This is a genomic window from Streptomyces gossypii (genome assembly GCF_025165795.1).
GTDB classification, from domain to species: Bacteria; Actinomycetota; Actinomycetes; order Streptomycetales; family Streptomycetaceae; genus Streptomyces; species Streptomyces gossypii.
The window spans coordinates 111,966-157,106 of sequence record NZ_JAJAGO010000017.1; the positions used below are offsets into that span (position 1 = coordinate 111,966).

The 45,141-nt window shown below is 71.0% G+C and carries 42 protein-coding genes, 1 rRNA gene and 1 riboswitch (1 of these 44 cut by a window edge); of the genes, 14 read left to right on the plus strand and 29 right to left on the minus strand.

What is annotated here, in order from left to right; translation table 11 throughout:
- A protein-coding gene (locus LHJ74_RS29635) for a winged helix-turn-helix transcriptional regulator (protein WP_260221310.1) crosses the window boundary here: on the minus strand, nucleotides 1–298 show its 5' portion. Its footprint begins 137 nt before the window's first position; 298 of the gene's 435 nt are visible here — the first part of the coding sequence; its start codon is at nucleotides 296–298; its stop codon lies beyond the left edge, outside the window.
- Between the two features lie 130 nt (nucleotides 299–428).
- On the opposite strand from LHJ74_RS29635, the gene LHJ74_RS29640 reads away from it, so the two are divergent.
- Entirely contained in the window at nucleotides 429–1,301 is an 873-nt protein-coding gene (locus tag LHJ74_RS29640) for an aldo/keto reductase family oxidoreductase (protein WP_260221311.1), read from the plus strand.
- 99 nt (nucleotides 1,302–1,400) lie between these two features.
- Here the strand turns inward: LHJ74_RS29640 and LHJ74_RS29645 are convergent, their stop codons facing one another.
- Nucleotides 1,401–1,979: a dienelactone hydrolase family protein gene (locus tag LHJ74_RS29645; protein ID WP_260221312.1), complete on the minus strand. Its 579-nt coding sequence runs from the start codon at nucleotides 1,977–1,979 to the stop codon at nucleotides 1,401–1,403.
- 637 nt (nucleotides 1,980–2,616) lie between these two features.
- On the opposite strand from LHJ74_RS29645, the gene LHJ74_RS29650 reads away from it, so the two are divergent.
- Nucleotides 2,617–3,321: a 2-phosphosulfolactate phosphatase gene (locus LHJ74_RS29650; RefSeq protein ID WP_311203369.1), complete on the plus strand. Its 705-nt coding sequence runs from the start codon at nucleotides 2,617–2,619 to the stop codon at nucleotides 3,319–3,321.
- Nucleotides 3,322–3,361: 40 nt separating this feature from the next.
- Here the strand turns inward: LHJ74_RS29650 and LHJ74_RS29655 are convergent, their stop codons facing one another.
- The 4 genes from LHJ74_RS29655 to LHJ74_RS29670 all read right to left on the minus strand — a co-directional run bounded on the left by LHJ74_RS29655 (nucleotide 3,362) and on the right by LHJ74_RS29670 (nucleotide 7,740).
- The gene (locus tag LHJ74_RS29655; RefSeq protein WP_260221314.1) at nucleotides 3,362–4,576 is read right to left on the minus strand and encodes an MFS transporter; all 1,215 of its coding nucleotides are present in this window, start codon (nucleotides 4,574–4,576) and stop codon (nucleotides 3,362–3,364) included.
- 41 nt (nucleotides 4,577–4,617) lie between these two features.
- A complete protein-coding gene (locus tag LHJ74_RS29660) occupies nucleotides 4,618–5,376 on the minus strand; it encodes a gamma-glutamyl-gamma-aminobutyrate hydrolase family protein (protein ID WP_260221315.1) in 759 nt (252 codons plus the stop codon).
- Between the two features lie 154 nt (nucleotides 5,377–5,530).
- A complete protein-coding gene (locus tag LHJ74_RS29665) occupies nucleotides 5,531–6,262 on the minus strand; it encodes a class I SAM-dependent methyltransferase (RefSeq protein WP_260221316.1) in 732 nt (243 codons plus the stop codon).
- On the minus strand, nucleotides 6,259–7,740 hold the full coding sequence (locus LHJ74_RS29670; protein WP_260221317.1) for a phosphotransferase: 1,482 nt from the start codon (nucleotides 7,738–7,740) through the stop codon (nucleotides 6,259–6,261). The genes LHJ74_RS29665 and LHJ74_RS29670 overlap by 4 nt, the downstream gene beginning before the upstream one ends.
- A gap of 543 nt (nucleotides 7,741–8,283) precedes the next feature.
- Here LHJ74_RS29670 and LHJ74_RS29675 point away from each other — a divergent pair.
- Nucleotides 8,284–9,312 carry a GNAT family N-acetyltransferase gene (locus LHJ74_RS29675; protein ID WP_260221318.1) on the plus strand — a complete coding sequence of 343 codons (1,029 nt, stop codon included), beginning with the start codon at nucleotides 8,284–8,286 and terminating at the stop codon, nucleotides 9,310–9,312.
- Nucleotides 9,313–9,336: 24 nt separating this feature from the next.
- On the opposite strand, the gene LHJ74_RS29680 is transcribed toward LHJ74_RS29675, so the two are convergent.
- From LHJ74_RS29680 to LHJ74_RS29690, 3 genes are all read right to left on the minus strand, one after another.
- A complete protein-coding gene (locus tag LHJ74_RS29680; RefSeq protein WP_260221319.1) occupies nucleotides 9,337–9,468 on the minus strand; it encodes a hypothetical protein in 132 nt (43 codons plus the stop codon).
- Nucleotides 9,469–9,583: 115 nt separating this feature from the next.
- Entirely contained in the window at nucleotides 9,584–10,234 is a 651-nt protein-coding gene (locus LHJ74_RS29685; protein ID WP_260221320.1) for a phosphoribosyltransferase, read from the minus strand.
- 85 nt (nucleotides 10,235–10,319) lie between these two features.
- Nucleotides 10,320–13,127 (minus strand): ATP-binding protein, encoded by a 2,808-nt coding sequence (locus LHJ74_RS29690; protein WP_260221321.1) that lies wholly within the window; start codon nucleotides 13,125–13,127, stop codon nucleotides 10,320–10,322.
- A gap of 106 nt (nucleotides 13,128–13,233) precedes the next feature.
- On the opposite strand from LHJ74_RS29690, the gene LHJ74_RS29695 reads away from it, so the two are divergent.
- The 4 genes from LHJ74_RS29695 (at nucleotide 13,234) to LHJ74_RS29710 (ending at nucleotide 16,904) form a co-directional block, all read left to right on the plus strand.
- Complete coding sequence (locus LHJ74_RS29695) at nucleotides 13,234–13,590, plus strand: VOC family protein (RefSeq protein WP_260221322.1); 357 nt, start codon at nucleotides 13,234–13,236, stop codon at nucleotides 13,588–13,590.
- Nucleotides 13,587–14,039 carry a pyridoxamine 5'-phosphate oxidase family protein gene (locus LHJ74_RS29700; RefSeq protein WP_260221323.1) on the plus strand — a complete coding sequence of 151 codons (453 nt, stop codon included), beginning with the start codon at nucleotides 13,587–13,589 and terminating at the stop codon, nucleotides 14,037–14,039. The genes LHJ74_RS29695 and LHJ74_RS29700 overlap by 4 nt, the downstream gene beginning before the upstream one ends.
- 178 nt (nucleotides 14,040–14,217) lie before the next feature.
- A complete protein-coding gene (locus tag LHJ74_RS29705) occupies nucleotides 14,218–16,335 on the plus strand; it encodes a S9 family peptidase (protein ID WP_260221324.1) in 2,118 nt (705 codons plus the stop codon).
- 80 nt (nucleotides 16,336–16,415) lie between these two features.
- Nucleotides 16,416–16,904: a Rieske (2Fe-2S) protein gene (locus tag LHJ74_RS29710; protein ID WP_260221325.1), complete on the plus strand. Its 489-nt coding sequence runs from the start codon at nucleotides 16,416–16,418 to the stop codon at nucleotides 16,902–16,904.
- 25 nt (nucleotides 16,905–16,929) lie between these two features.
- Here the strand turns inward: LHJ74_RS29710 and LHJ74_RS29715 are convergent, their stop codons facing one another.
- Nucleotides 16,930–17,838, minus strand: a complete 909-nt coding sequence (locus tag LHJ74_RS29715; RefSeq protein WP_260221326.1) for a LysR family transcriptional regulator — start codon at nucleotides 17,836–17,838, stop codon at nucleotides 16,930–16,932.
- A gap of 74 nt (nucleotides 17,839–17,912) precedes the next feature.
- Between LHJ74_RS29715 and LHJ74_RS29720 the strand changes: the two genes are divergently transcribed.
- Entirely contained in the window at nucleotides 17,913–18,887 is a 975-nt protein-coding gene (locus tag LHJ74_RS29720; protein ID WP_260221327.1) for a DMT family transporter, read from the plus strand.
- A 5-nt stretch (nucleotides 18,888–18,892) separates the two neighbouring features.
- On the opposite strand, the gene LHJ74_RS29725 is transcribed toward LHJ74_RS29720, so the two are convergent.
- Complete coding sequence (locus tag LHJ74_RS29725) at nucleotides 18,893–20,221, minus strand: aminotransferase class I/II-fold pyridoxal phosphate-dependent enzyme (protein ID WP_260221328.1); 1,329 nt, start codon at nucleotides 20,219–20,221, stop codon at nucleotides 18,893–18,895.
- Between the two features lie 45 nt (nucleotides 20,222–20,266).
- On the opposite strand from LHJ74_RS29725, the gene LHJ74_RS29730 reads away from it, so the two are divergent.
- Complete coding sequence (locus LHJ74_RS29730) at nucleotides 20,267–20,968, plus strand: pyridoxamine 5'-phosphate oxidase family protein (RefSeq protein ID WP_260221329.1); 702 nt, start codon at nucleotides 20,267–20,269, stop codon at nucleotides 20,966–20,968.
- A 116-nt stretch (nucleotides 20,969–21,084) separates the two neighbouring features.
- On the opposite strand, the gene LHJ74_RS29735 is transcribed toward LHJ74_RS29730, so the two are convergent.
- The 5 genes from LHJ74_RS29735 to LHJ74_RS29755 form a co-directional block, all read right to left on the minus strand.
- Nucleotides 21,085–22,140 (minus strand): DMT family transporter, encoded by a 1,056-nt coding sequence (locus LHJ74_RS29735; protein ID WP_260221330.1) that lies wholly within the window; start codon nucleotides 22,138–22,140, stop codon nucleotides 21,085–21,087.
- Between the two features lie 158 nt (nucleotides 22,141–22,298).
- On the minus strand, nucleotides 22,299–23,342 hold the full coding sequence (locus tag LHJ74_RS29740) for an EamA family transporter (protein ID WP_260221331.1): 1,044 nt from the start codon (nucleotides 23,340–23,342) through the stop codon (nucleotides 22,299–22,301).
- 12 nt (nucleotides 23,343–23,354) lie between these two features.
- Entirely contained in the window at nucleotides 23,355–23,894 is a 540-nt protein-coding gene (locus LHJ74_RS29745; protein ID WP_375546863.1) for a Clp protease N-terminal domain-containing protein, read from the minus strand.
- A gap of 132 nt (nucleotides 23,895–24,026) precedes the next feature.
- A complete protein-coding gene (locus LHJ74_RS29750; RefSeq protein WP_260221332.1) occupies nucleotides 24,027–24,635 on the minus strand; it encodes a PadR family transcriptional regulator in 609 nt (202 codons plus the stop codon).
- On the minus strand, nucleotides 24,632–25,972 hold the full coding sequence (locus LHJ74_RS29755; RefSeq protein WP_260221333.1) for an MFS transporter: 1,341 nt from the start codon (nucleotides 25,970–25,972) through the stop codon (nucleotides 24,632–24,634). The genes LHJ74_RS29750 and LHJ74_RS29755 overlap by 4 nt, the downstream gene beginning before the upstream one ends.
- A 38-nt stretch (nucleotides 25,973–26,010) precedes the next feature.
- On the opposite strand from LHJ74_RS29755, the gene LHJ74_RS29760 reads away from it, so the two are divergent.
- Together LHJ74_RS29760 and LHJ74_RS29765 are read left to right on the plus strand one after the other, a co-directional pair.
- The gene (locus tag LHJ74_RS29760; protein ID WP_260221334.1) at nucleotides 26,011–26,598 is read left to right on the plus strand and encodes a CGNR zinc finger domain-containing protein; all 588 of its coding nucleotides are present in this window, start codon (nucleotides 26,011–26,013) and stop codon (nucleotides 26,596–26,598) included.
- 144 nt (nucleotides 26,599–26,742) lie between these two features.
- Complete coding sequence (locus LHJ74_RS29765) at nucleotides 26,743–27,585, plus strand: PhzF family protein (protein WP_260221335.1); 843 nt, start codon at nucleotides 26,743–26,745, stop codon at nucleotides 27,583–27,585.
- Here the strand turns inward: LHJ74_RS29765 and LHJ74_RS29770 are convergent, their stop codons facing one another.
- Together LHJ74_RS29770 and LHJ74_RS29775 are read right to left on the minus strand one after the other, a co-directional pair.
- On the minus strand, nucleotides 27,586–28,389 hold the full coding sequence (locus LHJ74_RS29770; protein WP_375546864.1) for a CPBP family intramembrane glutamic endopeptidase: 804 nt from the start codon (nucleotides 28,387–28,389) through the stop codon (nucleotides 27,586–27,588).
- A 139-nt stretch (nucleotides 28,390–28,528) separates the two neighbouring features.
- On the minus strand, nucleotides 28,529–30,025 hold the full coding sequence (locus LHJ74_RS29775; RefSeq protein ID WP_260221336.1) for a glutamate-cysteine ligase family protein: 1,497 nt from the start codon (nucleotides 30,023–30,025) through the stop codon (nucleotides 28,529–28,531).
- 555 nt (nucleotides 30,026–30,580) lie between these two features.
- Here LHJ74_RS29775 and LHJ74_RS29780 point away from each other — a divergent pair.
- A complete protein-coding gene (locus tag LHJ74_RS29780) occupies nucleotides 30,581–31,144 on the plus strand; it encodes a hypothetical protein (protein ID WP_260221337.1) in 564 nt (187 codons plus the stop codon).
- A 284-nt stretch (nucleotides 31,145–31,428) separates the two neighbouring features.
- Entirely contained in the window at nucleotides 31,429–31,635 is a 207-nt protein-coding gene (locus LHJ74_RS29785) for a DUF5999 family protein (protein WP_311203366.1), read from the plus strand.
- 117 nt (nucleotides 31,636–31,752) lie between these two features.
- On the opposite strand, the gene gcvP is transcribed toward LHJ74_RS29785, so the two are convergent.
- Complete coding sequence (gene gcvP, locus LHJ74_RS29790; protein WP_260221339.1) at nucleotides 31,753–34,656, minus strand: aminomethyl-transferring glycine dehydrogenase; 2,904 nt, start codon at nucleotides 34,654–34,656, stop codon at nucleotides 31,753–31,755.
- 185 nt (nucleotides 34,657–34,841) lie between these two features.
- Nucleotides 34,842–34,939, minus strand: a riboswitch (glycine riboswitch).
- A 149-nt stretch (nucleotides 34,940–35,088) separates the two neighbouring features.
- Here gcvP and LHJ74_RS29795 point away from each other — a divergent pair.
- Nucleotides 35,089–35,466: a PRC-barrel domain-containing protein gene (locus tag LHJ74_RS29795; protein WP_260221340.1), complete on the plus strand. Its 378-nt coding sequence runs from the start codon at nucleotides 35,089–35,091 to the stop codon at nucleotides 35,464–35,466.
- On the opposite strand, the gene LHJ74_RS29800 is transcribed toward LHJ74_RS29795, so the two are convergent.
- The 10 genes from LHJ74_RS29800 to rrf all read right to left on the minus strand — a co-directional run bounded on the left by LHJ74_RS29800 (nucleotide 35,382) and on the right by rrf (nucleotide 45,136).
- Nucleotides 35,382–36,965 (minus strand): DNA polymerase IV, encoded by a 1,584-nt coding sequence (locus tag LHJ74_RS29800; protein WP_260221341.1) that lies wholly within the window; start codon nucleotides 36,963–36,965, stop codon nucleotides 35,382–35,384. The genes LHJ74_RS29795 and LHJ74_RS29800 overlap by 85 nt on opposite strands.
- Before the next feature lie 41 nt (nucleotides 36,966–37,006).
- Nucleotides 37,007–37,672 carry a MerR family transcriptional regulator gene (locus tag LHJ74_RS29805; protein WP_375546865.1) on the minus strand — a complete coding sequence of 222 codons (666 nt, stop codon included), beginning with the start codon at nucleotides 37,670–37,672 and terminating at the stop codon, nucleotides 37,007–37,009.
- Nucleotides 37,673–37,852: 180 nt separating this feature from the next.
- Complete coding sequence (locus LHJ74_RS29810; protein ID WP_027750355.1) at nucleotides 37,853–38,326, minus strand: bifunctional nuclease family protein; 474 nt, start codon at nucleotides 38,324–38,326, stop codon at nucleotides 37,853–37,855.
- A 228-nt stretch (nucleotides 38,327–38,554) separates the two neighbouring features.
- Nucleotides 38,555–39,349, minus strand: coding sequence for a zinc-ribbon and FHA domain-containing protein (locus LHJ74_RS34285; protein WP_311203368.1), 795 nt, complete (start codon nucleotides 39,347–39,349; stop codon nucleotides 38,555–38,557).
- A gap of 164 nt (nucleotides 39,350–39,513) precedes the next feature.
- Nucleotides 39,514–40,275, minus strand: coding sequence for a DUF881 domain-containing protein (locus LHJ74_RS29825; RefSeq protein WP_260221342.1), 762 nt, complete (start codon nucleotides 40,273–40,275; stop codon nucleotides 39,514–39,516).
- A gap of 5 nt (nucleotides 40,276–40,280) precedes the next feature.
- The gene (locus LHJ74_RS29830) at nucleotides 40,281–40,613 is read right to left on the minus strand and encodes a small basic family protein (RefSeq protein ID WP_027750352.1); all 333 of its coding nucleotides are present in this window, start codon (nucleotides 40,611–40,613) and stop codon (nucleotides 40,281–40,283) included.
- Nucleotides 40,610–41,518 (minus strand): DUF881 domain-containing protein, encoded by a 909-nt coding sequence (locus LHJ74_RS29835; RefSeq protein ID WP_260221344.1) that lies wholly within the window; start codon nucleotides 41,516–41,518, stop codon nucleotides 40,610–40,612. Before LHJ74_RS29835 ends, LHJ74_RS29830 begins: the two co-directional genes overlap by 4 nt.
- 99 nt (nucleotides 41,519–41,617) lie before the next feature.
- Entirely contained in the window at nucleotides 41,618–44,113 is a 2,496-nt protein-coding gene (locus LHJ74_RS29840) for a mannose-1-phosphate guanyltransferase (protein ID WP_260221346.1), read from the minus strand.
- Nucleotides 44,114–44,222: 109 nt separating this feature from the next.
- Nucleotides 44,223–44,831, minus strand: a complete 609-nt coding sequence (clsA, locus tag LHJ74_RS29845; protein WP_260221358.1) for a cardiolipin synthase ClsA — start codon at nucleotides 44,829–44,831, stop codon at nucleotides 44,223–44,225.
- Between the two features lie 188 nt (nucleotides 44,832–45,019).
- A 5S ribosomal RNA gene (rrf, locus tag LHJ74_RS29850) occupies nucleotides 45,020–45,136 on the minus strand.
- Between the last annotated feature and the right edge of the window lie 5 nt (nucleotides 45,137–45,141).

Consider the following 45,141-nt stretch of genomic DNA (forward strand, 5'->3'; position numbering starts at 1 on the left):
GAACCGTGGGTGTCACGGTGCGGATAAGCAAGCCGTCGCGTTCGAGGGCTCGCAGGGTCTGGGTCAGCATCTTCTGGCTGACGCCGACCAGCAGCCGGGCGAGCTCGGAGTAGCGCATCATCTTCGGAACCTGTGATGCGCCGGGCTGTTCGGACGCGTCACCGCCCAGTGCGCACAGGATCAGGACGACCCACTTGTCCGACATCCGGTCGAGGAGCTGACGGCTGGGGCACACCGCCAGGAACGCGTTGTACTCCGCCTTGTTCTGCGCCTTCTTGTCGGCCTTCGTCGTCGTCACCGGTCTCGCCTCTCACTCTCTGGTTAGTTACGCACTTCAGAGTGCCTACTTCCTAATAGAAAGTTAGTTTCCAATACTGGTGCAAGGGGGCCGGAGACACCACCCCTGGCAAGAAGTGAAAGGCACCACGATGAACACGCCCTCCACACCTCTTCACGGCGGATCCTGGACGCTGGGTGACTCGACCGTCACCCGGTTCGGCTACGGCGCCATGCAGCTTGCCGGCCCGTGGGTCATGGGGCCGCCCGCCGACCGCGACGGCGCCTTGGCCGTCCTGCGCGAGGTAGTCAGCCTCGGGATCACCCACATCGACACCAGCGACGCCTACGGACCGCGCATCACGAATGAGCTGATCCGCGAAGCGCTGCACCCCTACCCGGAGCCGCTGTTCATCGCCACCAAGGTGGGCGCGACCCGCGACGCGCAAGGCGGCTGGCCCACCGCCCGGCGCCCCGAAGACCTGCGCAAGCAGGTCCATGAGAACCTCGACTCCCTCGGCGTCGAGGCCCTTGACCTGGTCAACATGCGCATGGGCGACGCTCAGGGCCCCCAACCGGGCTCGATCGCTGAAGCATTCGAGACGCTCGTCGACCTCCAGCGAGAGGGCCTGATCCGCCACCTCGGCGTCAGCAACGTCACCGCGGAGCAGGTCGCCGAGGCACGCGGCATCGCCCCGATCGTGTGCGTGCAGAACATGTACAACCTCGCCCACCGCCACGACGACGGCCTCGTGGACCACCTCGCCGCCGACGGCATCGCCTACGTGCCGTTCTTCCCCCTGGGGGGCTTCACGCCGCTGCAGTCCGCGGCCCTCTCGCAGGTCGCGAGCCGGTTGGAGGCGACGCCGATGTCGGTCGCGCTGGCCTGGCTGATGCAACACTCGCCGAACATCCTGCTCATCCCCGGTACCTCGTCCACCGCCCACCTGCGCGAGAACATCGCAGGCGCCGGGCTCTCCCTCTCCGACGAGGATGTGGCCGAACTGCACAGCATCGGCCGCTGAACAACACACACACGCCCGGGTGGCCTCCTGGGACGGCCCGGCCACCGGGACGGTGGACGGGCCGCGAGGTAGCCGGACAGGAGCAGGTTGTCGGCGCCCCTACTTGACGCGGTCGAGGAAGCCGAGCACCCGATCGTTGACCTGCTGTGCGGCCTGTTCGTCGTAGGACGGCAGACTGCTGTCGGCGAACAGGTGCCTGTCGCCGGGGTAGAGGAACAGCTCGGCATCCGCCGCCGTCCCGACGAGCGCGCGGGCGGCGTCCACATCGCCCTCCCCGGCGAAGAAGGGGTCTGTGTCCATGCCGTGGATCTGGACCGGGACGTCCTGGGGCCAGGCGCCGCCGAACTCCGAGATCGGGACGCATGCCTCGAGCAACAGTGCGCCCTTTGCGCCGGGGCGGGTCTGGGCCAGCTTCTGTGCCGGCAGGACGCCGAGCGAGAAGCCAACATAGACGAGCTCCGCGGGCAGCCCCTCGGCGGCAGCGGTTCCGCGCGCGGTGATCGTGTCGAACCCGGCGTTCTCGGCGTAGCCGGTGCCCTCCTCGAGGTTGTCGAACACCTGCCCCTCGTACAGGTCTGGGGCGTGGACGGTGTGTCCGGCCCGTCGCAGCTGCTCGGCGAACTCGCGAACACCGGCGGTCAGCCCGTGTCCATGGTGGAAGACCAGCACCTCAGTCATGTTGCTCTCCTCGTGCTGCGGTTCCCGGGTGGCGCCGCGGCACGAGTATGGCCCTCGGCACTGACATCCACGGGCCTGGGCCGGACAGGATCAGGCCGGTGGTCCCGGTTCGGTGAGGCGGACTTCGAGATCGGCGACTCGCCACTCTTGGAAGCGCAGGTTCGAGCGGGCGGCCTTCAGCCGCTCGTAGGGGTGGCGGTTGTCGGTGGTGAGTTGCCGGACGCCATCGCCCGCGCCCTGAGGGCTGTCCCGTGATCCCTGGTGGATCAGCGCGCGGCGTCAGATGCGGTGCTTCGCAAGGCGGAGGGGCGTCCTCATACTGGGCGTGTCCGGGCGTTCCGGCAACGCAGCGAGGTGCCGTAGCTGTCGTCGTGCGCCCGCCAGGGATTATGGGACAGCCCTGAGGCAACCGGCCGCTGGTCGTCCTCGCCGACGAGCCCACCGGAAACCCCGACCCGGTCAGGTGCTGCTCGCCGTCACGCTCGCGCTGGTGGCGATGTCGCCCGCACCCTCGGCGCCACACCCGGCCAGGTCGTGAGTGCACCGCGCCACGGTGACCACCGGCTCACCGGACCGCCGCTGTGACGTGGACCACTGTCCGGGTGCTTCGGGTCAGGCATGCGCGATCATGATCGGAATGGACGCTTGTTTCCTTGGCATCGCTGAGCTGGTCGAAGCCCCGTCCGTGGCGGTGGTCGTCGATGTGATGCGTGCTTTCACGGTGGCTGCCTGGGCCTTTGCCCAGGGGGCGGAAAAGATCGTTCTTGCTGAGTCGCTGGAGGAGGCCCTGGCGCTCACGGCTCGCCACCCGGACTGGGTGGCGCTCAAAGACGGTCCGCCCGCGCCCGGGTTCGCCATGGTCAACTCGCCCGGCCTGCTGCGTTCTGTCGACCTTGGCGGACGGACCGTTGTGCAGAAGACGACGGCCGGGACGGTCGGCGCCCTCGCGGTCAAAGAGGCGTCGTTGGTGCTCTGCGCCGGCTTCGTGGTGGCGGAGGCAACGGCTCGGCTCCTGCGGACGCGCAAGAGTGACAGTGTCACGTTCGTGGTCACTGGCGACGAGGGGCGGGCCGAGGAAGATCTGGCGTGTGCTCAGTACATCGCTCGGAGGGCCACCACCGAGGCTGGGACGGACGCTGCTGAGTTCGTCCGCCGCGCTGCAGAGTCGCGCGCCGCCGCCGAGTTGGCGGAGGGTGTGCGTCAAGGAGTGCATTCTGACGACGTCGCACTCTGTCTTGAGGTCGACCGGTTCCCCTTTGCCATGGTGGCGACCTCGGAAGGGCCACTCATGGTCCTCCGTCCGCGCACCGTGCTTCCGCCGACCGACGAAGCTCCGGTCTGACCGCTGAGTGGCTCCGAGGTGCTCGCCCGGTCGGCGTTCTTCACCCGGTCCTGACATCCGTGGGCCGGCTCGCCTCGCCGGCCGGGCGCCTGGTACGCCGGGCGGCGGTGAGCACGATGGCCAGGGCGCACGCCTCCAGGACGGCCCCGGCCCAGGGCAGCGCGGTGGCGGAGAAGCTGCTGAGCACGATTCCGCCGGCTGCCCCTCCCAGCGCCACTCCAAGGTAGGAGGAGGAGCTGCTCACCGACAGGGCGATCGCGGGGGCTTCGGGGGCCCGTTCCATCACCCGCTGGAGCTGCGACGGAGGGATCATCCAGTACAGGCCGCTCCAGACCATGGCGATCAGCAGGAAGGCCACCGTGGTCGGCGCCGCTCCGAACGGGAGGGTGACGGCGACGAGACCCAGTACGGCGAAGGATCCGGTCACCCCGATCACTCCGGCACGGAAGGCGTAGTCGCCGCCGCGGCGGTCGGCGGCCTTACCGCCCCACACGTTGCCCACCCCGCCGGCCACACCCCAGGCGAACAGCACCGCTCCCACGGCGGCGCCGCTCAACGGGGTGACCTCCGAGGTCAGTACCGCGAGATAGGTGAACACGACAAAGCACCCGGCAACAGCGAACAGATTCGCCACGACGGCGACCAGCACCGACGGTTCGGCGGCGACCCGCAGCCGGCTCGCCATAGTGATCGCCGGAGGTGTGGGGATGTCGGTCAGGAACGCGACAAGCCCCACGATGACCAGGACGCTCAACGCGGCCACCAGGCCGAAGGTCAGCCGCCAGCTGCCCAGCCCGCCCACCATGGTGCCGATCGGCACTCCCAGTGCGGTGGCCACCGTCAGACCGCTGATGACCAGCGCCACCGCGCGGCCGCGGAACTCCTCGCCCACCAGCGCGGACGCCGTGGCGACCGCGGTGTTCATATAGACGGCGGCGCCCACTCCGGCCAGCACCCGGGCCGCCATCAGCACGGCGTAGTCCGAGGCGACCGCGCAGGCCACGTTGGCCAGGAGGAACAGCGTGAGCGACAGATACAGCATGACGCGCCGTGACACGTTGGCCGTCACCGTCATCAGCACCGGGGCGCTGATCGCGTAGGTGAGCGCGAAGGCGGTGACCAACTGGCCCGCGACCGAGTCGGAGACGCCGATGTCCGAGGCGATGAGCGGGAGGATGCCGCTGAGCACATAGCCGTCCGTGCCCACCGCGAAGGCGCCGCAGGCCAGCAGCAGCAGTGTCGGTCTGTTCGGCATCCTCGTCATTCTGGTCGGCGGTGTAGGGGCTTGAGGCTTGCTCACAGTACTGCGCAGCCGTCCGGCCTCCTGCGGGGTCGGGCCGCGCGGTGGCGTGCGGCCTCGGCGAACTCCCGGAACAGGTTCCTGTCCGGACCGACTTCGGGATGTCCTTGCATGCCCAGCACGAACCGCCGGTCCGGCAGGCTGAGCGACTCGATCACACCGTCCTTGCTCCAGCCGGTGTCCCGCACCCCCTTGCCGAGCCTCTCCACCCCCTGATGGTGGTAGCAGGGCAGGACCGCCTGCTCTCCGAGGACCGAGCCCGGCAGCTGGCAGGGGTCGAGAAACACCAGGTTCTTCCGGAACTCCGGCTCTGCGCTCTGGTGGTTGTCGTGCTGCACCACATCGGGCAGATGCTGCTGGAGCGTCCCGCCGAGCAGGACATTGATGATCTGCATACCCCGGCAGACGCCGAACACCGCGAGATCCTCCTCCAAGGCGACCTCCAGCAGGGCGAATTCCCAGGTGTCGCGCTCGGGCGTGACGCCAGACGTGTGCGGTGAGGGGTCCGTGCCGTAGCGGGCCGGGTCGATGTCGGCGCCGCCGACCAGCAGCAGGCCGTCGAGCCCCGCCGTGACCGCTGCGGCCTCGGCCGCCGCCCCGAACGGGGGCAGCAGGACCGGCGTGCCGCCGGCGTCCGCGACGGCGTTGAGGAAGTCGGTCGGCACCAGCGACGCGTGCCGGTGCCAGCCGCGCCAGGACGCCTGTTCCTGGTACGTGGTGATTCCGATGATGGGTTTGATGACGCACTCCCTCACTCCAGGGGTACCGGAACCCAGGACGACTCGTGTCGGGCAGAGCCGATGTGCGGGCAGCACTCCGCGGCCGCCGGAGCGGCCGGCAGGACGGGTTGCGCTCTCTGGGCCGCTTCCCGGACGAGGGCTGCCATCCCGGGAGGGGCGTAAGCGGAGATCACGCGGGCTTCCGGCTCCACAGCGCGCAGATCCGCATGTTGGCCTCGATCGGCCCCTTCTCCAGGTCGGCGCGGAGTGCGGTGAGCCCCTCCTCGAAGTCCTGTTCCGAAATCAGATGGAGTACGGAGAACGCCTTCTGGCTGTAGCTGGCGGCGTCGGTGAGTTCGTAGAAGCTCTCCAGCACCCGCTCGTGCTCCGTGCTGAACCCGGCGGCGCGCTGGCTTGCAGCCAGCGCCGGGACCGGGTGGTACCGGGCCAGCTCGGCGTCGACGGTGGCGGGGAAGTAGCGCGCGACCGGGACGCGGTTGCGGATGATCCACTCCGAGTCCGTCGCCGTGCAGAGCAGGCCGCCGGGCTTGAGCGCCCGGAACGCGCGGGAGAAGTAGGGGCCCGGGTCCGGGAGATGATGGATGACGTCGATGGAGAAGATCAGGTCGAAACTCTCTTCGGGGAAGTCGAGCTCTTCGGCGCGCCCGCGCAGCAGCTCCAGCTCGGCCGGGTGGTCGGCGGCGGCGTGGAGCATCTCGGCGGACGGGTCCACCCCGACGGCGCGGGATCCTGTCTCCTGCTGGACTCCCGCCAGATGGTTGGCCGTGCCGCACCCCACCTCCAGCACCCGGGAGCTACTGGTCAGCCCCGCGTACTCGATGAGGTGCTCCACGAGCCCGGAGTAGGGGCGGCGGTGCCGCGCATACTCGGCAGCGTGCTGGTCGTAGTCCACGGTGGTCATGTGCACCCCTCCTGCAGTGAGTTCTTCTCGTACACGGTCCTGGCGCGCTCCACATACCAGAGCATGTACGCGTAGGTGGCGAGCCAGGCGTACCGGGTGCGCATGGAGTGCTCGTACTTCAGCCACCCGCCCAGGGAACTGGCCGCCCCCAGGTAGAGGCGGCACCGCACCCGTTCGGGCGGCTCGTCCCCGGGACTGCACGTGATCAGCTGCCGCTCCACCGCCAGCAGTTCGTCGGAGAACCGCAGCGGGAGACGCAGCGAGCTGAGGTCGTGCGGTCCGCCCCCGGCGCGGACGGCGACATCGGTCGCGAAGAGACGCTCCGCCGTTCCGCTGTGCGCGGCCTCCAGCACCGCGGCCATCGGAAGCAGTCCGTGCAGCAGTGTGGCCAGGTCGAAGACCGGATCGCCGTATCCGACGTCAGGCCGGTCCCGCCCCTCCCAAAGGGTGCGCGGGTCGATGAGGACCGGACCTCCGCCGGTCCGCCGGAGCATGTTCGTCAGATTGACGTCCCCGTGGGCGCTGCTACCACTGCGCGGCAGCAGCGACGGCGTGGCCAGGTTGAGCCATTCGGACGCCTCGGTGTATCCGCGCAGCTTCACCCCGTCGGGCAGCAGGACGTCGGCGCCGAGCGCCTCGTCCAGGTCGGCGTCCGGGAAGAACGCGTGGAAGGTGGAGCGGAACGCCGGGAAGTCGCGCAGCGCGTGAAAGCGTTCGCGGTAGAGGTAGTCCCCGACGGTGGGCTGCCGGGGGGTGGCGGTGAGGCGGTACCAGCTGCTCAGCTGGTCGAGGTAGGGCATGAGGGTGCCGACCGCGTCCGCGCGTAACTTGGTCCGCGCGGCATCCTCGAACAGCTGGTCGGTGAGGTCTGCGGGGCCTGCGGCCTCCATGAGGCTCGCTGCCTGGCTGCCCTCGGTGTGTATGCCGTAGAGCCTCGGGAACAGCGGCTCACACCCGGCCCGGGTGAGTTCGTCGTTGGTCCGGCTGACGAACTGCCGCTCGGGTTCGATGACATCCAGGCCGCCGATCTTCGCCACGATCTCCTTGCCGGCGTTGAACTGGATCACACCGGTGGAGTCGGAGCCGGGGCGGTGGGTCCTGGTGAACACGGGCTCCGGCAGCGTCGCCGCGGCCCAGGTGCGCAGGCGGGCCGCTTCGACAACTTCACCGACCGCGGCGAAGTCCCGCTCCTCGTCCCCGCCGTCCGGCTCCCCCGAACGGTCCAGGCACCAGCCGTGCAGCGTGCTGCCCAGGAGGTAGACGGTGCTCCGGGACAGCCCTTCGGCCTCCGCGAGCGAGGTGACCCCGACTCCGAAGGGCCGGAGGCGCTCAGCGAGCCGGGTGGCGAGCCGGGCACCGTGGAAGGGCTCCACGACCACGAGCGTCGGCCGCACGGTGTCCAGCGCCGGGTCGCTGTTCCTGAGACTGGCGTAGAGCGCCGCCAGTTCGGCCGCGGAGGCGGGCCTGCCCTCCGTCATGAATAACCCGGAAGAGGTTTCGCCCACGACTCTTCCCTTTCACCTGAAATTCACGTGATCGACCGGCTGATGCTAACCGTGACGGCCCGGCACTGGCTATATCGACGCACCGCGACTCTCGCATCAGGAACCTCACTGGTCCCAGCTGGCACACGTTTACCAGGAGCAACAATTCACACTCCACAGTTGTGATGTACGCCACAATGTGCGAGATGATTCTCCTTCGGCAATTCACCTCGGCCTGGCTCCCATGCATGGTCGGACCAGCGCCACCGGCCACATCCACTTCGGCGTCCGCTTCGCCATCCGGGTGCCCTCGGGCTCCACTTCGGCCAGTCCCCACGGCGTGGAGGTCGCCGACTTCGGAGCGGACTCCCCCCGACACACCGGAAGAACCGTTTCGGCGGGGCGGCGAAAGACCCGCATGCGCCGCATGCACCACATGCGGCGCTCCTGCCCCGTACTCTGAGGGCAGCCCTGGAGCGTTCACCGGCAGCGGGGCACCGCAGCCGGACGAGGACACGGTTTCGGACTGGGAGCACAATGAATACTTCGCCGCGTACTGACGCACTCCGCACCCGGGTTGTGCGTACCGTCGAGGAACTGTCGCCGCAGACAGCCGATCTGGCCTCCCGAGCGGGTGTCTCGGAGTTCTACTACGGGCACGAATTCCTGCGCGCGTACGAGAGGGAACCCATCCAGCCGGTGCGGGAGGTGCACTACATCGAGGTACTGGACTCCGCCGACCGCCTTCTCGCACTCACCCCCTGCTATGTCCAGGGCGATCCACTCCGGGCGTTAGGTCTGGCCGACGGGGAGCTCGCTCTGCTGAGCCACGTCTGGCACTGCTCCGACACCCAACTCGCGAGCACCAGCGCCACGCCGGAGCTGGCCGGCCAGGTGGTGGCGGCCATGCGGAAGGTCGCGGCGACGGCCGGACTCGCCCGCTGCGGCTTCATCAACGTACCGGGCGGGACGGCGACCGCGCGGGCGCTGGAGGGAACGGGCCTCACCGGCAAGAGCCTGGACACCCGGTACACAGTGGACCTCGCAGCCATGGGCGACTGGGAGGGCTATCTGGCCTCCCTGACCTCAAAGACCCGCAGGGAGTTCCGACGCCATCTGCGCCGGGCAGAGGAGTGCGGCGTGCGGATCACCGACCGTGCCCCGGACGACTACGAGGCCCCGGAGAGCCTGCGGATCCTCGAAGTGCTCATGGAGAACGTCGGCTCCACGGGCTACTACAGCAAGGAACGCTTCTCAGCGTTCCTGCCCTATACGCGGACGGGAGTCCGCATCGTCGAAGTGGTGCTGGACGGCGAAATCCTCGCGAAGGCGATCATGTTCATCGAGGCGGCCAAGATCCACGCCTGGGCGGGCGGTTATGACAAGCACAGCGACAAGCGCAAGGGGCTCACCTTCAGTTCCTACTCCTGTCTGATGGCGGGAATGCTGCAGCTGGGCTTCCAGGCCGGTGTGGCGACCTTCGAGGGCGGACGGCGCAACGGCGCCTACAAGGAGCGCTTCGGGATGCGCCCCAAGGAACTCGACGCCTACATGTTCGACGCGTGAAGGCTTACCGCCACCGGGGCGCCTTCAGCTGTGCCGGCGGCCGGGGAGGTGCGGGTAGGTCTCCGTGAGCTTCTGGCGGAATCCGCGGACGGCGATGCCCGTGCGGTCCGGACAGGCGAGGCGGGCGGCGAGGGCGTAGGGCACACCGGGGCCCATGGTGGCGAGGGTGCCGGAGAGCGACGCCCATATTCTGCTGCACCCCGTTACTGCCGCACGCCAAGAGGCGGAGGCGGAACGGGTACCGGCTCGACCCTGCCTGCGCGCCGCCTCGTCACGCCTGGTCCGGTTCCCGCAAGGCGTCGAGCACCTCCTCGTCGGAGACTTGGCGGAAGTCGGCGTACCACTCGCCCACGGATCTCAGGGACTGCGGCTGGTGCAGGCTTACGACGTCATCGGCCTCCTTCCCCAGTGCGGCGGCCATGTCCGGGATGCAGACCGGCACCGCCAGCGTGAGGCGGTGCGGCTCGCGCGAGCGCAGATGCCGCAGGGCCGCGCGGGCGGTGATCCCCGTGGCCAGCCCGTCGTCCACGAGCATCACGCTGCGACCGCGGATGCCGTACGGGGGGCGCCCCGCGCGGTACACCTGCTCCCGCCGGTGCAGCTCGGCACGCTCCCGGGTCACCTCGGAGTCGAGCCCCTCCTCCGACAGGTGCAGCGCTGCCAGGCCGGCGCGGTCGTACAGCGGCGGGTCGTCACCGACGATCGCCCCGATACCCACCTCGGGAGCACCGGGGACCCCGATCTTGCGGACGACGAGGATGTCCAGCGGCATCTTCAGCACCCGGGCGATCTCGGCACCGACCGGGACTCCCCCACGCGGCAGCGCCACTACCGTGACGTCGGCGAGATCACGGCTCTTCGCCCACTCGTCGAGCCGGAGAGCGAGTTCCCGGCCCGCCTGCCGACGGTTCTCAAAGCGCACGACCGGCTCCTTCTCCCAGGTTGTCGTACCCGCCGGGTACCGCCAACAGGACGAGCCATGCGCCGAAGCTCTCGCCGGCGTGCGACTACCGGACGGCCGTGGGAGCGAGGCCGAGGCCGGCCAGCACCGCCGTGCCGGCGGCGGCATGGGCGTTCCCGGCGAGTAGCAGCGTGCGCGCCGACTGGTAGCGGCAGCCTGCCGCGTCGAACGCCGCTGCGGCGGCAAGCTGCCGCGTCAGGTCGCCGTCCAGCAGCGCCTCCGCCCGGTCCAGCTGGGCGGTGGCGACCGGGTTGCCGGCGACCACGCTCCGGGTGGCGGCGAGCCGCTCCGGGGCGTCCGGGTGCCCGGCGAGCACCGAAGCCTCCGCCCGGAGCGTCACATACCAGTGCAGCCAGATCCAGGAGACCCACTTCCACACCTGCTCCGGCTCCGGTGCGAGCCGCTCCAGGGCCGCTTCCGCGTCCCCCTGATGGAGCAGGACCATGGCGTCGAAGACCGCACCGTAGCCATGGCGGTGCTCCGCTGCGGTGCCCGCTTGGTCGACGACCGTGAGCCAGGTCGCGCGGGCGTCGTGGTCGCCGCGCAGGCCGTGGATCATGGCGACCGACGCGGCGGCCGGGCCGAGCGAGAACGACCGCTGCCGGCCGCTCTGCTCCCACGCGTCGAGGAATTTCCCGCTGCCTGTGAGTACGGCTCCGGCATCGCCCGCGAACGCGTCCGCGATCAGGAGCCAGGACGTGGCGTGGTGACCCGCCTCCGCAAACAGCGGGTGGTCGGCGAGCTGCCTGCCCCACCGGTGGGCCTGCGGCAGATCACCCACGCCGAGTGCGGTACCGGCGGCCATGGCGAGGGCGTCCATCCATTCGTGCGTACGGGCGGGGGTGCGCGGTACCGAGGCCAGGATATCGATCCGGCGCCGGGCGGCAGCGGCGGCGGCGAAGGGCTCTCCGGTCCAGCTCCGGGCGCCGGAGAGCGCGTCGAGGGCGGCGGACTCGGCCACCGGGTCTTCCGCCCGCCGGGCGAGTGCGACGGCCCGTTCAGCGCACTCGACGGTCTCCTGGAGCGTGTTCTCCGAAGCTCCCTGGACCGCGCCGAAGGCATCGGAGACCACCGCCGCCTCGGCCAGCGCGACAGCCGCTTCGGCAGCAGGGCCGGCAGTCGGGTCGCCGTCGCCGGACAGCTCCCGCGCTGCCGCGAGCACGGCGGCCACCTCCGCCACGGCGGGTATCCGTGTGAACTCACTGGAGAAGCGGTACGCGACGGTGGCGGCGGCCGCCAGGTCGCGGCCGGCCCCGGCGTTGTCGCCGGCCCGGCGGGCGGCCTCTCCGGCGGCACGGTGCAGGCGGAACATGTCGTCGCCGTGCCTGCGGCAGCCGGCCACCCCGGCGGCCTCCCGCAGCGCCGCGGCAGCGGCGGCGTCACCGGCGAGCGCGGCCGCCTGCTCGAACCGCTCCTGTGCCTCACCGAGAAGGTTGCGGGTGAAGGTCAGCTCGGCCAGGGACAGGGCGAGACGGCAGGCGTCGGCCCGCTGCTCCGGCTGGTCGGCGGCCCAGGTGAGGGCAGCACGCAGGTCCTCTGCCCTCGCGTCGAACCGGGCGCGCCAGTCCGGGCCCTCGGCCCCCTTGAGGAGGGTCGCGTCTGCCAGGCACCAGCTCATGTGGCGAGAGCGGACATCCGTCAGCTCACCGGCGTCGGCGAGCCGCTCCCTCCCGTACTGGCGGATGGTCTCCAGCGCCTGGTACCGGGTGCCGGTCGCGGAGGGTGCCGCGGTGAGCAGGCTCTGTTCGGCGAGTCTTCCGAGCCCGTCGGCGACCGCGGCCGGATCCAGTGGGGCGAACCCGGCCACCGCGGTGGCCGCCTCCGCGGTGAAGGGCATCACGAACACGGAAATCCGGCGCAGCAGCGCCCGATCCTGCGACTCCAGCAGGTCATGGCTCCAGTCCAGCACCGCCCGCACCGACCGGTGCCTGTCGTCCGCGCGGGGTCCGCCGGCGAGGATCCGCAGCGGGTCGGAGAGGCTGGCCGTGAGACCGTCCAGGCCGAGCGTGGGCCACCGTGCCGCCGCCAGTTCGATCGCCAGCGCCATGCCGTCCAGCCGCTCGCAGACTGCCGCGATGCGGTCACGTACCGCCGGTTCCGGCGGACGGCCGGCCGCCGCCGCCCGTTCCATGAACAGGGTGACGGCCTCCGACTCGCTGCCGTCCGCCCAGGACAGCGGCGGGACCGGGAAGGCCCACTCGAACGGCACCATCAGCCGGGCCCGGCTCGTCGCCAGCACCCGCAGCCGCGGGCAGGCCACCAGCAGCCGTTCCAGGAACGGCGCCACCCCGTCGCGCACCTGCTCGCAGTTGTCCCACACCAGGAGCGCCTCGCGGTCCGCCAGCGCGGCCAGCACCGCCTCGTCGATACCGCGCCCGGGCTGCTCGCCCACGCCCACGGCCGTTGCGACAGCCGCCCCCACACGCCCCGGATCGGTGAGCGGGGCCAGGTCGACGAACCACACACCGTCGGCGAACTCGCCGGCCGCCTCCGCTGCCACCGCGAGCGCGAGCCGGGTCTTCCCCACCCCGCCGGGGCCGACCACGGTCACCTGTCGGCGTGCCTTCACCGCGTCGGCCAGCTCCCCGCGCTCACGCACCCGGCCGATGAACGCCGTCAAAGGTGCGGGGAGGGCGGATACCGGGCGTGACTGCTCAGCACGGGCGGACTCGGCCGCGCGCCGGGAGAGCGCCCGCCGGTCCGGCACCTCCAACTTGCGCAGCAGTGCGGAGACGTGCGACTCGACTGTGCGTACGGAGATGAACAGCCGCGCGGCGATCTCCGCGTTGCTGAGGTGCTCCCCGAGCAGCGCGAGCACATCGGCTTCCCGAGCTGAGATCTTGGAAGTGGACACCGAGCCATTATCCGTGGTGGCTTCCGTGGTCGGCACGGAGGCGGACCGGACCGGGCCGGGAGAGGCTGGTGCCAACAGCGATCGAGCAACCACAGGAGTGATCATCATGACCGGTACCGCCACCCGAGGGATCAAGACGGTGCTGCATCCCGTTTCCGACCTGGCGCAGGCCAAGGCCGTGTACGCCGCCCTGCTCGGCGTCCCGCCGCAGGTCGACGAGTCCTACTACGTCGCCTTCGAAGCCGAGGGCCAGCACATCGGGCTGCTGCCGGGCGGCGGCCCGCAGGGGCTGACCTCCTCACTGGCCTACTGGCATGTGCCGGACATCGAGGCGAAGCTGGCCGAGGTGACCGCCGCGGGGGCCACCGTGACGGAAGCCGCGCACGACGTGGGCGGCGGCCGTCTGATCGCCACCGTCACCGACCCCGACGGCAACGCCCTGGGCCTGCTGCAGGACCGATGAGCGGCGTCCCACGCTCCCGCGCTCAGCGCCGTCGGGACACCGAGCACCGGCTCACCCGGGACATCGACGCCTGGGTGGCCAGTGCCTCGTCGGACGGCGCGCCGTACCTGGTGCCGCTCTCCTTCGACTGGGACGGCGAGGCACTGCTGGTGGCCACCCCGGCGGACAGTCCGACCGGCAGGAACCTGGCCGCCACCCGGACCACTCGGCTGGGGCTCGGCCACACCCGCGACGTATGCATGATCGACGGCGAAGTCGAGGTCCTCGGGAAGGATGCGCTGCGAGGGCAGCAGGGTGACCGGTTCGCCGCACGCACCGGCTTCGACCCGCGTGGCCTGACCACGCCCTACCGCTGGTTCCGTATCACCCCGCGCCGTGTCCAGGCCTGGCGCGAGGAGGACGAACTGCCCGGCCGCGAGTTGATGCGCGACGGCCGCTGGCTGGTCTGACGCTCCGGCCGGGCAAGTCAGCGGCGCCCCATCCGGATGACTTGCGGCGCGAACACCCCGTTGGTCGTGCGTAACGATCGGGCCCGAACGGCCGCCGGTTCGCCTCGCGGAGGCGAACCGGCGGCGGTCTGTCCGCGACCATTTCGGGGCCACCGGGGTGGCGTGCGAGAGTCCCCGCATGGATATCGCAGCCGATCACCCAGACTTCCCCCGCCAGTTCGCCCGCACGCGGCGCTTCTCGCTCGGTGCGGTGCGGAACCTCACCGTTTCTCCGGACGGCGAGCGGGTGCTGTTCATCAGGAGCGGCGGCGGCAGCGACCCGGTCGGGCGGCTGTGGGTGTGGGAGGCCGGCGGGGAACGGCTGCTCGCGGATCCGTACGCGCTGGGGGCGGGCACCGGCGGCGCCGTCACGGCGCAGGAGCGTGCCCGCCGGGAGCGGGCCCGGGACTTGTCCGAGGGCGTGTCGACGTACGCGACGGACGCGGCGGGCGATCTGGTGGCCTTCGCCCTCGGCGGGCTGCTGTGGACGGTCCGCAGCGGTGGCGGGCATCCGGTGACGGTGGCCGCCGAGGGCCCGGTGGCCGATCCGCGTCCGTCGCCGGACGGGCGGCTGATCGCCTATGTCACCGGCGGCGCCCTGCGGGTCGTCGCACCGGACGGGAGCGGTGAACGCCTGCTGGCCGCCCCGGAGAACACGGAGGTGACCTATGGGCTCACCGACTACGTCTCGGCCGAGGAGATGGGGCGGGTGCGCGGTTTCTGGTGGGCGCCGGACTCGAAGGCACTGCTGGTCGCGCGCGTCGACACGACCCGGGTGCGGCGGCGTTACCTCAGCGACCCGGCGCAGCCGCAGCTGCCGCCGCGGGTGCTGCGCTACCCGGCGGCGGGGACGGCGAACGCGGAGGTCTCGCTCCACCTGCTGACCCTCGGTACGGGCAGCGGTGGCGCGGCGCGGCGCGCGGTGGACTGGGACGGGGGCGCCTTCGAGTACCTCCCCGCTGCCGGATGGGACGCGCACGGACCGCTGGCCGCCGTGCAGAGCCGGGACCAGCGCACGCTGCGCGTGCTGGCCGTGGACACCGCCGACGGCTCGACCCGGATACTCCACGAGCAGCGGGACCGCGACTGGGTGGAGCTGCTGCCGGGCACTCCCTGCCGTACTGCCTCCGGTGCGCTCGTCCACCCCGTCGAGAGCGAGGACACCCGCCGGCTGCGCGTCGGCGACGAGACGGTCACCCCTGCGGGCCTCCAGGTGACCGGGGTTCTCGGCACGGCAGGCGAGGACGTGCTGTTCACCGGCGTCGACGACCCGGTCGAGGAGCATGTCTGGCGCTACTCCCCCGCCTCGGGGTGTGTCCGGCTGAGCGGGCGGCCGGGCAAGCACGAGGCCGCGTCCGGCGGCCCCACCACCGTGCTGGACGGTCTGACCGAGGACGGCCAGGAGGTGACGGTGGTGCGCGGCGGTGCCCGGGTGGGGAGCATCGGCTCGCTGACGGAGGCTCCGGTGCTGCCGCCGCGTCCGGAGTTTCTGACGCTGGGTGAGCGGCGGCTGCGCAGTGCGCTGTTCCTGCCCTCTGGTCACCCGGCGGGCGGGCAGGGCGCTGCGGGCGGTGCCCCGCTGCCGGTACTCGTCAACCCGTACGGCGGACCGGGGATGCGGCTGGTGCTCCGGGCCCGGCACTGGCACGCGTGCGTGTCCCAGTGGTTCGCGGACCAGGGGTTCGCGGTGCTGGTCACGGACGGACGCGGCACCCCGGGGCGCGGTCCGGAGTGGGAGAAGGCGGTACGGGGCGACCAGCTGACCCCGGTGATGGAGGACCAGATCGACGCGCTGCGCGCGGCCGCCGCCACGCGCCCCTGCCTGGACACGGAGCGGGTGGCGATACGCGGCTGGTCGTTCGGCGGGACGCTGGCCGCCGCCGCGGTGCTGCGGCATCCGGACGTCTTCCACGCCGCCGTCTCCGGCGCGGGGCCGACCGACCAGCGTCTGTACGACACGCACTGGAAGGAGCGCTTCCTCGGGCACCCGGACGAGGAGCCGGAGAACTACGACCGCTGCTCGCTGCTGGCCGAGGCCGCGTCGCTGACCCGGCCGCTGCTGCTGGTGCACGGGATGGCGGACGACAACGTGACCATCGCGCACACCCTGCGGTTCTCCGCCGCGCTGCTGGCCGCGGGGCGCGAGCACTCGGTGCTGCCGCTGTCCGGGGCGTCGCATCTGGTGAAGGACGAGACGACGGGTGCGCGGCTGCTGGAGGCCGAGCTGGGATTCCTGCGAAAGGCGCTGTGTCGCTGAGCGCTTCGGCGGCCGGTTCCGTAAGAAGCTGAGAACCGGCCGTCACCAGCCAGGAGCCGGCACCGGACAGGAAGTGCCTCATGACTGAACAGATCACCTCCCGGCGCAGTGTGCTCGCCGCCGCCGGCGCCGCCGGGCTCGCCGGGCCCCTGACCGCGTGCGGGAACGGAGACGAGGATTCCGAAGGCGGCGACGGCTACCGTGCCGAGACCTCGCCGGATGACACCCGGACGCCGAAGGAGACGGAGACGGCGGGCAGCCCGTCGCCCGAGGAGAGCAAGGGCGCGGAGCTGGGCCGTACGTCGGAGGTCCCACAAGGCGGGGGAAGGATCTTCAAATCCGAGAAGGTGGTCGTCACGCAGCCGGAGGCGGGCGAGTTCAAGGCGTATTCGGCGGTGTGCCAGCACGAGGGCTGCCTGGTGGCCTCGGTGTCGGACGGGACGATCAACTGCGCGTGCCACGGCAGCAAGTACGACATCTCCGACGGCGGTGTGGCCCATGGTCCCACCACCAAGGGTCTGCCCGAGGTGAACGTTTCGGTCGAGGGCGGCCGGATCCGGCTGACGTGAGGGGCCGGACTGCCGGGCCGGGCACTCAGCCCGCCTCGACCTCCCGCGCCGCCTGCCGGAGCGCGTCGACCGCGGCGCGGATGGAGGGGCGGCGGTCGGCGTCCTCCCGCCAGATCGCATAGACGTGCCGTTGCATCGTGTGCTGGACGGGTACCACCGCGACGCCGTCGGGCACCGTGCCACGGCCGAGCCGGGGCGCGACCGCGACGCCCAGGCCCCTGGCCACGAGCGCGAGCTGGGTGTGGTGCTCCTCCGCCTGGTGGGCGATGCGCGGTTCGATTCCGGCGCTGCGCAGGGTGAACATCAGCCAGTCGTGGCAGAACTCGCCCTCGGGCCAGGAGACCCACTCGTCCTCCGCGAAGTCGACCAGGGTGACGTGGGGCCGGCCCGCGAGCGGATGCCCGGCGGGCATCGCGACATCGGCGATGTCGTCGTGCAGCGGGGCTTTGGCGAGACCGCTGGGAAGCGAGAGCGGCCGGTTGTGCCAGTCGAGTACGACGGCCAGGTCGATGTCTCCGCGCACGAGGAGCGGCACCGACTCGGCGTGCTCCCGCTCGGTGAGCCGGGCGCGTAGCTGCGGATGGGCTTGGCGCAGTTGCGCCAGGGCGGCCGGGAAGAGGCCGCGGGCCGCCGTGGGGAAGGCTGCGAGCAGCAGTTCGCCGACGACCTGCCCGCGTTGTGCCTCCAGTTCGGTGTGTGCCAGTTCGAGCTGCGAGAGGATGCGCCCGGCGTGGCCGGCCAGCAGCCGGCCCGCGTCGGTGAGCCGGATCCCGCGGCCGTTGCGGGCCAGCAGCGGCTGGCCCGTCTCCCGCTCCAGCTTGGCCATCTGCTGGGAGACGGCGGAGGTGGTCACGTGCAGTGCGTCGGCTGCGCCGCCGACCGAGCCGTGGGTGGCGACCGCGTGCAGGGTGCGTAGCCGATCGAGGTTCAACATGTAAGCGATGCTACGTGATTGATTCAATCAACTCTCACTTGTGCTAAACCTTTCGACCAGGAACCGTAGGCGCCATGGACACCGCCACGCACCCGCGTTCCCGCCGTACGGAATTCACCGGCACCACGGGCGCGGAGGGCCGCCGCGGGCTGGACTGGCGGATCCGCTTCGGGGTGCTGTCGCTGGTGTGGGGCTTCAGCTTCCTGCTGATCAAGGTCGGTACGCAGGGGTACGCCCCGCTCCAGGTGTCCTTCGGGCGGCTGCTGTTCGGCGCGCTCGTACTGCTGTCGGTGCTCGCGCTGAAGCGGCAGCGGTTGCCGCGCACTCCGAGGCTGTGGGCACATCTGGCGGTGTCGGCGTTCTTCCTCAACGCCCTGCCGTACTCCCTCTTCGCCTACGCCGAGCTGTCCATCCCCTCCACCCTCGCGGGCATCATCAACGCCACGACACCGCTGTTCTCCATGCTGCTCTCGCTGCTCGCCCTCTCCGACGACCGGCCCGGCAAGCGCCGCGTCGCGGGCATGGTGGTCGGCTTCGCGGGTGTGCTGACCGTCCTCGGGGCCTGGCGCGGCTTCTCCGGACAGGACCCGGCGGGCACCGCGATGGCGCTGGGCGCGGCCGCGAGCTACTCGGTCGGCTGGCTGTACGTACGGAAGAACCTGGCGGGCAGCCCGCACTCCCATCTGTCCATGAGCGTCGGCCAGCTGCTGGTCGGCACAGCGCAACTGGCCGTGGTCATCCCCCTGTTCACTTCGGTACCCGATGCGGTTGCCGCCGGTCCGCTGCTCGCCATAGCGGCGCTGGGAGCCCTGGGGACGGGCCTCGCCTTCCTGATCCAGTACGGGCTCGTGGCCGAAGTCGGCCCGACCACCGGGCAGATGGTCACCTACTTCATCCCCGTGGTCGCGACCGTCGCCGGAGTCGCGCTGCTGGGCGAACAGCTCACCTGGAACGCTCCGGTCGGTGCCGTCGTCGTCCTGCTGGGAGCCGCCCTCACACAGACCGGAGCGGGCGCAGCACGCCGTCGGCCGCAGCGCCGTCAGTCGTAGCGCCGTCAGTCGTAGCGCCGTTCGGGCCCCGGCCGCAGCGCCGCGGCGACCGCCTCCGCCAGCGGCCCGGCCTCGGCCGGGGTCAGCCGCGAGACCGTCAGCCGCACCCCGGGCGGTGACCCCGTGCGGAAGCGTGCTCCGGGCGCCACCGCCCATCCCGACTGGAGCAGCCGGGTCACGGCGCCGGTCTCATCACCCACCGGCACCCAGACGTTCATCCCGCTGCGGCCGTGCGCTTGGACCCCACGCGCCGACAGCTCGCGCACGAGCGCCTCGCGCCGCTCCCCGTACGCGCGGGGCACCTCCGCACCCACCGCACCCGAGGCCCACAGGTGCGCCACGACATCCTGGAGCAGATGGCTCACCCAGCCCGGCCCCAGCAACTGTCTCCCGCCCACGCGGTCGAGGGTGACCGGGTCGCCGGTGAGCACGGCAAGGCGCAGATCGGGGCCGTACGCCTTGGCGGTCGAGCGGACCAGCGCCCAGTGGTCCGTGACGCCCGCGAGCGGGTGCATCGGAAGATCGACGATGCCGTGGCCGTGGTCGTCCTCGATCAGCACGGTGCCGCGGCACGCGGCGAGCACCGCGCGCAACTCCTCGGCGCGGGCCGCCGAGACGGCCGCACCCGTGGGGTTCTGGGCGCGATGGGTGACCACGAGCGCCCGCGCACCCTCCCGCAACGCCCGCTCCACTGAGCCCGGACACGGTCCGTCGTCGTCCAGGGTGACCGGCACCGTCCGCAGCCCCAGCGCGGGGACGAGGTCGAGCAGGCTGCCCCAGCCCGGGTCTTCGACGGCCACCGTGTCCCCGGGGCGCAGATGCGCGGCGAGCACCCGCTCGATGGCGTCCAGCGAGCCGGAGGTGACGGCCAACGGCCCCTCCGGCACACCGTCCTCCTCCATCGCCCGGCGGCCTGCGCGGGCCAGCGCGGGCGTGACGGCGGGGGCTCCGTAGAGCGTCGGACTGCGGTCCGCGCGGGCGGCGGCCGCTGCCAGCGCGTCACCCAGCCGGGGCAGCAGCGCGGGGTCGGGGTTGCCGTGCGAGATGTCCCGTGCACCCTCGGGGACCTCGATGCGGATGCCCTCGCGGGGTGTGCTGGCGGGCCGGGACCGCACGCGGCTGCCGCGCCGCCCGCCCGTCTCGATCACCCCTCGCTCTCGCAGCGAGCGGTACGCGGCGGCCACGGTGTTCGCGTTCACGCCGAGGCGGGCGGCCAGTTCGCGGACGGGGGGCAGCGTCTGACCGGGCGCGAGCCCGCCCGAGCCGACGCCGCGCTCGACGCTGGCCGCGATCTCGGCGGCGCGGCGCCCGGTGATTGTGTATTCTCCTAGCACAAAGACTATTTTGCACTAGTACAATCAATTCCGCAAGGAGACCGCATGTCCACCGGCCCCGGCCCCGCCCCCTCTCCCGGCTCGTACGCGGTGACCGGGCGCACCCTCCCCACCCGCAACCAGGAGCGCGCGTCCTACGACCGGGCGCTCGTGCACGCGATACTGGACGCCGGATACGTCTGCCATCTCGGCTTCCTCCGTGACGGCGCCCCGGTGGTGCTGCCCACGCTCTACGCACGGATCGGAGAGCGCCTCTACCTGCACGGCTCGACGGGCTCCCGGCCGCTGCGCGAGGCGGGCCGTCCGGAGCCGAGCCGTTCGGAGCCCGGGATGCCGGTCTGCGTGACCGTCACCCATGTCGACGGGCTGGTGCTGGCCCGCTCGGCGTTCCACCACTCCCTGAACTACCGCTCGGTGGTGGCGCACGGCACCGCACGTCAGGTCACCGACCCGCAGGAGCGCGAGGCGGCGCTCGACGCGCTGGTCGACGGCGTGCTGCCCGGCCGCGCCGCTGACTGCCGCCCGGCGAACACGAAGGAACTGGCCGCCACCGCCGTGATCGCGCTCGATCTCGACGAGGTGTCCGCCAAGGTCCGCACCGGCGGCCCCGACGACGAGCCCGAGGACACCTCGCTCCCCTACTGGACGGGCGTCCTGCCGGTGTCCACCGCGTACGGCACGCCGGTACCGGCCGACGACCTCGCTCCCGGCACAGCGGTCCCGGGCTACCTCGAACCCGCTCCGTGACGGCGAGAACGCCTCACTGACCGGCACGACGCCGACCGCGGCACGCGGCCCTTGACCGGCCCCGCCGAGGCCGCCCGCCCGGAAACGGGGCGGGCGGCCTCCCATGCCGTTCTCCGTCAACGCCGGGCGGAGCCCGGCAGCGGGCGCCGTACGGACCTGAGGCGCATCTCGGACAGCGCCAGGCCCGCCACCGCGGACAGCAGAAGCAGTGTGCCGACGGCAGTGGCCGCGGTCAGCCGCTCGCCCAGCAGCAGGACCGCTATCACCGCGGCGCTGACCGGCTCGATGAGCATCACGACGGAGACGGTGGCGGCCCGTACGACCGCCGCTCCGGCGAAGTAGAGCGCGTAGGCGAGCGCGGTCGGCACCGCGGCCACATAGGCGAGCAGCAGCAGGATCCGGACGGGGTCGGCGGTGTGCGGCAGCAGACCCTCTGCCGCACCGAGCGGCAGCAGGCACACCGCGCCGATCACGAACGCCCAGAGAGTGGTGGTGAAGGCGTCACCGCCCGCGCCGTCCCGCCCGGCCCACCGGGTGAGCAGGGTGACGGCCGCATAGCCCGCCGCCGACAGCAGCGCCAGGGCGACACCCAGCGGCCGTACCGAGCCGTCACCGCCCAGGTCTCCGAGGCAGAGCACCAGCAGGCCCGCGAGGGCGCCGCCCACGGCGGCGGTTCCGGCCCGGCCGAGCCGTTCGTCCATCGTCAGCCGGGCGCCGACCGTGATGAGGACCGGTCCTGCACCGAGGGTGATGACGGTGGCCACGGCCAGCCCGGTGTGCTGCACGGCGGCGAAGTAGGCGGTCTGGAAGAGGCTCAGGCCCAGTCCGGTGGCGAGCGTGCGGGCGATGCGCCGCCGCCGCGGTTCGGGCCCGGCAGCGTCCCTCGGTGCGGTGCCCGTGGCCGCCGCACCTGTGGCCGCGCCGCGCGTCGGCACGGTACGGGTCCGTACGGTACGGGTCCGCGCGCTGCGCAGGGCCGCCACGCCCAGCAGCAGGACGAGCCCGCCCGCGTAACGCCAGAAGGAGAGGGCGAGCGGCCCGAGGTCGCTGGAACGGTAGAGGAGGGCGGCCGCCGCTCCGGCGGTACCCCAGGCGGCTCCCGCCACGGCGAGATAGAAGAGGCCCCGCTGGACGGGCAGCCCGCCGGCAGCGGCGATTGCAGAATTCGACACGTGTGTACTCCGCGCAGTTCAGGAAGTGGTCGCGTGAACCGTCTGCGGACAGCGACAAACTGCGCGGCGGCGGATCCCCGATCCGCGGCGCGGTTTCCGTCAGCCGACCGCTTTACGCGACCGGCGGAGAAATCACACTGATGTACACGAGCGACACCCTATGGGGAGCCGATCTCGGCCGACAACCCGGTCCCTGCCTGCGTCTTCGCCGTCGCCGCTCTCGCTCCGCCACCCTCACCCGCCGCGACGGGATCCGCCGGGGGCGGCTTCGGCGCCGAACTCTGGGCGATGAAGGCGCCCGCCAGCACGAGCGCGCCTCCGATGATCTGCGGCGCCGAGAGATGCTCGCCGAGCAGCACCCAGGCCAGCCCGGTCGCGACGACCGCCTCCAGACAGGCGACCACGCCCGCGACCTGCGGCGAGAGCCGCCGTACGGACACCACTCCGGTGAGGTACGCCGCGACGGTAGCCACCAGGACGATCCAGGCAAGCAGTGCGGCGGCCGGTACGGAAGAGCCGTCCATCTCGGCTCCCCCGCCGAGCACCGCCCAGTCCATCGTCCAGGGCCGCGCCACGACGGTGAGCACGACGGCGCCGATCAGCAGCCCGTAGGCGATCACGCCCAGCGGGTCCGGGACTTCCTTGCCGCCCGCGCCGTCGCTGCCGTGGTCGGACAGCACGAAATAGCCGACTTGGCAGCAGGCCGCCCCGAGCGCGAGCAGCAGCCCGATGGCATCGAAGCTCAGCCCGGCCCACACCTCCACCACGCAGGCCAGCCCTCCGACGGCGAGCACCACCCCGACGGCCGCCGACCTGGTCACCGGCCGGCGCTGGACGAAGCGGACCCAGCCCAGCACCAGGGCGGGGGCCAGATACTCGATGAGCAGAGCGACTCCGACGGGGATGCGGGATATCGCCGCGAAGTAGCACGCCTGCACGCCCGCGACGGCCAGCAGGCCGAACCCGGCGAGCAGCCCCGGCCGTTGGCGCAGCAGCGCGCGGTGGCGCCACACCAGCGGCAGGGTGACCAGCGCGGCGCCCGTGACCCGTAGCCAGGTCACGTGCAGGGGCTCGAGTCCGGCCTCGATCAGCGGCTTGGCGGCAGGCCCGGAGCCGCCGAAGGCGAAGGCCGAGAGGAGGGCGAGGGTGAGCCCCGCGTTCCGGCGCCGGGCAGCGTCGGGCGAGGGTGAGGTGGCGTGCATCCGCACATCATGTCAAGCGCCGACAGGAGTGTCATCCTTTTCACACCTGTCCTCCAGTCGGTGTGCCAGACGCTCCACGTCGACGCCCACCCTCCGCAGCACCTCGACGGCCCGGCACTCGCCGTCCCGCACAAGCCCCGCGAACAGATCGATGCCCTCCGCTCGCGCGGCCCGGCGTCCGCGCGAGCGGACCAGCGCGTACTCCATCGCGGTGACGGCCGCCGGGGACCAGCCCGGCACACCGTCCTCCTCCACCGCCGGCAGGGCGCCCGAGTCCTCGACCGTGCCCTGCCAGCGGAGTCCGTAGCCGATGCTGCGCTGCACCAGGTAGCCGAGGAGCCTGCCCGTCTGCGGGCTGCCGCCGTCGAGCAGTCGGCAGACCTCGGAATCGCACTCCAGCAGGCTGTGCAGGAGGTGGGCGGTGTCGATCTGCTTGTCGGTGTCACGCGCCGCGCGACGGCGCGCCGTCGCTATCACCGCCACCAGTCCCCCACTGAACTGGTGCTCGGCATCCTGGTCTGCTGGCCCGTTGGACGGCGTACGGCTGTGCACCACCCCACCTGACCACAAGGGGCGTTCCCGGACATCCTCGCCCGGAGGCATATGCCAGTACCACTCAGGGGTGGGACGGGAGACCCCCTTCTCCTCCCTGAGAAGGAGAAGCACACCGGCAGCAGTGCGGGATCAGTCGTCCTCGGCCAGGATCCGGTACAGCTGCTTGCGGGAGTCGTTGACCACGGCGAGCGCCTTCTCGCGCTGTTCCGGCGTACCCGTGGCCCACACCTGCTTGAACGCTTCGATCAGGCCGCCGCCCGCCTTGCGGATCTCGTTCATCGCGTCCCAGTCGATGCCGCGCCCGGCCTCCTCCCAGGGAGCGTCGGGGGCCGTCTCGGCCTCGGTCCGCCCGGCCTCGGTGAGCGAGAACAGCTTCTTGCCGCCTTCGCTCTCACTGGTGATCAGCCCCTCGTCCTCCAGCAGTTGGAGTGTGGGGTAGACCGAGCCCGGACTGGGCTTCCAGGCACCGCCGCTGCGCTCGGCGATCTCCTGGATCATCTCGTACCCGTGCATCGAGCGGTCGCCCAGCAGCTTCAGGATCGACGCGCGTACGTCCCCGCGCCGCGCCCGCCCGCGCGGACCGCCACGGCCTCGTCCACCGAAAGGCGGACCGTCACCGAAGGGAGGGCCGAAGGGACCGAAGGCCGCGCGCCGCCACTCGAAATCCCGGGGGCCGCAACGCCCCCGCTCCGGCCCGTGGCCATGACCGTGGCCGTGCGGGTGCCCTTGTGCACTCATCTGTCGTACCTGCCTTCTCTGATCGTACTTTGATCTTTCGTTGAACTGTTGCGATGCCTCAACGATATATCGCTACTGTTCGTTCGACAAGGCTCGCCCGGCATCTCCCCTCTCTGGCCCGGCACCCAGCTGATCCAGCCGAACGCCAGGGCCGCGAGGACCTGCAGGCCGGCCGCGATCAGCAGCGTGCCGGGCAGCGACCAGGCGGTGACCGACCCGGCGACACCCGCTCCGCAGGCGAATCCGGTGATCTTCAGGCTGGCCCCGGTGGTGAAGATCTGACCGCGCAGACGGGCGGGTACCTCGCGGTACCGCACCGCGAAAAGGGCGGCGAGCAGCAGCCCTTCGCCGATTCCGGCGAGCACCACCGCGCACGCCAGCGGAACGGGCCGTACGGTCGCCGCGAGCATCAGTGCCGCGGCGAGGACCAGCACGGAACACCAGACGAGGGTGTCCGGGCGCAACAGCCCCGGGTGCCGCGCGAGCAGGGCGTTGGCCGCGAGCGCCGCGCCGGCGACACCCGCGAGCAGGGCCGTACCGTGCCCGGCCGCGCCGAGGACCCGCTCACCGAGCAGCGGTGCGCACACGGCCAGCATGCCCCCGGCGGCGCAGGAGATCACCGAGGTCACGGTCGCGCGGGCCAGCGGCACCGAACGGCGCAGTACGCGGAATCCGGCGGCCAGATCGGCCGCGGCGGAGGTCGCACGAGGGGCGCGCCGCACCCGCGGGCCCCCGTCGGCCGGGGTCCGGGCAGCAGGCAGCACCCATGCCGCCGGGAGAGCGAGGCAGATGAGGGCACTCGCGACGGCGAGCCCGGCCGACGCCCCCGCACACGCCGCGACGGCACCGGCCAGGGCCGGGCCCGCGAGACCGGCGAGATGGAAGGTCATCGCGTCGATCGCGTTCGCACGCGGCAGCCCCGGGGTGCGGTGACCGGAGAGGTCCACCTCATCAGGCGTCACGACACGGGGCAGCTGCGAGGTCCAGCCGCCGGACAGCGCCGGGCCGAGCAGCCCGGCGGACACCGCCAGCAGAGCCGTCACCCCGAGGGGGAGGCGGCCGAGGCCGACCAGGATGACGGCGAGTGCCGCCGCGTAGAGCCCGAGTGCTCCGGCCAGCAGCCTTCCCGGAGCGGCGGACCTGTCCAGCAGCACCCCGAAGACCGGGCCGCCGACAGCCGCCGCGGCCGTCAGACCCGCCAGCAGGGTCGACGCGGAGGCGGCCGAACCCGTGGCCGCGAGGCCCGCGAGCAGCAGGGCGGGCCCGGACATCTCATCCCCGGTGCGGGCGACGGCCGCTCCGGCGGCGTAGGACCAGAAGGCGTAACGCTTTTTCATCCACATCACGTTACGCGGGTAACTCAAAGATTGGCGAGATGCGTTACATTGGTCGTGTGCTCCCCACTCCTGACGACTGGTCCACCCGCCACTCCGTGCAGGCCACCGTCCAGCGGACGGGCGCTCTCATCAACGTGCTGACCGGCGACGCGCCGGACGGCACCGCCCCGGCGCCGGCGGCGGTCGCGGAGGTGCTGCGCGCACACGGCGAGACCGGGCCCCCCGCGCTCTCCACCGAAGACGTGAGCGAGATGCGTAACGCCGCCCTGCTGCTGCGCGAGGTGTTCGCCGCCGCCCACGTCGACGACGCCGCCGCCGCGCTGAACCGCCTCCTGCTGGAGCACGCCGGCCCGGTACGTCTCACCTCGCACGGGGGAAGCACCCCATGGCACCCGCATCTGGACCGTGCCGACGACGGACCATGGGGCGAGTGGTTCCTCACCTCCTCCTGCCTGGCCCTGACCGTCCTGGTCTGGGACCGCCAGCGCCGGCCCGGCGGATTGTGCGCGTCGCCCAGCTGCCGCAACGTCTTCCTGGCTCAGGGCAGCGGCCCCGAACGCCGCTACTGCTCGCGGCGCTGCGCCACGAGGGAACGCGTGGCCGCCCACCGCCGGTACCACCGCTGACCGTCATCCCCTCTGGACGCGGCCGATCCCTGGGACGAAATTGGATGCTGCTGTTCGATCACGGCACCGACTCCGGGGGTGACGCCGCAGCCCTTACGACCTGATCCACTGGCTAACGTGCACCAGGTCGTTAGGCTCCGGCGCATGAGGATTCGTACCGTGGACGCCTTCGCCGACCACCCTTACACCGGCAATCCGGCAGCCGTCGTCCTGCTGGACTCCGGTCCGTGGCCGGAAGATCTCCGGCTCCAGCGGTTCGCGCTCGAGATGAACCTCTCCGAAACCGCCTACGCCCGCCCGGCGAGCGGGAACACGGAAGGGGACAGAGAGGCCGAAGCCGACTGGGAGCTGCGCTGGTTCACCCCCGGCACCGAGGTGGACCTCTGCGGCCACGCCACCCTGGCCACCGCGCATGTGCTCCACACGACCGGGGCCGCGGACGGCCGCATCCGCTTCCGTACCCGCAGCGGCGTGCTGAGCGCCGAAGCCCACGGGAGCGGCGAGATCACCCTCGACTTTCCGACCTCGACGCTCACCGCGATCGGAACACCGGGAGAGGTGGCCACCGCTCTGGGCGCGAAGGTGGCGGCGGCGTACGACACCAGCCCGGGCGTCGGCGACCTGCTGATCGAGCTGCGGGACGAGCAGGCGGTACGCGAGGTCGTCCCCGACCTGGCCGCTCTCGCCCGGCTTTCCGGCCGCGCCGTCATCGTCACCGCAGCGGCAGCCGATCCGGCGGGCTCGGGCTACGACTACGTGTCACGGGTCTTCGCCCCGGCGGTGGGCATCCCCGAGGACCCGGTCACCGGCAGCGCGCACACGGCGCTCGCTCCGCTGTGGTCCGCCCGGCTGGGACGCGAGGCCCTGACCGGCTTCCAGGCGTCCGCCCGCACCGGGGTGGTCCGTACGCTGCTGCGCGGCGACCGTACCGAGCTGACCGGCAGCGCCGTCACCGTCCTGGACGCGGAGCTGCTCGTCGCCCTGTGATCAGGCGGTGGGCAGCCAGCTCACCTTCCCGGCCAGCAGCGCGTACCCCACGAAGGCCACGATGTCGATGAGCGCGTGCGCCGCGACCAGCGGCCCGATCCGGCCCCACCGGCGGTACAGCAGCACGAACAGCACGCCCATCACCATGTTCCCGATGAACCCGCCGATCCCCTGGTAGAGATGGTAGGAGCCGCGCAGTCCGGCGCTCGCGGCAAGCGCCGCCAACGGCGTCCAGCCGCTCTGGTCGAGCCTGCGCAGCAGATAGCCGAGGACGATCACCTCCTCGACGACGGAGTTCTGCACCGCGGAGGCGATCAGCACCGGGATCTTCCACCACACCTCCGGCAGGTTCTCGGGCACCACTGTGAGGCTGAACCCCGCGGCCTGTGCGCCGAGGTAGAGCAGCAGTCCGGTGCCTCCGATCACGGCCGCGACACCCGTACCCCGGCCCAGATCGAATCCCGGCCGCCGCAGGTCCAGCCCCACCGCCCGAAGCCCTCCGGCCCCTTCGCGCGCCAGCAGGTGGGCCACCAGCGCGACCGGTACCAGGGCCGTGGCGATCCCGAACAGCTGCCAGGCCAGATCCAGCCAGGGCCGGTCGGGCGCCTGTGAGGAGTTCAGCTGCGCCGCCTGGTCCGCCAGTCCGCCCGGCTCGGTCAGCGAGCCGGTGAAGCTGATCAGCGAGGACACGGCACTCGCTCCGAGCGAAAGGGCGAGTACGAGCAGCGTCTCCCGGCGGAGCGTCGGTCCCGACAGCTCCGTCTCGTGGTAGGGCGACGCGGTGTCACGCGCCTGTGGGTGCACAGGGGCCTCCTCTGATGCGGACGGCGCGGCCGACGGCGCGGCGCAGCGGGTACGCCATGGGAGATCACAGCTTGCCCGACGCCGTACTTCCGCATGTCGCGGGGGGCCGCACTGGCGCGGCGTGCCTTCCGGAAGAGACCTACGGGAAGAGCGGCCAGTCGTGCACGGGCTCGCCCGTACCGGCCAGTTCGCAGTACCGCCGGGTCATGGCCGTCAGCGCCTTCTCGCGGCCGAGCCCGGCCTCCCGCGCCCGGTGGTAGACGGCGGACTGCCAGGACGCGCCGTTCATCCGCCGCCTGCAGCGCTCCTCCACGATCCCCAGGTAATTGTCCCGGTCGGCGGGCTCGACTCCCCAGGAGTCCAGGCCGGCCGCGGCGAGCGGCAGCAGTTCGTCCCGGACGAGCCGCACCGCGGGCACAGTGGTCAGGCCCCCGGCCCGGCCGGGGCGCGGCCAGTGCAGTTCGGCGTCGATGCCGTACCGGCAGGCCGCGGTGAAGTTCGCCTCGGCGGCGGCGAACGGCATGCGCTTCCACACCGGCCGCGGCGAGTCGGCGAGGGCGCGCACCAGGCCGTAGTAGAAGGCGGCGTTGGCGAGCACGTCGGTGACGGTGGGCCCGCCGGGAAGCACCCGGTTCTCCACCCGCAGGTGCGGCACGCCGTCCGCGACGCCGTACACGGGCCGGTTCCAGCGGTAGATCGTGCCGTTGTGCAGGACGAGTTCGGCGAGGCCGGGTATGCGGCCGTGCTCCAGCTCCCGCAGCGGGTCCTCCTCGTCGCACAACGGCAGCAGCGACGGGAAGTAGCGGAGGTTCTCCTCGAAGAGTTCGCGGACCGAGTCGATCCAGCGCTCGCCGAACCAGGTCCGGGGCCGTACGCCCTGCGCGGCCAGCTCCGGCGGCCTGGTGTCGGTGGACTGGAGGAACAGCGGCAGCCGGGATTCCCGCCACAGCTCCCGGCCGAACGCGAACGGGGAGTTGGCGCCCATCGCGATCTGCGGCCCCGCGATGGCCTCGGCCGCGTTCCACACCGGGGCGAACCGCTCGGGTGTCACCTGGAGATGCAGCTGCACCGAGGTGCAGGCGGCCTCCGCCGCGATGGATTCGGAGGAGTAGGAGAGTCGTTCGACGCCCTGTATGTCGACGGTGACGTCTTCGCCGCGGGAAGCCATTATCTGGTCGTTGAGGAGCAGGTAGCGGTCGACGGCGGAGAGGTTCGAGCTGACGAGGTCGTCCGCCGTGAGCGTGGGCAGAATGCCGATCATCACGATACGGGCGGCGACTTCACGCGCCTGCCGGTCCGCGTAGGCGAGCCCGGTACGCAGCTCCTCCGCCAGTTGGTCGAGCACCCGGCCGGTCAGCTGGTGCGGGACTATATTGGCCTCGAGATTGAACTGGCCCAGTTCCGTCTGGAAATCCTTGCTGGCGATGCGTTCGAGCACCTGAGCGTTCATCATCCGCGGCATGCCGTCGGCGTCGGCGAGGTTGAGTTCGATCTCCAGCCCCATCAGGTTGCGCGGGCGGTCGAACCGCTGCTCCCTCAGCAGGTGTTCCAGGCCGTCGAGGCACCGGTGGAGCTTGTGCCGGTAGCGCTGCCGATCGGACAGGCCGAACCTGTTGGCCACGACCTTCTCACCCATCGGGGCGCTCCTCTTCTGCCGGGACCGGGCCGGACTGCCCGACCGGGCACCGTCGCGCCGCCCGCGGCCGTTGCCGCGGGTACTACGCACGATGATGCCCGGCCATGTGATCGATTACCCCTCGTCGTTCACGTTCCGCACGCGTTACGCTGGCACCTCGCCTACCACGGCGGCACATTCCGCAGGCATACCGCGCGGGAAGCGACGAGCAGGCAGCGTACGCGAGAATCGCGAGAAAGGTACGGTCGGGATTCGGCCGACCACGCCCGGAACTGAATCGGTGGCAGGAGTTGTGCGGCCGGTGCATACCCTCAGAAATACACCGGGGAAACCGTCCGGATATCTCCTTGTAAAACCAGCGTGCCAGCATTAGGGAATCCCTGGCAGAACACCTGTCGTATAAACTCTTCTGAAGAGGCAGAGACTTGGCGCCCGTACGGCCCCCGACTGTCGACGCCCCAGCCGCCTCCCCGCGGCTCATCCCTACGCCGACAGTGCCGTCCGCGCTCCCTTTTTCAGCACCGCCGTGTCCGGCGAAGTGAGAGGCGACCCATCATGCCCTTGCGTGTTCCCCCGGCTCCGACACCCGCTCTGCGCAGCGTGCTCGAGGCCCTTGGCTCCCCTGCGGCCCCCGGCGCTGGTTCCGCCCGGCCCGAACTCGCGCTGCCCGTCCATGAGATCAGCCGGGACGGCCAGCAGCAGGGCCCACCGCACACCCGGCTGACGGGCTGGCGCTTCCTGCTCCGCGACACCGGCACGGGCGGCCAAGCGGGCGCCGCCGAGGCGAAGTTGAGCGCGGAGGGCTGGACTTTCGCGCACTTCAGCGCGGGACCGTATGTCACCTCCACCCGGCGGGCCCTGGACCAGGCCGAGGCACTGCCGCTGACGTACCAGCCGCGGCTGCTGTCCGTACCGGAGCTGTACACGCTGACGCTGTGGCTGCACGGCGACGCGGAGGCAGACCCGGCCGAGGGGTTCCCGGAGGCCGCCGACCTGCTGATCCCGCTGGCCCCGGCACCGCCGGGCATCGCCGCCCACCAGCCGCACCGGATGGATGCGCTGCTGCCGCTGCTGGTGCACCGGCTGATGGCCACGCCGCTGCTCGGCACCGTCGTGTGACGCTTCGGCACGGTCGTGTGAAGCAGCTGTCCGGCTGCCGTCCGGCACCCCGTCGAAGGTAGTCCGACCCGCCCGCAACGCCGCCCGGAAGGGGGGTAGTCTCGCGGGCAACCGCTCCTGTGGGTGACGCGTCCCTAACCGGTGAGAAGTGCTGCCGCTAAATCCCTGCGGAATCACGTCCGCAGGGCAACACTGGGGACACACGCATGGAACGGGGGGCGGCCATGGATACCGAACCAAGCCGCACGACAGAAAAGCTCACACAACGGAAGACGGCACCGACAATGTGCAAGCACCAGCCACCGTGCCCCACCGCGGAATCCGCCGACCGGGAAGCGGCGCACCTCGTGGCGCACTTCCCGGAGCAGGGGTGGAGCCTGCTGTGCAACGGCGTTCTGCTCTTCGAGGACACCGGCGAGCTGCTGCCGGACGGCGAGATCATCGCTCCGCACCGCCCGCTCGGCACCGAGAGCGTCACCGCCGCGGCCTGAGCACACGCTGAGCAGGCTGAACGCGGCCTGGGCAGAGACCCACCTGGGGCCGGCCGGCGTCACCGCCGTACCGGCCCCGTATCGCGCAATCCGGCCGCAGCAGCCGGACCCGCCACGTCAGCTGTCGTACTCCTCCATCGGCGGGCACGAGCACACCAGGTTGCGGTCCCCGAACGCGCCGTCGACCCGCCGCACCGGCGGCCAGTACTTGTCGGATGCCTCGACCCCGGCCGGGAAGGCCGCCTCCTGACGGCTGTACGGGAACTCCCAGTCACGCCCCAGCTGCGCGGCCGTGTGCGGCGCGTTCCGCAGCGGGTTGTCCTCCGCCGTCCACTCCCCGGAGGCGACCTTGTCGATCTCCGCCCGGATCGCGATCATCGCGGCGCAGAAGCGATCCAGCTCCGCCAGGTCCTCACTCTCGGTGGGCTCGATCATCAGCGTCCCGGCGACGGGGAAGGACATCGTCGGCGCGTGGAAACCGTAGTCGATCAGCCGCTTGGCGACGTCGTCGATGCTCACGCCCGTCGCCTTCGTCAGCGGCCGTACGTCGATGATGCACTCGTGCGCGATGAGCCCTCCCGGCCCGGTGTAGAGCACCGGGTAGTGGGGCTCCAGACGCTTGGCGACGTAGTTCGCCCCGAGCACCGCGACCTGGGTGGCCCGGCGCAGCCCCTCCGAGCCCATCAGCCGCACATAGGCCCAGGAGATCGGCAGGATGCCGGCCGACCCCCAGGGCGCTCCCGAGACCGGCCCGATGCCCGTCTCCGGGCCGGCCGACGGCTGCAGGGGATGGTTGGGCAGATAGGGCGCCAGATGTGCCCGTACACCGACCGGGCCCACGCCCGGGCCGCCGCCGCCGTGCGGGATGCAGAAGGTCTTGTGCAGGTTGAGGTGCGAGACGTCCGCCCCGAAGCGGCCCGGCCGGGCCAGTCCGAGCAGCGCGTTGAGGTTCGCGCCGTCGACGTAGACCTGGCCGCCCGCGTCGTGCACAGCCGCGCAGATGTCGGTGATGTGCTCCTCGAACACCCCATGTGTGGAGGGGTAGGTGACCATGAGGACGGCCAGCTCCGCGCCGTGCTTCTCGATCTTGGCCCGCAGATCCTCGGCGTCGACGTCCCCGTCGTCGCCGGTCTTGACGATGACGACCTTCATGCCGGCCATGACGGCGCTCGCCGCGTTGGTCCCGTGCGCCGAGGACGGGATGAGGCAGACCGTGCGCTGCGGGTCGCCGTTGGCACGGTGGTAGGCACGCACCGCCAGCAGTCCGGCCAGCTCGCCCTGGGAGCCGGCATTGGGCTGGAGGGAGACCTCGTCGTAGCCGGTGACCTCGGCCAGCCGCTCCTCCAGCTCCCGGATCAGCGTGAGATAGCCCTGCGCCTGGTCGACCGGCGCGAAGGGGTGCATGCCGGCGAAGCCGGGCCAGGTCACCGCCTCCATCTCGGTCGTCGCGTTCAGCTTCATCGTGCAGGAACCCAGCGGGATCATGCCGCGGTCCAGCGCGTAGTCCCGGTCCGCGAGCCTGCGCAGATAGCGCAGCATCGCGGTTTCGGAGCGGTGCTGGTGGAAGACGGGGTGGGTGAGGTAGTCGTCCGTACGCAGCAGCGCCTCGGGCAGCGGGTCACCGGCGGCGGCGTCCAGCTCGTCGATGCCGGAGTCGCCGAAGGTGGCCGCCTCCACTCCGAAGGCGCGCCAGACGGCCGTCAGCTGGGCCCGGCCGGTGGTCTCGTCGCAGGAGACGCCCACATGGTCCTCGTCCACGAGGCGGAGGTTGACACCGGCCTCACACGCCGCCGCCACGACCTGGGCCGCGCGGCCCTCGGTCCGTACGGTCAGGGTGTCGAAGTACGCCGCGTGGACCACCTCCGCGCCTCCCGCGCGCAGGCCCTCGGCGAGCAGCGTGGTGTAGCGGTGGGTGCGGCGGGCGATCGCGGCCAGTCCGTCCGGGCCGTGGTAGACCGCGTACATCCCGGCCATCACCGCGAGCAGCACCTGGGCCGTACAGATGTTGCTGGTGGCCTTCTCGCGGCGGATGTGCTGCTCACGGGTCTGCAGCGCGAGCCGGTACGCCTGAGCGTCGTCAGCGTCCTTGGAGACGCCCACCAGCCGTCCGGGCAGGCTGCGTGCGTAGCTGTCGCGCACCGCCATGTAGCCCGCGTGCGGCCCGCCGAAGCCCATCGGGACGCCGAAGCGCTGGCTGGATCCCACCGCGATGTCCGCGCCGAGTTCGCCGGGCGAGGTGAGCAGCGTCAGTGCCAGCAGATCGGCCGCGAGGGTGACGACGGCACCGAGCCCGTGGGCCTGCTCGATCACGGCGCGCGGGTCGCGCACGGCTCCGGAGGCGCCGGGGTACTGGACGAGCACGCCGAAGACGCCACGCTCGGCTACCTCGGCCGGAATGCCCTCGCTCAGGTCGGCGACCACCGTCTCGACACCGGTCGGCTCCGCGCGGGTCCGGATCACGGCGATCGTCTGCGGCATGCAGTCGGCGTCGATCACATAGACGCCCTGCTTCACCTTGCCGACCCGCCGGGACAGGGCGACCGCCTCGGCGGCTGCCGTGCTCTCGTCCAGCAGGGACGCACCCGAGGTGGGCAGTCCGGTCAGGTCGGAGACCACGGTCTGGAAGTTGAGCAGGGCCTCCAGACGCCCCTGGGAGATCTCCGGCTGGTACGGCGTGTAGGCCGTGTACCAGGCCGGGTTCTCCATCACGTTGCGGAGGATCACCGGCGGGGTGAAGGTGCCGTAGTACCCGAGGCCGATCATCGGCTGGAGGACCTGGTTGCGCTGGGCGAGGCCGCGCAGCTCGTCGAGGACGTCCGCCTCGCTGCGGGCGTCCGGGAGGCGCAGGGCCTCGGTGCTGCGGATGACGTCCGGCACGGCGGCGGCGGTGAGCTCGTCGAGCGAACCGAAGCCGACCTGGGCCAGCATCTTGGCCTGGTCCGAGGCGTCTGGCCCGATGTGGCGGCGTTCGAAGGGCGTACCACGCTCAAGGTCGGCGAGGGAATGACGGTTGGCGGTCATCAGCGGGGGCCTCCTGGTCTCAACGACCTGCGAGGGCACCTGACGGTGCCCGGACGGCCTCCCCCTCTGTCATCTCAACCTGAGAGCTTCACCGGCCGCCCGAATCCCGGGTCGACCCGGCTTGCACCGTCGGTGAGGACGGGCTCCGGCACTGGTCCGTCGCTCGCCCTGCTTTCCAGAGTGACCTCACCCGTACGGTACGTGAGCCTGAGAGATTCCGGGGAGGAGTTGCTCCTTCGGCGCCTCCGGTGCTGCCACCGGAGAGCTCTCCCGTGCGGGGTCGACAGCCGCTTCTGAGCCTACCAGCGTGTCCCGTCCGCGTGACCGGGCAGGCGTTCAACTGGCCAATCATCGCGATGTGGCCTTGGGTGGAACCAGGCGTGAACGCGTTCCTGGACACACCCGGAGCGTCGGCGACCAGTTGGAGGGATCGTGCAGACCGAGATCGATCCGCGGAGCCTGATCGGCCGCAAGGCGTTCGACCGCGACGGGGCCAGGATCGGCACAGTGGACGAGGTGTACCTCGACGACGCCACCGGAGAGCCGGAGTGGGCCGCTGTGCGCACGGGCCTCTTCAGCCGTGACGCCTTCGTCCCGCTGGAGCCCAGCGAGCTGGACGGCGACGTGCTGCGCATCCCGTTCGAGCGTGCCCTGATCAAGGACGCGCCGGACTTCGGGGTGGGGCGGCATCTCTCGCCCGAGCAGGAACTCCAGCTCTACAACCACTACGGGCTGGACGTGCCCGGCGCGGGCGAGGGACCCTCCGGCGTGCCGGGAGGCGGCTCCGGAGGCCCCTCAGGCGGAACATGAGGCTGAACCTGGGGCTCTCCCGGCGCCGCCCGGCCCGGCCGGGCTGCCGGAGCCGTCAGGGGGATCGGGTCCGCGAGTTCCAGCTCCGGGTCGCCGAGGGCGAACGTGCGCACCCGGCCCGGAGCGGATCCCGGCTGCTCGAAGCGCACGGTGACCCGTCCGACTCCGCTGCCCTGCACCCAGCCGGGGCCGAACCGGGCGTGCCGGACGTCGCGGCCGGGCGGCCAGCCGCGTGCCGCATCAGGGGGCTCCGGGCGCCCGGCAGCCGCGGAGGACCCTCCGGGAAGCTCAGCGGAAGGGCCCGCGCTGCCCGCGACAGCCGCCGGTGCCCCGCCTCCCGCCGCAACCGCTGCCGCGACCTGCTCGTCTTCCGTCGCAGCCGACTCCTCCAGCGCCGTGGCGGCCTCCGCCGCCTGCGCCTCCCGCGCGTGTGCCTGCGCGAACAGATCCTCCTGCGTGTAGTCGGCAAGACCGCTCACGCCCACCCCCAGCAGCCGTACTCCGGCCGTGGTGTCCACGCCGTCCAGCAGCCGGGCCGCGGCCTCCCGGACCACTCCCGTGTCGTCCGTCGGCCCGCGCAGCGTCTCCGAGCGCGTAAGCGTGGAGAAGTCATAGCTGCGCACCTTGATCACGACAGTGCGGCCGGAGCGGCCTGCCGCGCGGAGCCGCTCCACGCAGCGGCCGGCCAGCCTCGCCACCTCGCCCTGCACCCGGGAACGGTCGGTGAGATCCACGTCGTAGGTGTCCTCGACGGAAACGGACTTCGCATCACGCTCCGCCACCACAGCCCGCTCGTCGATTCCCTGCGCCATGACGTACAGACCGGCACCGTGCGCCCTGCCCAGCAGCCGCAGCAGCTCCGCCTCCCCCGCTTCCGCGGTCTCACCCACCGTGGTGATCCCGGCCCGGCGCAGCGCCTCGGCGGTGGCAGGGCCGACGCCCGGCAGCGTACGCACCGGCAGCGGCGCCAGCAGCTCCCGCTCCGTGCCCGGGGGTATCACCACCAGACCGTCCGGTTTCGCGTCCTCCGACGCGATCTTGGCCAGGAGTTTGGACCCGGCCAGCCCCACCGAGCCGCTCAGCCCCGTCGCGGCCCGGATGTCGCCGCGCAGGCGGTGCGCCACCTCCAGCGCCGCCTCGGTGTCCGGAGGCACCCCGCCCGCCTCCAGATCGACGAACGCCTCATCCAGGCTGAGCGGCTCCACCAGCGGTGACAGGCCGCCCAGCAGCTCCATCACGACGTCGCTCACCTGGCGGTAGAGGCTGAAGCGGGGGGTCAGGTAGGCGGCGTTGGGGCAGAGCCTGCGGGCCTGGGCCGTGGGCATCGCGGAGTGCACACCGAACTTCCGGGCCTCGTACGACGCCGTGGACACCACACCGCGCGGGCCCAGCCCGCCCACGATCACGGGCCGCCCGCGCAGACTCGGCTTCGACGCCTGCTCCACGGCGGCGAAGAACGCGTCCATGTCGAGATGCAGGATGGTCGGTGCGTGTCTCACACCTGCCAATGCTGCCGCACGCCACTGACAAGCTCAGACTCTCACCCGGCGCGGTTGCGGCGGCGTGCCAGCTCGTCGCCCGGGTGACTGCCCACGATCGTCTCCCCCGTGTCCACCCGCTCCGCGTGCAGAGCGGACAGCGCCCCCTCGACGTCCCTCCAGACGACTCCGACGGCGATACCGAAGACTCCCTGGCCGCCCTGCAGCAGATCGACGACGTCATCGGGTGAGGAGCACTCGTAGACGGTGGCTCCGTCGCTCATCAGCGTCATGCGGGCCAGGTCGGTCTTGCCCCGTGCCCGCAGGTGCTCGACGGCGGTCCGGATGTTCTGCAGCGACACACCGGTGCCCAGCAGCCGCTTCACGATCTTGAGGACGACGACATCGTGGAAGCTGTACAGCCGCTGGCTGCCCGAGCCGTACGCCGAGCGGATACTCGGCTCCACCAGCCCGGTGCGGGCCCAGTAGTCGAGCTGCCGATAGGTGATGCCGGTCGCGGCACAGGCCGTGGGGCCGCGGTATCCGAGCTGGTCGGAGGCGAGGTCGCCCGAGGCGGCGTCGCCGGCGCTGCGGGTGCCGTCCGGAGCGGCGGTGCCGAGGGCGGTCGGGCCGGCCGACGAGGCGGGCTGTGGGGGTGACACAGGCGAGGAAGGCGAACTCTCCGCCGCAGTACCGTCGCCGCCGGTGCTTCTCACGCCGACCTCCATCCGTCACATTCCGGGAACAGTCCTCCCGGAACCTGCCCAACTGAAGGTAGGCAGTCACTCGGGGTGCGTCAACGATCGCCACACTCAGCACGCCGAGTGATAATCACCCAAAGAGTGGTTTCGCGTGCCCGAAGGGCGGGAACCACTTCCCGCCCGCATGCCCCGGAGCGACGGCCAGGCTCACTGGCTGCTGGTACCGAAGTCCTCCGGAGAGATCTGATCGAGGAACTCGCGGAACTTCTCCACCTCGTCCTCCTGCTCGTCCGGAATCGCGATCCCCGCGTCATCGAGCACGCCGTCGCTGCCGAAGATCGGTGTCCCCGTCCGCAGCGCCAGAGCTATGGCGTCCGAGGGGCGGGCGCTCACCTCGACACCACTGGCGAAGGCCAGCTCGGCATAGAACACGCCTTCGCGCAGATCCGTGATCCGGACCGCGGTCAGCTCCTGCCCCACGGCCTCCAGCACGTCCTTGAACAGGTCGTGCGTCAGCGGTCGCGCAGGCGTCATGCCCTGCTGGGCGAAGGCGATCGCCGTCGCCTCCCCAGGGCCGATCCAAATGGGGAGGTACCGGTCGCCTCCCACTTCACGCAGGAGAACGATCGGTTGATTGGAGGGCATTTCCACCCGGACACCCACAACATCAAGCTCGTTCACACAGCAACCCTAGGACCTGCCCGGCCTGTTTGGGTAGTCGGGCACCCTTTCGGCGAGGGCATTCGTGTACCCGATGCCGTGGAGCACCCCCAGCGCGGCGGGCCCACCGGCCCGCACGAGCTCCCCGGAGGCCCCGCACACGGCCGTACAGCCCCCTTCACAGCCCGCAAAGGGCCCTTGAAGGGGGCTGTACGGCCGGTGGCGGCGCCGCGGGAGACCCGCGCGCCCTCAGACCCCGCGCTGGCTCGCGAAGAAGACCACGCGGTACTTGCCGATCTGGACCTCGTCACCGTTGGCCAGTGGGATTCCGGTGTCGATCCGCTCACGATTGACGTAGGTGCCGTTCAGACTGCCCACGTCAGCGACCGTGAATCCGCCCTGACCCCGCCGGAACTCCACATGGCGCCGCGAGACCGTCACGTCATCGAGGAAGATGTCGCTCTGCGGATGCCGCCCGGCCGTTGTCAGGTCGCCGTCCAACAGGAACCGGCTGCCGGAGTTCGGTCCGCGGCGCACCACGAGCAGCGCCGACCCCATGGGCAGTGCCTCGACGGCGGCCTGCGCCTCGGGAGGCAGCGGCAGCATGTGCTGCCCCGTCGCCTCCGAGTCGTACGCCTCGAGACCGGAGATCGAGATCGTGGACGTCGTCTCCGACGGGCCCTCGCTCACCGGTGCGGCGCCACGCAGCGGAGCGCCGCAGTTCGAACAGAAACGGCTCGACTCGGTGACGCGGTTCCCGCACCGCGGACAGGCCGACGAGGCGGCTCCTCCGCCCGGGGCGGGTGCTGACGGGTCCACCACACCTATGCGTCCGGTCGCCGAGGGGTCGGACGGCGTGGCACCGTAACCGCCCGCGCTCCCGCCCGAGTGGGGATCCAGCTCGTCACGGAACAGCGGGCGCCCGCCTTCGGCGCCTCCGCCGTTCTGAGTGGACTCGCCATGCCGGGCGGCGCGGTGCCGCCTGGAGGCTCCGCCTTCGCCGTCCTGGCGGCTTTTGCCGAACAACTTCGAAAAGAAACTCACGGGCGATTCCCCTCGCACGAAACAGACCCGCCCGTGGGGCAGGACAGACCCTCAATACTCTCACTGACCAGGCCGTACATCATGACAACGTCTCCGGCCTCGGGACAGTTTCCCTCACTCGGTGCCCATACCCCCGCCGACCCCCTGGAAGACTCATCGCCACCTCACTTTGATGACCGAGCGTAGTCAGGTCGCTTCGCCGAACGCAAGGCGTCCACCGTGATGTTCTTCCGGCGGGTGACCTCCACTCTGGCCTGCTCCTTCTCCAGCGTCTGGACAACGCCACCCGGGATGTTGAGCGCGGGCTCCATGTCCTTCGGCTCACCGATCACGTCGAAAACGTAGGGCCCCGAAACCTTGTGACCGTCGATGCGCACTGAGTCGCCACTGTCAGTGAAGTAGGTGCTCGCCACCACACGCACCTCGTTGACCTCGATCGCCTCAGCCCCGGCCGCGCGGAGCTCCTGGATCGTGTCCAGGAGCATATCGGCCTCGACGGCCCCGGTCGTGTCCCTGATCGTGATCTGTATACCGGGCCCCTTGGCCGCGACGGTGCCCGCCAGCACTCCCAGCTCGCGCTCCTTCTGCCGGGTCTGCTTGCGGGCCGACTCGGCCTGGTCCGAACTGTTCTCCAGCTCCCGGCGCTGCCCTTCCAGCCGCTGTTTCTCGTGCTCCAGGCGCACCGACCGGTCATCCAGCTCGTCGAGGATGCGGACGAGGTCCTCCTGGCGGGCGCCGCGCAGCAGACCGCCTTCGCTGGTGGAACGTACCTGGATGGCGAGTCCCAGACCGAGCACGAAGAGCAGGACGGCGACGGTGAGTTGGGCGCGCGTGACCCGGGGCGGCCAGACGGCGGCGATCAGCCGCTGACGCCCGGTGGCCTCGGGTTCTGCCGAGTTGCCGGCGGGGTTCGTGTCGTCGCTCATCGGCCTCACGCCCGGAAGACGTGCCGGCGAATCGCGGCGGCGTTGGAGAAGATGCGGATGCCGAGCACCACGACCACACCGGTGGAGAGCTGGGCGCCCACCCCCAGCTTGTCCCCGAGGAAGACGATCAGGGCCGCGACCACCACGTTGGACAGGAACGACACGACGAACACCTTGTCGTCGAAGATCCCGTCGAGCATCGCCCGCAATCCGCCGAAGACCGCGTCCAGCGCGGCGACCACGGCAATCGGCAGGTAGGGCTCCACCACCGTCGGCACCACCGGCCGGACGACGAGTCCGGCCACGACTCCCACGATCAGGCCCAGTACGGCGATCACGATGTGCTGCCCTTTCCTGTCTTCACGGGCTCTGCTGTGCGCAGGGCCAGGCTGGACGCCGCCGGCAGCCGGAGTTTGTCCTGCACGGAGATGTCGTAGCGCACGCCGTAGTTCTCCCGCAGCACCCGCAGGTACCGGCCGTCCGCGCTCTCCTGGAAGCCGCTGCGCAAGTCCCTGCCCTCGCCCACCGCAAGCACGGTGTACGGCGGCGCGAGCGGCTTGTTGTCGACCAGTATGGCGTCACCCGCCGCCCTGATAGCGGAAAGGGCCGTGAGCCGCTGGTCGTTGATGGTCACTGCCTCCGCACCGGCCACCCACAGACCGTTGATCACGCGTTGCATGTCCCGGTCGCGGAGCCGTCCGGTGTCGGAGAATCCGCTGCTGCGGCGCGGACCGCCGCCGGTGCTTCCCCTGGTGTCCTTGGCGTCGTCGATCACCAGTTTGATGCCGGGCCCTTCGGTCGGCGTGGCCCCCGAAAGCAGGGCGGTCAGCAGGCCCTTGTCCCCGCCGTGCTTCTCCAGCGCCTCGTTCTGCTTGCGCGCCACGGTGCTGCGCAGCTCTTCGATCCGCGCCTCCAGTGCCTCGGCCTCCCGAGTGCCCTCCTCGACGCGGTCGATCAGCTCTTCTCGCTCCTTGGCGACGGTGGGCGCGTCGACGCGAGCCTGCACGGCAGCGACCGTGACGACGAGCGCGGCCAGCACAAGGCCCACGGCCAGCCACAGTTTGGCCTGCGTGGTGCGGGGCAGCCCCGACTGACCGGCTGCCTCCCGCCGGGCCGCCGCCTCGGCGTAACCCGCGTCCAGACTGTGGTCCATGACATTGGTCAGCAGCGACATGGAGGCGTCCGGTCGTGCGGGCCGCGTTGCGCTACTCCGTCCGGGGTGCTGCTGCGACATGCCGCACATCGTCGCACGTCGCGGGCGGCATCGCCGACCGGCCCCACCGGCAGGGCCCCCGGCGCCCGTTGCGATGGCGCGCGCCGTCGCGGAGGGCGGCGAGGACGCTCAGTCTCCGGCGCTGTCCACCACTGCGGCCCACTCGTCGAGAAGCGCCCGTGCGGACGCGTCGTCCGGCCCCTCCGCCCACAGGTGCGTGACGGCCTCCGCCCGGTCCGGCAGGACCAGGACCCACCGGCCGTCGGTCTCCACGACCCGCACGCCGTCGGTGGTGTCGACGTGGCGGTCGCCCGCGGCCTCGACGACCCGCCGCATCACCAGCCCCTTCACGGCCCAGGGCGTGGCCAGGTCCCGGCGCAGTACATGGGCCTGCGGAATCCGTGCGTCGATCCGGCTGAGGGTGATCTGCGTACGGGCGACCAGGCCCAGCAGCCGCGCGAACGCGGCGGAGCCGTCGAACACCGAGCTGAACTCGGGCACGATGAAGCCGCCCCGCCCGTCACCACCGAACACCGTGGCGTCCTCCCGGCCGACCCGCGTCAGGTCGTCCGGTGAGGTGGTCGTCCACTCAACCTGGGTCCCGTGGTAGGCAGCCACCTGCTCGGCGATGCGGGTGGTGGTGACCGGCAACGCCACCCGGCCGCTGCGCCGTTCGGCGGCGACGAGGTCGAGCATCACCAGCAGGGCCCGGTCATCCTCGATGATCCTGCCGTGCTCGTCCACCAGGGAGATACGCTCGCCGACCGGGTCGAGACGGATCCCGAAGGCCGCGCGCGCGGAGGCGACGATCTCTCCGAGACGCACGAGACCGTGGCGGCGGGCCTCGGCGGTTTCGGTCGGACGCCTCTCATCCAGCCCCGGGTTGATCGTCAGCGCCTCGACCCCGAGACGACCGAGCAGGGTGGGAAGCACCAGCCCGGCACTGCCGTTCGAGGCGTCCACGACGACCTTCAGGCCGGACTCCGCGATCCCCGTCGTGTCCACGGCACGGAGCAGCGAGCCGGTGTACGAGTCGAAGACGCTGGCGGGGAACCGGAGGTCGCCGATCTCCCCGGGGAACGCCCGGCGATACTCCTGACGTGCGTAGACACGGTCGAGTTTGCGCTGCTGGGTCTGGGAGAGATCCGCACCCCGCTCGTCGAAGAACATGATGTCGACGGAATCGGGCACGCCGGTGGTCGTGCGGATCATGATGCCGCCCGCGCTGCCCCTGGCCGTCTGCTGACGTGCGACGGGAAGCGGGACGTTCTCCAGATCCCGGACGTCGATGGCGCTGGTCTGGAGCGCCGAGATGATGGCGCGTTTGAGGGCCCGGGCGCCCCGGGAGTGGTCACGGGCGGTGGTGACCGTGGACCCCTTCTTCAGGGTGGTGGCGTACGCGCCGGCCAGCCGGACGGCGAGTTCCGGGGTGATCTCGACGTTGAGGATCCCGGAAACACCGCGGGCGCCGAAGAGATGAGCCTGGCCGCGGGACTCCCAGATCACCGAGGTGTTGACGAAGGCGCCCGCCTCGACGGTCTTGAAGGGGTACACCCGGACGTTGCCCTGGACGATCGACTCCTCGCCGATGAGGCATTCGTCACCGATGACCGCGCCGTCCTCGATCCGGGCCGCGCGCATGATGTCGGTGTTCCGGCCGACGACACAGCCGCGCAGATTGCACTGCTGTCCGATGTAGACGTTGTCGTGGACCACCGCGCGGTGCAGGAAGGCCCCGGTCTTCACCACGACGTTGGAGCCGATGACGGAGTGCTCACGGATCTCGGCTCCGGCCTCGACCTTTGCGTAGTCACCGATGTAGAGCGGTCCGCGCAGCACCGCGTCGGGGTGGACTTCGGCGCCTTCCGCAACCCAGACTCCCGGCGAGATCTCGAAGCCGTCGATATCGACCGCGACCTTGCCTTCGAGGACGTCCGCCTGGGCCTTCACATAACTCTCGTGCGTACCGACGTCCTCCCAGTAGCCCTCGGCCACATAGCCGTAGATCGGCTTGCCCTCCTTCATCAACTGCGGGAAGACATCACCGGACCAGTCGACGGGCACATCCGGATCCACGTAGTCGAAGACCTCGGGCTCCATCACATAGATACCCGTGTTGACGGTGTCCGAGAAGACCTGGCCCCAGGTGGGTTTTTCCAGGAACCGCTCGACCTTTCCCTCCTCGTCGACGATCGTGATGCCGAATTCGAGCGGGTTCGGGACCCTGGTGAGGCACACGGTGACCAGAGCGCCGTGCTCCCGGTGGAAGCGGATGAGGTCGGTGAGATCGAAGTCGGTGAGGGCGTCACCGGAGATCACGAGGAACGAGTCGTCCTTGAGCGCTTCCTCGGCGTTCTTCACACTTCCCGCCGTACCGAGCGGCTTCTCCTCGTTGGCGTAGCTCAGCTCCATTCCGAGCTCCTCGCCGTCACCGAAGTAATTCCGGACCAGCGAGGCGAGGAATTGCACGGTCACGACCGTCTCGCTGAGGCCATGCCGCTTGAGCAGCCTCAGCACGTGCTCCATGATCGGCCGGTTGGCCACCGGCAGAAGCGGCTTGGGCATACTCGCGGTCATCGGGCGAAGGCGTGTGCCTTCGCCGCCTGCCATCACAACGGCCTTCATAACGGAAGCGTCCTCCTCGTACAGCGACGGGAATGCCGGCTCACCCAACCAGGATGTCCCAAGAGCTCACACTATGGGCAGCTGGAGTCCGCCGGTAGAAGGGCGGCGCTCAGCCGGCCGCGGCGTCCGCCTTGAGGAGACGGCGGACCTGCACCACGTAGAGGAGTCCTGCCCACCAGTAGAGCGCCGTACCCCAGCCCGCGAATGCCCAGCCGAAAACAGCGGCGAGCGACGCCAGCCAGCCCGACCCGTCGCTGAGCAACAGCAGTGGGAACGCGTACATCAAGTTGAAGGTGGCGGCCTTGCCCAGAAAGTTGACCTGCGGCGGAGCATAGCCATGACGGTCCAGGAGCCAGACCATCACCAGCAGGAGCAGCTCCCGTGCCAGCAGCACGCCGGTCAGCCAGAATGGCAGGATTTCCCGCCAGGTGAGGCCGACGAGGGTGGACAGGATGTACAGACGGTCGGCAGCCGGGTCGAGGATGCGCCCGAGGTTGCTGACCTGATTCCAGCGCCGCGCGAGCTTCCCGTCCAGATAGTCACTGACACCGCTCAGCGCAAGGACCAGAAGCGCCCAGCCATCGCAGTTGGGCCCGCCGAACTCCGGCCAGAGAATCAGCCAGAGGAAGACCGGTACGCCGGCCAGGCGGGCCATACTGAGGATGTTCGGGATGGTGAGGACCCGGTCCGTCTGGACCTGTGTCTCCTGGACCTCCACCCGGGCCTCCCCTGTGTCATATGCGGTGGTGCTGACCACCAGACCTTACCGGGACAGACCACCGGCACGGGGTCCGGGGTCCTAGGGTCGGAGAGCGGCGCGGATTCTGGTGCGAATAGGAAAGCATATGTGGGCGCAGAAATGGGTGTGGCCCCACCGGAAACCCGGCAGGGCCACACACAAAAATTGTTCGGCGGCGTCCTACTCTCCCACACACTCCCGCATGCAGTACCATCGGCGCAACAAGGCTTAGCTTCCGGGTTCGGAATGTAACCGGGCGTTTCCCTCACACTATGACCACCGAAACACA

Coding starts and splice junctions, on each gene's coding strand:
- LHJ74_RS29640 (WP_260221311.1), top strand. CDS start 429: ATGAACACGCCCTCCACACCTCTTCACGGCGGATCCTGGACGCTGGGT.
- LHJ74_RS29645 (WP_260221312.1), bottom strand. CDS start 1,979: ATGACTGAGGTGCTGGTCTTCCACCATGGACACGGGCTGACCGCCGGT.
- LHJ74_RS29650 (WP_311203369.1), top strand. CDS start 2,617: ATGGACGCTTGTTTCCTTGGCATCGCTGAGCTGGTCGAAGCCCCGTCC.
- LHJ74_RS29655 (WP_260221314.1), bottom strand. CDS start 4,576: ATGCCGAACAGACCGACACTGCTGCTGCTGGCCTGCGGCGCCTTCGCG.
- LHJ74_RS29665 (WP_260221316.1), bottom strand. CDS start 6,262: ATGACCACCGTGGACTACGACCAGCACGCTGCCGAGTATGCGCGGCAC.
- LHJ74_RS29670 (WP_260221317.1), bottom strand. CDS start 7,740: ATGACGGAGGGCAGGCCCGCCTCCGCGGCCGAACTGGCGGCGCTCTAC.
- LHJ74_RS29675 (WP_260221318.1), top strand. CDS start 8,284: ATGAATACTTCGCCGCGTACTGACGCACTCCGCACCCGGGTTGTGCGT.
- LHJ74_RS29680 (WP_260221319.1), bottom strand. CDS start 9,468: ATGGGCCCCGGTGTGCCCTACGCCCTCGCCGCCCGCCTCGCCTGTCCG.
- LHJ74_RS29695 (WP_260221322.1), top strand. CDS start 13,234: ATGACCGGTACCGCCACCCGAGGGATCAAGACGGTGCTGCATCCCGTT.
- LHJ74_RS29700 (WP_260221323.1), top strand. CDS start 13,587: ATGAGCGGCGTCCCACGCTCCCGCGCTCAGCGCCGTCGGGACACCGAG.
- LHJ74_RS29705 (WP_260221324.1), top strand. CDS start 14,218: ATGGATATCGCAGCCGATCACCCAGACTTCCCCCGCCAGTTCGCCCGC.
- LHJ74_RS29710 (WP_260221325.1), top strand. CDS start 16,416: ATGACTGAACAGATCACCTCCCGGCGCAGTGTGCTCGCCGCCGCCGGC.
- LHJ74_RS29715 (WP_260221326.1), bottom strand. CDS start 17,838: ATGTTGAACCTCGATCGGCTACGCACCCTGCACGCGGTCGCCACCCAC.
- LHJ74_RS29720 (WP_260221327.1), top strand. CDS start 17,913: ATGGACACCGCCACGCACCCGCGTTCCCGCCGTACGGAATTCACCGGC.
- LHJ74_RS29730 (WP_260221329.1), top strand. CDS start 20,267: ATGTCCACCGGCCCCGGCCCCGCCCCCTCTCCCGGCTCGTACGCGGTG.
- LHJ74_RS29740 (WP_260221331.1), bottom strand. CDS start 23,342: ATGCACGCCACCTCACCCTCGCCCGACGCTGCCCGGCGCCGGAACGCG.
- LHJ74_RS29750 (WP_260221332.1), bottom strand. CDS start 24,635: ATGAGTGCACAAGGGCACCCGCACGGCCACGGTCATGGCCACGGGCCG.
- LHJ74_RS29755 (WP_260221333.1), bottom strand. CDS start 25,972: ATGAAAAAGCGTTACGCCTTCTGGTCCTACGCCGCCGGAGCGGCCGTC.
- LHJ74_RS29760 (WP_260221334.1), top strand. CDS start 26,011: ATGCGTTACATTGGTCGTGTGCTCCCCACTCCTGACGACTGGTCCACC.
- LHJ74_RS29765 (WP_260221335.1), top strand. CDS start 26,743: ATGAGGATTCGTACCGTGGACGCCTTCGCCGACCACCCTTACACCGGC.
- LHJ74_RS29775 (WP_260221336.1), bottom strand. CDS start 30,025: ATGGGTGAGAAGGTCGTGGCCAACAGGTTCGGCCTGTCCGATCGGCAG.
- LHJ74_RS29780 (WP_260221337.1), top strand. CDS start 30,581: ATGCCCTTGCGTGTTCCCCCGGCTCCGACACCCGCTCTGCGCAGCGTG.
- LHJ74_RS29785 (WP_311203366.1), top strand. CDS start 31,429: ATGTGCAAGCACCAGCCACCGTGCCCCACCGCGGAATCCGCCGACCGG.
- gcvP (WP_260221339.1), bottom strand. CDS start 34,656: ATGACCGCCAACCGTCATTCCCTCGCCGACCTTGAGCGTGGTACGCCC.
- LHJ74_RS29805 (WP_375546865.1), bottom strand. CDS start 37,672: ATGGAGGTCGGCGTGAGAAGCACCGGCGGCGACGGTACTGCGGCGGAG.
- LHJ74_RS29825 (WP_260221342.1), bottom strand. CDS start 40,275: ATGAGCGACGACACGAACCCCGCCGGCAACTCGGCAGAACCCGAGGCC.
- LHJ74_RS29835 (WP_260221344.1), bottom strand. CDS start 41,518: ATGTGCGGCATGTCGCAGCAGCACCCCGGACGGAGTAGCGCAACGCGG.
- LHJ74_RS29840 (WP_260221346.1), bottom strand. CDS start 44,113: ATGAAGGCCGTTGTGATGGCAGGCGGCGAAGGCACACGCCTTCGCCCG.